Source organism: Exiguobacterium sp. s183 (genome assembly GCF_018617655.1).
Taxonomy (GTDB): domain Bacteria; phylum Bacillota; class Bacilli; order Exiguobacteriales; family Exiguobacteriaceae; genus Exiguobacterium; species Exiguobacterium aestuarii_A.
Genome location: NZ_JACSKN010000001.1, coordinates 458723 through 516393, shown reverse-complemented (window position 1 = coordinate 516393; position 57671 = coordinate 458723). Strand labels below are relative to the sequence as shown.

The 57671-nt window shown below is 41.9% G+C and carries 57 protein-coding genes and 8 pseudogenes (2 of these 65 running past the window's edge); 20 read left to right on the top strand and 45 right to left on the bottom strand.

What is annotated here, in order from left to right; translation table 11 throughout:
* A protein-coding gene (merA, locus tag KNP62_RS02695; RefSeq protein ID WP_002440486.1) for a mercury(II) reductase crosses the window boundary here: on the bottom strand, positions 1-491 show its 5' end (the start). Its footprint begins 1150 nt before the window's first position; the window shows 491 of its 1641 coding nt (coding positions 1-491); the start codon lies at positions 489-491; its stop codon lies beyond the left edge, outside the window.
* Positions 492-519: 28 nt separating this feature from the next.
* Positions 520-912, bottom strand: a complete 393-nt coding sequence (merR, locus tag KNP62_RS02690; RefSeq protein ID WP_001863748.1) for a mercury resistance transcriptional regulator MerR — start codon at positions 910-912, stop codon at positions 520-522.
* 78 nt (positions 913-990) lie between these two features.
* Here merR and KNP62_RS02685 point away from each other — a divergent pair.
* Positions 991-1284: pseudogene (locus KNP62_RS02685) on the top strand (transposase); the annotation flags it as partial.
* 54 nt (positions 1285-1338) lie between these two features.
* Here KNP62_RS02685 and KNP62_RS02680 read toward each other — a convergent pair.
* From KNP62_RS02680 to cadC, 5 genes are all read right to left on the bottom strand, one after another.
* Positions 1339-2004 (bottom strand): CadD family cadmium resistance transporter, encoded by a 666-nt coding sequence (locus tag KNP62_RS02680; RefSeq protein ID WP_435528659.1) that lies wholly within the window; start codon positions 2002-2004, stop codon positions 1339-1341.
* 74 nt (positions 2005-2078) lie between these two features.
* Positions 2079-2897: a ZIP family metal transporter gene (locus KNP62_RS02675; protein ID WP_251125561.1), complete on the bottom strand. Its 819-nt coding sequence runs from the start codon at positions 2895-2897 to the stop codon at positions 2079-2081.
* A gap of 5 nt (positions 2898-2902) precedes the next feature.
* Positions 2903-4312 carry a dihydrolipoyl dehydrogenase gene (gene lpdA / locus KNP62_RS02670; protein ID WP_029336149.1) on the bottom strand — a complete coding sequence of 470 codons (1410 nt, stop codon included), beginning with the start codon at positions 4310-4312 and terminating at the stop codon, positions 2903-2905.
* 216 nt (positions 4313-4528) lie between these two features.
* Complete coding sequence (locus KNP62_RS02665; RefSeq protein WP_214782785.1) at positions 4529-6700, bottom strand: heavy metal translocating P-type ATPase; 2172 nt, start codon at positions 6698-6700, stop codon at positions 4529-4531.
* On the bottom strand, positions 6693-7061 hold the full coding sequence (gene cadC, locus KNP62_RS02660) for a Cd(II)-sensing metalloregulatory transcriptional repressor CadC (RefSeq protein ID WP_003322301.1): 369 nt from the start codon (positions 7059-7061) through the stop codon (positions 6693-6695). Before cadC ends, KNP62_RS02665 begins: the two co-directional genes overlap by 8 nt.
* Before the next feature lie 689 nt (positions 7062-7750).
* On the opposite strand from cadC, the pseudogene KNP62_RS15570 reads away from it, so the two are divergent.
* Positions 7751-8094 (top strand): annotated as a pseudogene (locus tag KNP62_RS15570) (DNA/RNA non-specific endonuclease); the annotation flags it as partial.
* A 75-nt stretch (positions 8095-8169) separates the two neighbouring features.
* On the opposite strand, the gene KNP62_RS02650 reads toward KNP62_RS15570, so the two are convergent.
* From KNP62_RS02650 to KNP62_RS02630, 5 genes are all read right to left on the bottom strand, one after another.
* Complete coding sequence (locus tag KNP62_RS02650) at positions 8170-8775, bottom strand: hypothetical protein (protein ID WP_214704250.1); 606 nt, start codon at positions 8773-8775, stop codon at positions 8170-8172.
* Between the two features lie 204 nt (positions 8776-8979).
* Positions 8980-9840: a hypothetical protein gene (locus KNP62_RS02645; RefSeq protein WP_214782782.1), complete on the bottom strand. Its 861-nt coding sequence runs from the start codon at positions 9838-9840 to the stop codon at positions 8980-8982.
* 1823 nt (positions 9841-11663) lie between these two features.
* The gene (locus tag KNP62_RS02640) at positions 11664-12251 is read right to left on the bottom strand and encodes an SCO family protein (RefSeq protein WP_214689690.1); all 588 of its coding nucleotides are present in this window, start codon (positions 12249-12251) and stop codon (positions 11664-11666) included.
* Positions 12252-12262: 11 nt separating this feature from the next.
* Positions 12263-12679 carry a disulfide oxidoreductase gene (locus KNP62_RS02635; RefSeq protein ID WP_214782779.1) on the bottom strand — a complete coding sequence of 139 codons (417 nt, stop codon included), beginning with the start codon at positions 12677-12679 and terminating at the stop codon, positions 12263-12265.
* Positions 12676-13347 (bottom strand): DsbA family protein, encoded by a 672-nt coding sequence (locus KNP62_RS02630; RefSeq protein ID WP_214689672.1) that lies wholly within the window; start codon positions 13345-13347, stop codon positions 12676-12678. The genes KNP62_RS02635 and KNP62_RS02630 overlap by 4 nt, the downstream gene beginning before the upstream one ends.
* Before the next feature lie 364 nt (positions 13348-13711).
* On the opposite strand from KNP62_RS02630, the pseudogene istA reads away from it, so the two are divergent.
* Positions 13712-15251, top strand: a pseudogene (gene istA, locus KNP62_RS02625) (IS21 family transposase).
* Positions 15248-16006 carry an IS21-like element helper ATPase IstB gene (gene istB, locus KNP62_RS02620; protein ID WP_214689670.1) on the top strand — a complete coding sequence of 253 codons (759 nt, stop codon included), beginning with the start codon at positions 15248-15250 and terminating at the stop codon, positions 16004-16006. Before istA ends, istB begins: the two are co-directional and overlap by 4 nt.
* Positions 16007-16710: 704 nt before the next feature.
* Here istB and KNP62_RS02615 read toward each other — a convergent pair.
* Positions 16711-17466: pseudogene (locus KNP62_RS02615) on the bottom strand (IS3 family transposase); the annotation flags it as partial.
* On the opposite strand from KNP62_RS02615, the pseudogene KNP62_RS02610 reads away from it, so the two are divergent.
* A pseudogene (locus tag KNP62_RS02610) lies at positions 17458-18582 on the top strand (heavy metal translocating P-type ATPase); the annotation flags it as partial. The pseudogenes KNP62_RS02615 and KNP62_RS02610 sit on opposite strands and share 9 nt — an antisense overlap.
* 497 nt (positions 18583-19079) lie before the next feature.
* Here KNP62_RS02610 and KNP62_RS02605 read toward each other — a convergent pair.
* The 7 genes and pseudogenes from KNP62_RS02605 to KNP62_RS02575 form a co-directional block, all read right to left on the bottom strand.
* A complete protein-coding gene (locus tag KNP62_RS02605; protein ID WP_029336174.1) occupies positions 19080-19931 on the bottom strand; it encodes a cation diffusion facilitator family transporter in 852 nt (283 codons plus the stop codon).
* Between the two features lie 212 nt (positions 19932-20143).
* Positions 20144-21037 (bottom strand): annotated as a pseudogene (locus KNP62_RS02600) (arsenic resistance protein).
* Between the two features lie 321 nt (positions 21038-21358).
* On the bottom strand, positions 21359-22174 hold the full coding sequence (locus tag KNP62_RS02595) for a ZIP family metal transporter (protein WP_029336175.1): 816 nt from the start codon (positions 22172-22174) through the stop codon (positions 21359-21361).
* A gap of 124 nt (positions 22175-22298) precedes the next feature.
* Positions 22299-23240, bottom strand: a complete 942-nt coding sequence (locus KNP62_RS02590; RefSeq protein ID WP_029336176.1) for a cation diffusion facilitator family transporter — start codon at positions 23238-23240, stop codon at positions 22299-22301.
* Between the two features lie 23 nt (positions 23241-23263).
* Entirely contained in the window at positions 23264-23602 is a 339-nt protein-coding gene (locus KNP62_RS02585) for an ArsR/SmtB family transcription factor (RefSeq protein ID WP_029336177.1), read from the bottom strand.
* 420 nt (positions 23603-24022) lie between these two features.
* Positions 24023-24442 carry a disulfide oxidoreductase gene (locus KNP62_RS02580; RefSeq protein WP_214704244.1) on the bottom strand — a complete coding sequence of 140 codons (420 nt, stop codon included), beginning with the start codon at positions 24440-24442 and terminating at the stop codon, positions 24023-24025.
* Complete coding sequence (locus KNP62_RS02575) at positions 24439-25113, bottom strand: thioredoxin domain-containing protein (protein WP_029595508.1); 675 nt, start codon at positions 25111-25113, stop codon at positions 24439-24441. The genes KNP62_RS02580 and KNP62_RS02575 overlap by 4 nt, the downstream gene beginning before the upstream one ends.
* Positions 25114-25497: 384 nt before the next feature.
* On the opposite strand from KNP62_RS02575, the gene KNP62_RS02570 reads away from it, so the two are divergent.
* The 3 genes from KNP62_RS02570 (at position 25498) to KNP62_RS02560 (ending at position 29847) form a co-directional block, all read left to right on the top strand.
* Positions 25498-27039: an N-acetylmuramoyl-L-alanine amidase gene (locus tag KNP62_RS02570; RefSeq protein WP_214782776.1), complete on the top strand. Its 1542-nt coding sequence runs from the start codon at positions 25498-25500 to the stop codon at positions 27037-27039.
* A gap of 307 nt (positions 27040-27346) precedes the next feature.
* Positions 27347-28684: a murein hydrolase activator EnvC family protein gene (locus KNP62_RS02565; RefSeq protein ID WP_029336183.1), complete on the top strand. Its 1338-nt coding sequence runs from the start codon at positions 27347-27349 to the stop codon at positions 28682-28684.
* 770 nt (positions 28685-29454) lie between these two features.
* Positions 29455-29847 (top strand): FixH family protein, encoded by a 393-nt coding sequence (locus tag KNP62_RS02560; RefSeq protein WP_029336184.1) that lies wholly within the window; start codon positions 29455-29457, stop codon positions 29845-29847.
* Between the two features lie 378 nt (positions 29848-30225).
* Here KNP62_RS02560 and KNP62_RS02555 read toward each other — a convergent pair.
* From KNP62_RS02555 to radC, 4 genes and pseudogenes are all read right to left on the bottom strand, one after another.
* Positions 30226-30354 (bottom strand): annotated as a pseudogene (locus tag KNP62_RS02555) (ATP-binding protein); the annotation flags it as partial.
* Between the two features lie 195 nt (positions 30355-30549).
* Entirely contained in the window at positions 30550-30915 is a 366-nt protein-coding gene (locus tag KNP62_RS02550; protein ID WP_214782773.1) for a hypothetical protein, read from the bottom strand.
* Positions 30916-31077: 162 nt separating this feature from the next.
* Entirely contained in the window at positions 31078-31284 is a 207-nt protein-coding gene (locus KNP62_RS02545; RefSeq protein ID WP_029596469.1) for a hypothetical protein, read from the bottom strand.
* Positions 31285-31674: 390 nt separating this feature from the next.
* Positions 31675-32130, bottom strand: coding sequence for a RadC family protein (radC, locus tag KNP62_RS02540; protein ID WP_214782770.1), 456 nt, complete (start codon positions 32128-32130; stop codon positions 31675-31677).
* Positions 32131-32501: 371 nt separating this feature from the next.
* On the opposite strand from radC, the gene KNP62_RS02535 reads away from it, so the two are divergent.
* A complete protein-coding gene (locus tag KNP62_RS02535; RefSeq protein WP_029595514.1) occupies positions 32502-32843 on the top strand; it encodes a YolD-like family protein in 342 nt (113 codons plus the stop codon).
* Positions 32844-32939: 96 nt separating this feature from the next.
* On the opposite strand, the gene KNP62_RS02530 is transcribed toward KNP62_RS02535, so the two are convergent.
* The 3 genes from KNP62_RS02530 to copZ form a co-directional block, all read right to left on the bottom strand.
* The gene (locus tag KNP62_RS02530) at positions 32940-33899 is read right to left on the bottom strand and encodes an IS30 family transposase (protein WP_214686810.1); all 960 of its coding nucleotides are present in this window, start codon (positions 33897-33899) and stop codon (positions 32940-32942) included.
* A 348-nt stretch (positions 33900-34247) separates the two neighbouring features.
* Complete coding sequence (locus tag KNP62_RS02525) at positions 34248-36464, bottom strand: heavy metal translocating P-type ATPase (RefSeq protein ID WP_251125560.1); 2217 nt, start codon at positions 36462-36464, stop codon at positions 34248-34250.
* Positions 36465-36601: 137 nt separating this feature from the next.
* Complete coding sequence (gene copZ / locus KNP62_RS02520) at positions 36602-36805, bottom strand: copper chaperone CopZ (protein ID WP_029336157.1); 204 nt, start codon at positions 36803-36805, stop codon at positions 36602-36604.
* Between the two features lie 274 nt (positions 36806-37079).
* On the opposite strand from copZ, the gene KNP62_RS02515 reads away from it, so the two are divergent.
* The gene (locus tag KNP62_RS02515) at positions 37080-37412 is read left to right on the top strand and encodes a four-helix bundle copper-binding protein (protein WP_214782768.1); all 333 of its coding nucleotides are present in this window, start codon (positions 37080-37082) and stop codon (positions 37410-37412) included.
* A 59-nt stretch (positions 37413-37471) separates the two neighbouring features.
* Here KNP62_RS02515 and KNP62_RS02510 read toward each other — a convergent pair whose 3' ends face one another.
* From KNP62_RS02510 to KNP62_RS02490, 5 genes are all read right to left on the bottom strand, one after another.
* Positions 37472-38149 (bottom strand): response regulator transcription factor, encoded by a 678-nt coding sequence (locus KNP62_RS02510; protein WP_214686813.1) that lies wholly within the window; start codon positions 38147-38149, stop codon positions 37472-37474.
* Positions 38127-39530, bottom strand: coding sequence for a sensor histidine kinase (locus tag KNP62_RS02505; RefSeq protein ID WP_214782765.1), 1404 nt, complete (start codon positions 39528-39530; stop codon positions 38127-38129). The genes KNP62_RS02510 and KNP62_RS02505 overlap by 23 nt, the downstream gene beginning before the upstream one ends.
* Positions 39531-39629: 99 nt before the next feature.
* Positions 39630-40538 (bottom strand): F510_1955 family glycosylhydrolase, encoded by a 909-nt coding sequence (locus KNP62_RS02500; protein ID WP_029595519.1) that lies wholly within the window; start codon positions 40536-40538, stop codon positions 39630-39632.
* A 317-nt stretch (positions 40539-40855) separates the two neighbouring features.
* On the bottom strand, positions 40856-41401 hold the full coding sequence (resA, locus tag KNP62_RS02495; RefSeq protein ID WP_214782762.1) for a thiol-disulfide oxidoreductase ResA: 546 nt from the start codon (positions 41399-41401) through the stop codon (positions 40856-40858).
* Between the two features lie 38 nt (positions 41402-41439).
* Positions 41440-42144, bottom strand: a complete 705-nt coding sequence (locus KNP62_RS02490; protein WP_214782759.1) for a cytochrome c biogenesis CcdA family protein — start codon at positions 42142-42144, stop codon at positions 41440-41442.
* A gap of 227 nt (positions 42145-42371) precedes the next feature.
* Here KNP62_RS02490 and KNP62_RS02485 point away from each other — a divergent pair.
* The 4 genes and pseudogenes from KNP62_RS02485 to KNP62_RS02470 all read left to right on the top strand — a co-directional run.
* Positions 42372-42596: pseudogene (locus KNP62_RS02485) on the top strand (YdhK family protein); the annotation flags it as partial.
* Positions 42597-42807: 211 nt separating this feature from the next.
* Positions 42808-44259: a UDP-N-acetylmuramoyl-L-alanyl-D-glutamate--2,6-diaminopimelate ligase gene (locus KNP62_RS02480; protein ID WP_214686820.1), complete on the top strand. Its 1452-nt coding sequence runs from the start codon at positions 42808-42810 to the stop codon at positions 44257-44259.
* Between the two features lie 25 nt (positions 44260-44284).
* A complete protein-coding gene (locus KNP62_RS02475) occupies positions 44285-45445 on the top strand; it encodes a D-alanyl-D-alanine carboxypeptidase family protein (protein ID WP_214782756.1) in 1161 nt (386 codons plus the stop codon).
* 143 nt (positions 45446-45588) lie between these two features.
* Positions 45589-46068 carry a TVP38/TMEM64 family protein gene (locus KNP62_RS02470; protein WP_214686824.1) on the top strand — a complete coding sequence of 160 codons (480 nt, stop codon included), beginning with the start codon at positions 45589-45591 and terminating at the stop codon, positions 46066-46068.
* A gap of 54 nt (positions 46069-46122) precedes the next feature.
* Here the strand turns inward: KNP62_RS02470 and KNP62_RS02465 are convergent, their stop codons facing one another.
* Positions 46123-46878, bottom strand: coding sequence for an ISL3 family transposase (locus tag KNP62_RS02465; RefSeq protein ID WP_214782753.1), 756 nt, complete (start codon positions 46876-46878; stop codon positions 46123-46125).
* 14 nt (positions 46879-46892) lie between these two features.
* Positions 46893-46958, bottom strand: coding sequence for a hypothetical protein (locus tag KNP62_RS15715; RefSeq protein WP_353047515.1), 66 nt, complete (start codon positions 46956-46958; stop codon positions 46893-46895).
* 9 nt (positions 46959-46967) lie between these two features.
* On the opposite strand from KNP62_RS15715, the gene KNP62_RS02455 reads away from it, so the two are divergent.
* The 4 genes from KNP62_RS02455 (at position 46968) to KNP62_RS02440 (ending at position 48811) form a co-directional block, all read left to right on the top strand.
* Positions 46968-47237, top strand: coding sequence for a hypothetical protein (locus tag KNP62_RS02455; RefSeq protein WP_214784099.1), 270 nt, complete (start codon positions 46968-46970; stop codon positions 47235-47237).
* A 297-nt stretch (positions 47238-47534) separates the two neighbouring features.
* Positions 47535-48020 (top strand): hypothetical protein, encoded by a 486-nt coding sequence (locus tag KNP62_RS02450; protein ID WP_029336194.1) that lies wholly within the window; start codon positions 47535-47537, stop codon positions 48018-48020.
* A gap of 50 nt (positions 48021-48070) precedes the next feature.
* Entirely contained in the window at positions 48071-48325 is a 255-nt protein-coding gene (locus KNP62_RS02445) for a hypothetical protein (RefSeq protein ID WP_214782745.1), read from the top strand.
* 3 nt (positions 48326-48328) lie between these two features.
* Positions 48329-48811 carry a hypothetical protein gene (locus KNP62_RS02440; RefSeq protein ID WP_214686833.1) on the top strand — a complete coding sequence of 161 codons (483 nt, stop codon included), beginning with the start codon at positions 48329-48331 and terminating at the stop codon, positions 48809-48811.
* 339 nt (positions 48812-49150) lie between these two features.
* Here KNP62_RS02440 and KNP62_RS02435 read toward each other — a convergent pair whose 3' ends face one another.
* The 6 genes from KNP62_RS02435 to KNP62_RS02410 form a co-directional block, all read right to left on the bottom strand.
* Complete coding sequence (locus tag KNP62_RS02435) at positions 49151-49336, bottom strand: diguanylate cyclase (RefSeq protein ID WP_029336154.1); 186 nt, start codon at positions 49334-49336, stop codon at positions 49151-49153.
* Positions 49333-49665 (bottom strand): PRD domain-containing protein, encoded by a 333-nt coding sequence (locus tag KNP62_RS02430; RefSeq protein ID WP_214686834.1) that lies wholly within the window; start codon positions 49663-49665, stop codon positions 49333-49335. The genes KNP62_RS02435 and KNP62_RS02430 overlap by 4 nt, the downstream gene beginning before the upstream one ends.
* A gap of 319 nt (positions 49666-49984) precedes the next feature.
* Positions 49985-50311 (bottom strand): four-helix bundle copper-binding protein, encoded by a 327-nt coding sequence (locus KNP62_RS02425; protein WP_214720047.1) that lies wholly within the window; start codon positions 50309-50311, stop codon positions 49985-49987.
* 91 nt (positions 50312-50402) lie between these two features.
* On the bottom strand, positions 50403-50975 hold the full coding sequence (locus KNP62_RS15565) for a multicopper oxidase family protein (RefSeq protein WP_214782742.1): 573 nt from the start codon (positions 50973-50975) through the stop codon (positions 50403-50405).
* Positions 50976-51044: 69 nt separating this feature from the next.
* Positions 51045-51599 carry a multicopper oxidase domain-containing protein gene (locus KNP62_RS02415; RefSeq protein WP_214686840.1) on the bottom strand — a complete coding sequence of 185 codons (555 nt, stop codon included), beginning with the start codon at positions 51597-51599 and terminating at the stop codon, positions 51045-51047.
* On the bottom strand, positions 51583-51918 hold the full coding sequence (locus KNP62_RS02410; RefSeq protein ID WP_214686842.1) for a hypothetical protein: 336 nt from the start codon (positions 51916-51918) through the stop codon (positions 51583-51585). The genes KNP62_RS02415 and KNP62_RS02410 overlap by 17 nt, the downstream gene beginning before the upstream one ends.
* A gap of 188 nt (positions 51919-52106) precedes the next feature.
* Here KNP62_RS02410 and KNP62_RS02405 point away from each other — a divergent pair, with 188 nt between their 5' ends.
* On the top strand, positions 52107-52679 hold the full coding sequence (locus tag KNP62_RS02405) for a YdhK family protein (protein WP_214686843.1): 573 nt from the start codon (positions 52107-52109) through the stop codon (positions 52677-52679).
* Between the two features lie 60 nt (positions 52680-52739).
* Here KNP62_RS02405 and KNP62_RS02400 read toward each other — a convergent pair whose 3' ends face one another.
* Genes KNP62_RS02400 through KNP62_RS02385 form a run of 4 tightly spaced genes read right to left on the bottom strand, consistent with a single transcriptional unit; the run spans position 52740 to position 56256 of the window.
* Positions 52740-53411 carry a response regulator transcription factor gene (locus KNP62_RS02400; protein WP_214686845.1) on the bottom strand — a complete coding sequence of 224 codons (672 nt, stop codon included), beginning with the start codon at positions 53409-53411 and terminating at the stop codon, positions 52740-52742.
* Positions 53408-54724 (bottom strand): sensor histidine kinase, encoded by a 1317-nt coding sequence (locus KNP62_RS02395; protein WP_214782739.1) that lies wholly within the window; start codon positions 54722-54724, stop codon positions 53408-53410. The genes KNP62_RS02400 and KNP62_RS02395 overlap by 4 nt, the downstream gene beginning before the upstream one ends.
* 52 nt (positions 54725-54776) lie before the next feature.
* A complete protein-coding gene (locus tag KNP62_RS02390; RefSeq protein WP_214782736.1) occupies positions 54777-55583 on the bottom strand; it encodes a hypothetical protein in 807 nt (268 codons plus the stop codon).
* 37 nt (positions 55584-55620) lie between these two features.
* On the bottom strand, positions 55621-56256 hold the full coding sequence (locus tag KNP62_RS02385; protein ID WP_483299202.1) for a cytochrome c biogenesis CcdA family protein: 636 nt from the start codon (positions 56254-56256) through the stop codon (positions 55621-55623).
* A 294-nt stretch (positions 56257-56550) separates the two neighbouring features.
* On the opposite strand from KNP62_RS02385, the gene KNP62_RS02380 reads away from it, so the two are divergent.
* A complete protein-coding gene (locus tag KNP62_RS02380) occupies positions 56551-57270 on the top strand; it encodes a peptidoglycan DD-metalloendopeptidase family protein (protein ID WP_214782733.1) in 720 nt (239 codons plus the stop codon).
* 62 nt (positions 57271-57332) lie between these two features.
* Here the strand turns inward: KNP62_RS02380 and KNP62_RS02375 are convergent, their stop codons facing one another.
* Positions 57333-57671, bottom strand: the final stretch of a protein-coding gene (locus KNP62_RS02375) for an IS3 family transposase (protein WP_353047514.1). 543 nt of this gene lie beyond the right edge of the window; the window shows 339 of its 882 coding nt (coding positions 544-882); its start codon lies beyond the right edge, outside the window; it ends in the stop codon at positions 57333-57335.

The window sequence follows — 57671 nt, the reverse complement described above, 5'->3', positions numbered from 1 at the left end:
ATTAAACTAGCTAAATCCACTTCTCCAGCGGATGTTTGTAAACCTATAAACGGATTGTCTTTTGATAAATGATTGATTTCCCCTGCCCTAAGAAGAGTTTTTGACGGAACACAGCCAATATTCACACAGGTTCCCCCAACCGTTCCACGCTCAATCATTCCAACTTTTGCACCGTATTCTATAGCTTTAATTGCCGAAGAAAAGGCAGCAGCACCAGAACCAATAATAAGAAGGTCATAATTGTCTTCATTAATTAACGCCACGTTTTCTAGCGATGATACTTCTTCAATTTCTCCGGCTTGGTAATTTGCTTCATCAATCGCCTTTATTGCACTTTCAACCTCAATATCATCGGGCAGTTCAAATACTGCTTCACCACGACGATAACTAGACTCAATATTTTTAGCACCTATCTTTTCAAGTGCTGATTCTACGTGTTTTTCACAACCCGTACAAGTCATTCCTGAAATGTTTACCTTAAATTTATTCATAAAAAAGCTCCTTTCGTTAATTAATCTCTCATGTTAATGTTTCTATTATTGGACACGAATGTAATTGCTTTTCATCTGGACATCGTTGTTTTAAGTCGTCTAACATAGTTTCAATTCGTTTTAAATCCTCTATTTGTTTTTGCACTTCCTTTTGTTTTTTAGAAACAAATTCGAACATATCTTGACAACGAACTTCATCTTTATCTACAACACCAAGTAATTTATAAATCTCGCTTAAAGAAAAACCAAGTTCCTGTATTCGTTTAATAAACCCAACACGCTTAACGTCATCATATGAATATATCCGATAACCAGCTTCCGTTCGGTGAGGTTCTTGTAATAAATTTTTTCGCTCGTAATATCTGATCGTTTCTTTATTAACTCCACATTTATCTGCAAACTCACTAATGCGATAAATCATCTTATTTCACCCCATGAATATTATAAACCGTGTACCATAGTACACGGTCAAGTAAACGTACGATTGCATCAAGAACACCCACTGATTCATAGTGATCGTGGATTCCAATACACCTCTAAGGCGTTCAAGCGTAAATTAGAGGCGGCAGGAATGACTTAAAGTATGTCACGGGTTGGTCGCTGTATTGATAACGGACCAATGGAATCTTTTTTCGGCACGTTAAAATGTGAAAAGTATTATTTACATAAGTATCAGACCTTTGAAGAACTTAACATTGCCATAAATGAGTACATCTATTTTTATAATCACGAAAGATACCAAAAACGATTAAACGGCCTCAGCCCTAAAGAATATAGAGCGAAAGCCGCTTAAATCACTTTTATTATTTCCACTGTCTACTTGACGGGGGGCAGTTCAGATTATTTTTTAATAATTTATTAAACTCAAAAGGGCACTAAACGTTTCGTTCTCTGCCATGATGTATACCCCTAATCCAACAAAGACTATAGGGATAATCCATCTTCCGTATTTCTCCAAAACTTCAGAAACATGTCTGAAGGAAGCTAAACGATATCCTACAAAACACCAGACAGCAACCATTATAAAGAAGATAATAACCGTAATTACCAGTTCATTCACACTTAAAGTTGTAAAATAAGGCACATAGATGCCGATATTGTCCCCGCCATTAGCGAATGTGATGAAGGCTACACTCATAAATAGTTTGTTAAATCTCCCTGAGTTTAAACTGGAGAGGATCGCACCTTCATCTTCATCTTCACCCTTAATAAACAGTTTAATCCCTAAATAGATCGGAATTAAACCAAGCAATCCAACCCATTTTTCTGGAATCAACATGACGCCAAAAGTTCCCAAAAGACTGATTAAAACCAGCAAGGCAAAACCTAAGTATTGCCCAATGACTATATCTTTAGGGTAGATCCGGTTACTCTTTGTCTGCGCGTTCATCTTTAAACCGCCAGTCGCTCTAGCCTGTGCATTTGCCTGAGAGAACAGCAGCATCAAAACAAAAATATCATCAATATTGGTTACTAAGAAAGCCCCAATTGCGGAAATAATAGTCAAAGCCACTTTTATCAACTCCATGGTAAGTTATTAAAACATTCACACGTATGTTTGAATGTTATGAATAGGTTCTCCCCTGCTTAGTGTAAATATACGGGAAGTAGCTCCCCTATCCAGTGAAGAGCAAAATATAGCAATATCCCTACAAAAAAGAAAAGAATAACGACTCTGTCTTCAGTGGCACTAACAACAGGCAGCAAGTCAACGGTAGATATGTATAGAAATATTCCTGCTGTAATGGAAAGAGCTATCGAGAGGATGCTGCTATCTACCATAAAAAATTGTGTTAGAGACACGGCTGCGATCGCGCCTGTTATCGTTGATAGACCCAATAAGAAAGATGCTCCTATCGCCTTCTTCTTGCTTTCAAAGCTTGCAAATACGATGGAAGAAATCGTTAAACCATCCGGAATTTTATGTATTAATACAGCAATCAATACAACAAATCCTATTCTCTCGTCTATTTTGAAACTGGCCACAATAGAGACACCATCAAAAAACGTGTGAACCAGCATGCCCAATAAAGCACTAAAGGTTGTGCTTTGAGAATGAGAATGTTTATGAGTCTCTTCTCCGAAATGAAAATGGGGTGCAAGAAACTGCTGGAACAAAAAGATCAAACCAAATCCAATAACAATATATAGGGCACTGGATTCCTGAATTTCTAATGCTTCTGGTATTAAATCCATAATCGCAATAGCGAAAAGTATCCCGGCGCTCAGCGCCATTAAGCCATTTAAGCCCCTTCTAGACCAATTTTTTTTAAGAAAGATCACAAAGCCACCCAGGACATTTGCGAAAGCCGCAGTTAGGACGTAAAACAAAATGTCCATTAATTCCCCCACTCCATTAAATGAAAAGTTTAACCTGCACTTATGAAAAGTGCCGGTCTGCTGCATTCACATTATTTCTTTTTATTCAGCATGTGAATGGCGTGCCCCATCACACCTTCCGCCGCTTCCATCAATGGCTCAGGCAACGTTGGATGGGCATGGATTGTAAGGCTTAGATCTTCGGCAGTTGCTCCAGATTCAATGGCAAAAACTGCTTCAGCAATAAGCGACGATACTTCTGGTCCTACCATCTGTGCGCCTAACACCCTTTTGCTGTTCTTCTCGGCTACAATCTGCACAAAGCCATCTGCATCTGAAACAGATAATGCCCTTCCGTTCGCTTGGAATGGAAAACGGCTGGAAACCGTTTCGTATCCCTGTTCTTTTGCTTCTTTCTCTGTTAATCCTGTGTAGGCAACTTCAGGATCACTGAAGATAACAAAAGGCATGGCTTGAAAATCAATGATGCTGTTTTGTCCGCTAATCACTTCTGCAGCTACTTTTCCTTCGTAGCTAGCTTTATGGGCAAGGAGGTATCCGCCAGCACAGTCACCTATTGCATAAACATGCTCCACGTTTGTCTGGCATTTCTCATTTATCTTAATAAAACCACGCTCGTCTAATTCTACTCCGATATTTTCCAACCCAATTTTCCCTGTGTTCGGCTTTCTTCCTATAGAAACTAAGCAATAATCTCCGTTAACCACTTCTTCCTTGCCATCAACCTGTACACGAACTTTTACTTCATCCCCTGTGTTTTCTCCGCCTTGGACCAGAGCATTGGTTACAACTGTGATACCTAGTTCTTTTAGATGCCGTTTTACCACATTTGTAAGCATAGGATCGGTACCTGGAAGAATCGTGTTGGACCCTTCGAGAATGGTCACTTTTGATCCGAATTTGGCATAAGCAGTGCCCAGCTCCAAACCAATATAACCACCGCCTACCACAACCAAATGTTTTGGTACTTCCTGCAGCACCAATGCCTCAGTGGAAGAAATGATTCTTTTTTTATCAAATGGCATACTTTTTAGTTCGAAAGGCAAAGATCCTATCGCAAGGATTAAATCTTTGTAGGAATATACTTGTTCTTCGTTATTCATTTTGATTTTAGCCGTATAGGGTTTAGTAAGATAGGCTTCTCCACTGATTACCTCTACTCCATTGCCTTTCAGTAAGGTCTTAACCCCGCTGGTTAACTTATTCACGATGCCGTCTTTCCACTTTACTACTTCCGGCATATCTACTTGAACTTCACCAGAAACCTTGATGCCCATTGCACTGGCGTGTTGAATATGTTTTACCCGCTCAGACGCACTAATAAGAGCTTTTGATGGGATACACCCCCGGTTAAGGCAAACGCCCCCTAGTTCTGCTTTATCTACCAGAACCACTTTTTTCCCCAACTGGGCCGCCCGTATGGCCGCCACATAACCTCCAGATCCTGCTCCTATTACTAACAAATCGACATCTTTTGTCATTTTAGCTTCCTCCTCCGGTGATTTCAGAATGAAATAAACGAACGGTCTTTCACGAAAAAACAGAACCGTTTTCGTGCAATATATAATCCTAAAACTGCTGTGAACCAACCTGTAACGTATACCCATTTTTAATCATTTTTAATGTAACTAACCCCCAAATTTCTATACATGGTAAGAAAAAGGGCTTTCCAGACAACCAGAAAGCCCTTTTCCCTTTTATTCCTTGACCCGCATAAGCCGCATACTATTTAGCGCTACCAGAAGAGTTGCCCCCATGTCTGAAAGGATGGCAATCCAAAGTGTTAACCAGCCCGGTATGACCAATAGCAAGGCAATAAATTTAATGGCAATTGCAAAGGTGATGTTAGCTTTGATGATATTTAGGGATTTACGGCTTAGTTTCACAGTGAATGGAAGTTTTCTTAAATCATCTCCCATTAAAGCAACGTCTGCCGTTTCCAGTGCTGTATTTGTACCAGCTCCACCCATTGCAATCCCAACGGTAGAAGCTGCTAACGCAGGGGCATCATTGACACCATCTCCAATCATGGCTACTTTTCCGTACTCGGATCTCAATTGTTTAATATAGTTTAATTTGTCCTCTGGCATCAGTTCTGCCTGAATATCCGATACGCCAACATGGCCGCCGATCGCATTCGCGGTACCTTGGTTATCGCCTGTAAGCATAATGGTCTTTTTGATGCCAAGTTGATGCAATTTCTGAATAACGTCTTTACTTGATTCACGTACTTCATCCGCTACCGCAATCACAGCAAGTATTTCTTTTTCAGTTCCGACCACCATAGCTGTCTTGCCTTGGTTTTGAAGAGTAGTAACATTTTGCTCTAAGTCTTTATCGAAATCATTAGTCAATAATTCCTTAAAGAGTTTCGGGCTACCGATGTAATAAGTCGACCCGTTTACGATACCCTTTATACCCTTTCCTGTGATAGAAGAGAAATCCTCTACCTGTACGTCAGAATAATTAATGTTCTCCGCTTCTGCTTTTTTCATAATGGCTGAAGCAAGAGGATGCTGGGAACGATATTCTAATGCAGTAATGATGGACAGCAATTCTTTTTCATTTGCCTGCTTGTTCAACACATTAAAATCAGTTACCACTGGGACACCTTTTGTTAGTGTGCCCGTTTTATCAAATGCAATGGCCTTTAAGGCACCCATTTCTTCTAGATAAATACCGCCTTTTATAAGAACGCCCTTTTTCGCTGCATTCCCGATTGCTGAAACAATGGAAATCGGAGTGGAAATAACCAATGCACAAGGACAGCCGACAACAAGAACAGCTAATCCTTGATAAATCCATGTTTCCCAACTGCCATCAAAGAATAATGGAGGGACTATAGCGACTAAAGCTGCAATGATCATAATAATCGGTGTGTAATATTTCGCGAATTTTTCGACAAATGCTTGAGATGGGGCACGTTCTCCCTGTGCTTCCTCTACAAGATGAATAATTTTTGCAATCGTTGTGTCTTCTACCAGCTTAGTTATTTTTACCTCAAGCAAGCCTTCTTCATTTAAAGTACCTGCAAACACTTCATCATCAACCGTTTTCGCAACAGGAACAGACTCGCCCGTAATGGCCGCCTGGTTAACAGCCGAATAGCCGCTTACTACAGTCCCGTCCATGGCAATCTTCTGGCCGGGTTTCACGATCATAATATCACCAATGGCAATGTCATCCACATGGATCATCATTTCTTGTCCATTTCGTCTAACGAGTGCCTCTTTTGGTGCAATATCCATTAATGAACGAATGGATTGTCTTGCTTTATCCATAGAGAATCGTTCAAGAGCTTCACTAATCGCAAAGAGAATAACAACAATGGCCACTTCTCCCCATTCCCCAATGATAGCGCCACCTATAACAGCCACTGTCATAAGGGTTTTCATGTCAAACTCAAAGCGAAACAAGTTTTGCAAACCGACTTTGAAAAGCGATAATCCTCCGATCAACATGGATGCTAAAAATAATAATGTAGTAACGAGGTTCTCTTCCCCATTCACACTCTGGGACAGGTAACCGAACGCAATCAATAAGGACGCAAAGAGCAGCGTACTGTGCTTTTTATAAAATGGCAATTTATCTTCTTTCGTATCTTCTTTTACCTCTTGTGATGCTTGGCGAGCAGATTTTTCAGGTGTCACTTTGAGATTCTCAAATGCACCTGCTTTTTCTAGTTCTTCTATCGTTGCATTACCATAAACAACAATTTTAGATGCACCAAAATTTACTTTTGCATCCTCAACTCCAGATAGCTGTTTTACATTTTTTTCGAATTTACCCGCGCAGTTTGCGCAAGTAAAACCTTGTACACGATAGGCCTTCATTTCTTGTTCAGATGTTATTGCCTTTTGATCAGACATTGACATTCACTTCTTTCTTATGTTCTAGTACAATCATCATTATTTGTCTAATATGTTCATCGTCTAACGAATAAAACGCTAGTTTTCCTTCTTTTCTATATCTTACAATCCCCTGCTTATGAAGGGTCCTTAAATGATGAGAAGCATTTGCCACCGTAATACCAATAATATTTGCTATATCACACACACATAACTCTTCATCTTGACACAAAGCATAGGTAATCTTTGCCCTATTTTCATCCGCAATTGCTTTTAACATTTGGGCAACACTAACAATATCGATTGTTTTTAAATCACCTTGTATTCGATTGACCTTTTCCTCGTCATAACAAAAAATTTCACAAGTATCTTTCTTATTCACATTATCACCCCATTGATATTCAAGTGTTCACTTGAATATAGTATATACCTTTCCTTGGTCAATATTCAAGTGAATATTTGAATGAAAAACATAAAATGATTTTTCTAATAGTAATTCCCGTTAACGAACGTTAGAAAGACATATTTGTTTATCTTTTCACAAAAAATGAAAAGGGCTTTAAATAGTCCTTTTCATTTTGTCTTAATTGTCCATTAACTCATCTTTTTATCAATGTTCGTTTTTTATATTTGATGAGTAAGCAAACGAACAGAGGTCCTTAATGATGAAATTGGATATACACGAGTCTCAAACAACTTGGATTCACAGTCAGATAAATAAAAGAATTGGTAATACTGAAACTATTCATTCAAGAGAAAGGAAATGAATTTCACTTACTCAGCCGCACCTCAAGCTATACCTTTATTTTCCTGATGTTCCCAATAGAGCATTTCCTCTACAGTAGAGAACACAGAAAAAATACTTACGACAGAGGAAAAACATCAAGACGTCCGAGCCGGGCACCACGGAATCAAGTGCGGCGACTATTACAGAAGGACCTATCGATATCAAATATGGGGATTGCGAGTATTGTGCGTCCACGAATGAGCATTGTAAATTGATCCGTGTCACGTCAGACGGTCGTTAAGGTTTCAGGCGTCGAATACAGTAAGCTCGACAGGTGACATGTTATCCGTAAGGACGGCGGCGCGATTGACTTTAAAATGATCATCACATATCTAGATACGAAAACTTATATTACATCACATTACCAATACACATATACGGTCAAAAGAAATGTGGTTACCGACTCGTTCGACAAGGTCAATCCGGACGAGTTGAACGAGGCACTCACAGAAAGTGAGTTGGAATCCCCAGCCACGAACGAGCCTGCTGGTGATGAGATACGAATGGAGACGGTCAGGTGACGATTCAATAGGCGAAAGACGCCGGTTTCACGATGCCGATAATGAGCGACCATTGGCTTTATCCTTATATGCGTGATAACGACAATGACGGGATGGTCGGGGAATGATTTCAACCCAAAAATTAAAACAATGATGATTGTAAAAAAGACATTCTCCATTTCTAAGAGAATGTCTTTTTATATTCATTTACGTTTTCGATTCACTTTATCGAGCCGAATTTTCTCAATTAACGCGTGGATGATTTGCTCATCTCTTCCACCGAAATCTTTATTGAAGGGAATCCGCTCTCCTTCGAACATGAAGTAATCGAGCAGGTACGGGACTCGAGGTGTTGCGTGGCCCCACGTGTGCTCCGAGCAACGTTCCCACACCTCGGCTTCGAACTCTTTTGAATAGCGCATATGCTCGACGGCAGCCTTGACCTCCGATTTCTTCAGGACAAAATAGTCTTCAAAGACGAATTTACCGAGAAGCTCATACCACATCTCCTCGCGGACCCGTTCTTTAATCGCTTCTACATCGACTTCAACATGATACGGGGCCTCTTCTTCATTCTTGATGACATCCCTTGCTTCCCCTGTCACCGACTCCGGATGCAGCTCCCACCCTTCAGGCATCCGTTCTTTGATGAACTGTTCGAGCGCCTCCTCACTGATCCGATATCCTTTTTTACGTGACTCGAGCGGTTCTGCCTGGATCACGCCTTTTCGTACCCAGTGGACCGTCTCCTTATGACTTGTGAGCTTGTTCTTCGATAAGATTTCAAATGCCTCATCAATCGTATACATGATAAGCCTCCTTTTAACACAACGATGATTTTATTAAATAATACCATGACCATTGTATTAAAGTAAGCTGTTACTTTAATCGGTTTCAAATTGATAAGAAATTACTAAATGGATACCAAACAAAAACACCATTCCGGAGAATGGTGTACCTCTAGAAAATTGTTTTCATTTCTTAAAAAATATTTTTAATACTTATTATACTGCTTAACGAGACTTATCTCCTACTTGCGAATACGTTTGAGTAACTTTAAGTCCAGTTGACGTAGAAGCATCCCATCTCACTTTACTTGTTATTGACATATCAAATGACATTAATCCAATTCCGTTATAGCCACCGACAGTAACGTTGTATAATCCCATAGCGTTAATATCGTATCCGATTTTTTCAGCACGTGAATCAATTGCTTGCGAAGAAGCTTTGATTGCTGTCGGAAAAATACTCGACGTCCCACTAGTACTGTGCCCAGTTAATCTTAAGCCATCAGATCTTGTGGTATAGGTAGTCACAAGACCACAAGTAGAATCAGGGTACAATAACGCACGGATACTATATGCAATTTTATAAGAATATGTACCAAAACTTCGTGTTAATTGAAGACTTTGAACAGTAGCTTTATTTTGAGGAGTTTTTGCCAATTCAACTAATTCGTTTGATGTCACCACTGTAATTTCTGCTCCAGTTTTAGGAAGTGTATACGTCACTTTAGAATTCCCTCCTAAATTTTCATCATCAGCGATAGAAAAAACAGAGATTTCCTCTTCTAACAATTCGTTATATTGATTAAGAACTTCTGGGCTAGTATTTTTAATTAATGTTAATTCTTCTGGAAGTAAACCTTCATTTGATGAGAGTACAGAATAACTGAAAGATTTAGAGTTGTTTATTTTAGTCAACTTTTGATTAGTTTTGCTAGCTTTTTTCTTATCCATTATTTCTTTACTTTCTTGTGAAAATTCACTCAAGCTATCAATAAAGTAGTTTACATTTTCTTCAGCGCCAACTGATGGGATAAATAGATTAGCAGAAAGTAAAGTTGCTAAAGTTAAAGTGGAAATTTTTTTCATTTTATTCCTCTGCTTTTGAGTTATAATAAGTATTAAAGAAGCAAATAGCCTCTATTTCTTTCTTACAGAATAATATTAGAACATTATTTTCTTTTAATAAACAAATTTTAGGATTTTTTTTGGATTTGATTAATAATAAATACCTTTTTTATTCATCTTTATTGCTTATATGCGTAGGATTAACAAGTAATATCCTTCTTGAAAAATTAGGTATGTTTTCAAACAGTACATTTAGCATCTTAAGTATTCCTATTGGTTCAGTTGATAATTATTTTTATCCCGGATTATTTTTATTGTTTTTGACCACGATAGGTCTGTATTTATTGCCCTTCTCATTCCTTCTTATTAAATGAGAAAAAAGCCACTATTAGTTTCACATTCTTAGTAGCAGTTATAATCTTCCCTCACATTCCATTTTAATTTTTCAGTAAGTAAATGCTGGTTAGCATTAATCTTGGCGAGTGCGTCTGCTAGTTCGTCATCACTGACCTATGAGAAGTTTAAACCCTTCGGGAAGAACTAGCGGAGAAGACTGTTGAGGTTCACATCGCTCCCCTGCTACCGTGATGAATAAGGGTCGGCGAAATAAAGTGGCATGCCAAGTGAGGACCGGATGCGCTCGTAACAGCTGAACGCCTTGCCTCAGTCCGTCGTCGCCGTCATGAATGTACCCCTCTGGGAAGACGCCATGGAACGTGTTGATCACCTCCAAAATCGAGGCCGCACTGCGGTTCGCGATTGGTAGGACGAGGTAGAACCGGTCCTTGCGCTCGATGAACGTCGCGACGCAAGCCTCCGACCTCCCGCGGCCGGTCCGAGACGGTCAGCCCGACGTTGATGCGCCCGACGATCTGTTCCGGGGACCAGGTCGCCCGCAGTTTCTCGATGATCGTCAGACGCATCATGTCGTCGAGCTTCGTCTTAGCGCCACAGTTCTCTTTCGCCCTCACATAGCGTTCCTGTGCACGTTCCGATTTTTACCCGGGGTTCCGTCTGATCTCCCGCGAGACGGTCGAGGACTGCCGCCCAAGCCCCAGATAGGTCTCTATTTCCACGCGCTCGGTTGTGGTAAGATGGGTATAGCTCATGGCGACTCCTCCGTCTGAATGTTTGCGTCGTAACTTCATTCTACACTAGGCCGCCGCTATGGGCTTTTTTTGCGTTCACGTTGGGGTATTGCACTTAATTTTATAATTCATCTAATATAAATAATGGTACGATTTACAACTTCCACTTTGAAACTATTGAATTATATTTAATCACAGAATGTCATAATTTTAAAAAAAGTATATCCATCCAAATAAATATACGCACAATAGTCAGTTGTTGAAGATACACTATAATTTACGGATGCCGCTTGATTTAGTCCGATGCTCGCGTCCCCGTTTGTGGTAATTGTATTGTTATTATAAAAATCTCCGTTCACAATCAAAAAATTCGACCATCGTTTTGTAAATGCGTGTCTCGATTTTCCGTAACAGTTGGTTCGCTGGCACGAGTTCGTCGAACGTTACTATCTCCAATTGAGTTCGGTTGGTTTTCCGATTTTGTTGATTTCCTGATCATTCGATTCTCCTACATAACTGTTTCTATGTCCCTCATTATAAAAAAGCGATGACGTTACGAAAAAAGGATTGATGCGTGGACCGACCAAGGGCACGGCGAGACTTCCAGGGGATCAGCAAGCAAAGGGAGGTCCAGCAGCGACAATGTCTCGATGCGGCTCCCTGTTTGTCCTCAGAAAAGCGAACTGTGCCCGGTCGGGCAAATAAAAAAGACTGCAGACAATGTGATGTCTACAATCTGAGACAGCACGGGCCGTCTTAAGAGTTCTGTAAAATCTTGATGTCGTTGACGATGTCCTCGATCGGCACGTCTTGGAATCCTTGATACGCCTTGATGATTTTCCCGTCCTGATCGACGAGATAGAACCACGTCGCGTGATCCACTTGGGTGCCTTCTGACGGTTTGCGGACGAGCGCTTTGAAGTTTTGTTGCGCAAACGCCTCAATCTCTTCTTGCGAATAGCCCGTCAAGAATTGCCAATCGGCTTTCGCCAAGTCGTAATCAGCCATGAACGCTTGAATCTTGTCCGGCGTATCGACGGTCGGGTCGACGCTGAACGACACGAATTGGACGTCTTCGACGCCTTCCTCGACGAGCGCTTCATTGAGTTTCGTCATGTTGTACGTCATCGGTGGACAGACCGTCTCACAGTTTGTGAACACGAAGTCGGCCATCCATACCTTCCCTTTCAAATCATCGAGACTGACCATCTCTTCATTTTGATTCATATAATTGAACGACTCGATCTCCCAATTGAGCGGGTCTTCAATTTCATTGCTGCACGCGGCGAGCACCGCCATCAGGCTAATCAAGCCAATGAGCATCCATTTCTTCACACGTTCCATCTCCTTCATTGTCAGTCGCGTCTCACGCGCCAGACGAGGAGCGTGATCAAAGTAAATGCCGTCAAGGCAAGGAACGGGATCGTGACGAACCCGAACCAGTTGATGTATTGCACGTTGCACGGTACGCCTTGCACGCACGGCTTGATATCGGCGAAACCGGGTACTTTTTGAACCAAATAATGGTACAGTGAAACCAGACCTCCGAGGATGGAGAGCGGCAATACATACTTCTTCACCGCCCGGTCGTCCGTGAACACGGCGACCCCGAGCAAGATGACGAGCGGATACATAAAGATGCGTTGAATCCAGCAGAGCTCACATGGCACGAACTCGCGAATCTCGCTGAAATAAAGGCTGCCGAGCGTCGCCGTGAGGGCGACGAGCCAAGCGAGATACAGACCATAACGGGTCAAGAATGAATGCTTCATGGCGTGCCTTGCTCAATCAATCGCTCAATCGTCTCGTAGTCGAACGGGTCTTCGAGCATGACGCCGTTAATCATGATCGATGGCGTGAACTGGACACCGTGCTCTTTGACAAGCCCGTCATCGAGACTCACCTGTTCGAGCACCGTCGAGTTTTCACTCAAATCGTCCTCGAGCTTCGCCACGTCGACCGATGTCGTCTCGCTCGCAATCTCTGTCAACCGCTCGACCGTGACCCATGCCTCGTCGTGCTGCTGACTCGCCGGTTGCGCGTCGTAGAGCGCCTTATGGAAATCCCAGAACGCGTCCGGGTCTTGTTCATACACCGACTCTGAAGCGAGCGATGCCAAAATCGACTCTTGTCCGTGGAACAGGACGTTGATGTAGCTGAAACTGATTTTTCCGGTGTCGATATAGTCTTCCTTCAACTTCGGATAGACCGTTTCGCCCCACTGTTTACAAGACGGGCATTTATAATCCCCGAACTCCACGACCGAGACGGGTGCGTCCGCATCGCCGAGCGTCGGCTGGCCTTCCGTCGACACGTGTTCTGTCGTCGCCGGTGCCGCCGTTTCGGCTTGTTCGGTCGGTTGATTCATCAGGACGACCACGACGGCCACCAAGGCGACCGCGAAGAGCGTCGCGATGACCAATAGTTTATTCTGTTTCATTATGTCTCACCTCTATTTATATCGATTCGTCTTTCATTATAACGAAAGCGCTATCTGTTTCCACGAAATCGACCTTGTTTTTTCTCAATTTTACTTCATGTCATGGAAAAGATGACGATGACGTCGCATCAACTCGTGAACAAGCTCAGACAATCTTCATTCAAAAAAGAGTGTCTTTCCTAGTGAAATTATGTCTCGAGTTCACTATACCTAGACGATTCTTCATCCCTCTGTGAACGCTAGAATAAAATTGACAGTTTTTGCTCGATACGATTTTACACTATTGCCGAAAAATCAGAACAGAACTCCGATAGAGTAGTTGAGGCTATTTTATCTGGAGGGAATGGATTTGGAGGAAAAGTTAGTGTTACATATCAAGATTCATCAAATGTATCAGCAAAACATGAAAGTGGCTCAAATCGCACAGCACTAAAAATATCGAGACCGACGGTATATAAGTACCTGAAGATGACATATGAAGATGCCCTACATGAATTTGACGAGAAAGCCTGTTCACGAAAGAAGAAGCTCGATGCCTACCGAGACTGGATCATTGCATGGTTGGAGGAGTATCTGCATTTGAGCAGCGCACAAGTACATGACTGGTTACTTGAAAGATATCCCGACCTGTCGGTCGGATCGAGCACGGTCAGGACATACGTGAATGAAATCCGAGAAATCTATCAGATCGAAAAGAAAAGGGTCGTCCGCCATTACGAGGCCATCCCAGAACAACCGATGGGCAAGCAAATACAGGTGGACTGGGGTGAGACCAGACAACGGACTAAAGATGGAAAAATGATAAAGCTTTATTTCATCGCGTTCTTACTTACGCACTCTCGGATGAAATATGCCGAATGGAGAGAACGACCGTTCACCACCAAGGACACCATTCACTGCCACGAAAATGCGTTCCAATTTTATGGTGGGCGCCCTTCTGAAATCGTCTACGACCAGGATCACCTCATCGCAATCAACGAGAACGCAGGTGACGTCCTATTGACCAATGAGTTTCAAGCCTACGTGAACGAACGGAAGTTCAAGATTCATTTATGTCGCAGGGCCGACCCGGAGTCGAAGGGTATGATCGAGAACGTCGTGAAGTACATCAAACGGAACTTTGCGGACAGCCGAGTGTACCGGCATATCGAGGATTGGAACCACCGTTCCATGAGATGGTTGGAGAGGACTGGAAATCATAACGTCCATCAGACAACGAAAAAAAGACCAGCTGAAGTGTTCTCCGTCGAAAAACAACACTTACAACCGGTCTTATCGCTACTCTCTTTCGAAAGTATCCGTACCGAAAGTATAGCAAGGAACGTCAGCAAGGACAACACAATCCGTTATCGCTCAAACCGTTACACCGTCCCAATCGGGACCTACTCATCGGTCAAGAAGAAGGTGGTGTTCCTCGAGGTGACCGAACAGGAACGGTTATTGATTCGCGAATCTCCCGAGGGAGAAGTGATCGCAGACCACCGGGTCAGCAAAGAGAGCGGAAAACTGATTCAAAGCCGTGACCACCTTCGGGATCGTTCCAAAGGAATCGAAGAACTGAAGCAACAGGTCCTCACCTATTTCGAGGACAGAGGGGCGGCGTCCGATTATCTGGGTAGCTCTCAAAGCGTTACCCGAGATACCGACGTGACCAGTTCAACATCATTAGGGACGTCGCGACCATGTATCCTAATCACTTAACGATAGCACTGGAAAAGTGTTCGCAAGAGAGTCTGTTCAGCGCCAACGATTTCCGGGACGTGGTCCACTATCTCGCGATCCTCGCGGACGATGGGTGTGATACAAAACCCGATACCGAACGTCCGAAGAAATCCGGGATACAGGTCGCAACGAGGCCGATCCAAGCCTACACCGACATCCTGAAAGGGGTGACGGCAAAATGAGTCAAAGCGTTTCCGAGTTACAACAGGACTTTCGGCAGCTTCGTCTCGCCGAGACGGCTGACGCCCTCCCACAGATTTTGAGAGAGGCCGAAATGGCCTCCTGGACGTATATCGAATTTCTAAGTGCCATCACGAACCATGAACGCGCAAAACGAGACGCTAAAAGTTTGGAAAGACGAATGAAGTGGGCCCGATTCCCGTTCATCAAATCCCTCTCGGAGTTCAATTTAGTGGAACAGACCGCACTAACCGCCCGACAGCTGAAGCAGTTGAAACAACTCAACTGGCTCGAACAACAGTACAACCTGATCCTCTTGGGCCCTCCGGGCGTCGGAAAGACGTTTTTGGCTGTGGGGCTGGGAATCGAGGCGGTCAACCACGGGTTCAAGGTATACTTCGTCACGATGGGCGAACTCGTCCAACTATTAAAAAGTGAAGAGTTCTCAAGCAAGTCGAAGATCCAGTTAAAAAGGTTGCGAGATTCGGACCTGGTCATCATCGATGACCTGATGTACATGGCGATGGGCCAACGAGAAGCCAATCTCTTCTTCCATCTCGTCAACCACCTTTATGAGCGCAGCTCGATCATCCTGACCTCGAACAAAAGCCCCGATCAATGGGGCGAATTGATCGGGGACCAGGGCATCACGACTGCGATACTGGACCGCTTACTCCATCGCGTCGAAATCATACATAGTGATGACGACAGTCATCGGATGAGGAACCGAAAATCATTGTTTTCGGCAGAAGTGTAAAAGGCAAACGAGCAAAAAGTGTCAAAATCAACTTGACGTCTACACCCTCGCATATGACCACCCAGAAACATATCTCCACTAAAATCCTTTCTGAACAAACCCTATCCGCTTATAATGACAAAGGTCTACCTATTGTCGTTCTAAGGTTTGGTGCCATCTGTGCAGAAACGAATTCTTATGGGGTGGCGATCATATTAAACGCATGCTGAACTTCGACAATGTGACATGGGTTCACCTTGATGACTCCGTTCCTTAGGTCCATACCGATAATTTATTAGAAATGATTTACATAGTTTTATTACAAGGCATAGACGGAGAAGTCTACCACGCCATAAAACAGAATGTAGACAATCGCAATTCCCGTGTAAGATTAGCCATTGCCGCAAAAAAAGAAAATCATTGCTCCCAATTATCAAGTAAAAAGTGACCTATACATTCGATAAGATTCAAGCAATTGGATATAGACCGCGTAAAACATGCAAGCAGACGGTGGGAAAACTTCAAAAAAATCGGGAGAAGAATAAGGGTATGGTCTCATTTTTGAACACAAAAACACCATTCGCCCGATTAGTCAGGCTATTGACAAACCAAATCGCCCTTTGCGATTTGAACCGCTCCCCGTCAAGTAGACAGGGCAAATAATGAAAACCAATCTAAACGGCTTGAGACCTGTATTCGACAGGGCTCAAGCCGTTTAGTCGTTTCTAGAGTAGACCATGGTTGTAGAACGATATGTAGGTCTCGATGGCCGACGTGAGTTCGCTATAGACCTGGAACTCACGCAAGTAGTACATCTCGACTTTCAAAGTGCCCCAAAAACTCTCGATCGGGGCGTTGTCGAGACAACGACCAACTCAGGACATGTTGCCGATTAGTCCTGCGTCTTTCACCATACGTTTGAACCCTCTCGAGGTATATTGGAGCCCTCGGTCACTATGGATCATCGGACGCGCTCCTGGACGGAGCCCCGCGATGGCTGGCATCATCGTCTGGAAGACGATCCCGTTGTTGTTGGACCTTCCGATACGATAGGCGACGATCGATCCGTCGTACAGGTCGATGATCGCGCTCAGATACGCCTTCTTCCCGGTACCATATTTGAACTCGGTGACGTCGGTGCACCATTTCTCGTCCGGCCGAGACGCACCGAATTCTCGGTTCATCAGGTTCTCGGCCACATGCTGTGGCATCGACTTCTTATGTCTCTTCCGCTTCCCGCGGATGATCGATTGGATCCCATGGATATGCATCAGGCGATAGACTTGCTTTTCATTGAACGTGGACAGACCTTGTTGCCTGCGTAGCCGATTGATTGTCATCGTGACCCGACGGTAGCCGTATGTACGGTTCGCCTGGTCATAGAGTAGACGAATGTCCTCCAGGAGCTTCTCGTTCTCTTCTTGACGCACCGATACGGTGCGGTTCAACCATTTGTAATAGGCCGCACGTGAGATGCCAGCTGGGAAACCTGGGTCTATCAAGGATTGGCGGTTCTAATAGTGGGTTGCCCGTGTGCCTTAGTCATTTCGACGCCGATTTCGATTGTTTCCGCCATCGGTAATGCTGCCAAAAAAGGGGTCTTGATTAAAGGCGGCGTATACCTGGAAGAAATGGGCGCGCTGAAAGCTATTGCATTTGACAAAACCGGTACTCTGACCAAAGGTGTACCTGTCGTCACAGACTTTAAAATCACGAACAAGCAGGTAAACGAGAGAGAACTGCTTTCTATCGTGACGGCATTGGAATATCGTTCTCAGCATCCGTTGGCCTCTGCCATCATGAAAAAAGCGGACGAGGAAAACATACCTTACACCTCTATCAGAGTTGAGGACTTCTCTTCCATCACAGGAAAAGGCATTAAAGGAACGATAGACGGCACCACCTACTTTATCGGAAGCCCGCTTCTCTTTAACGAGCTAGGTGTTGAAAGTATTGATAATAATCTGGACCAAACCGTAACGGCTCTGCAACAGCAAGGTAAGACTTCGATGATTATCGGAACGAAACAAAGCATATTGGCGGTTATCGCCGTAGCCGACGAAGTCCGGGAATCCAGCAAAGAAATCATCCGGAAACTACATGATATGGGTATTAAAAAGACAATTATGCTGACGGGTGACAACAAAGGGACAGGCAAAGCTATCGGCCAGCAAGTTGGCGTCAACGAAATCCAGGCAGAATTGATGCCAGAGGATAAATTAAATGTCATTAAACGCTTGCGAGCTGAGTACGACAATGTCGCGATGGTCGGGGACGGCGTAAATGACGCTCCGGCACTCGCTGCCTCTACTGTTGGAATTGCCATGGGTGGTGCTGGAACGGATACCGCTTTGGAAACAGCAGATGTCGCCCTGATGGGCGACGATTTGAGCAAACTACCGTTTACGATAAAATTGAGCCGAAAATCCCTAAATATTATCAAAGTGAACATCGCGTTCGCTATCAGTATCAAAGCGATTGCATTACTCTTGGTCATCCCGGGCTGGCTCACCCTATGGATAGCTATTATGTCCGATATGGGGGCAACTCTTCTGGTAGCACTGAACAGTTTAAGACTGATGAATGTCAAAGAATAAAAAAACAAAAATATTCATTTTTATATCCTCGAATTTGTACTGGGTATGATAAAAATAAATGATCTCTGTTTTTTTAAGACGGCTTTAAGATGACTTCGGTATTGTTCCCGAGTCATCTTTTTAGGTTTCATTGTCAGCTTTTTTATCATCAGACAGTTTTAATCGAGGCCGAACCTTATTCATTGACCGGAATATTCTCCGAAGTATGGAAAGAAAATCCGGTCGACAGGTCTACTAAACTATGACAATTAAATCTAAATATTTGAACGTTCGTTTTGGAATCATTCATTCATTCGAATACATCCTATTTTAAGAGACGAAATTTCGATAGTGTTCAAAAAAAAACGAATGAGGGGGTTTCTAAATATACCCTCATTCGATATTCAGTTTCCTTGCACGTAGAAAAGTATTTATTGGTATCAGACGGTATGAAGTATAGAATTTTTACTCATATGTCGAACCTCAGTGTGGATTTGGTGCAAGGATGACTTATTTCTTTAGTTGTGTTTTTTTGATTCTAACTCTATTGTAGAATGTTTAATATCTAGTTTTGAAGTCACTTCTTTGACTTTTTGTTTAACAATAGTTGAATCCTTTAGATTCATCTCTTCTACTATTAAGTGTAAATTCATGGCGTTATCTTCGCCATCAATTGACCAGACATATAGGTTTTGAACAGAAATCACTTCTTCAATACCTTCAATCTTTTGCTTCACCTCATCGATGTCAATACCATCAGGGACAGCACCTAAAAGTATTTTCATTGTTTTAACTAAATTACGAAACACATTCACTAATATAAACAACGCAATAGCAATTGATAGGATGGGGTCAAGTATATGTATATCCTTGAAGAGTAAAACTATCCCTACTACAAGAACGGCAATCCAACCTAAAACATCTTCTAAAAGGTGCCAAGATAGTACTCCCTCATTTACTGATTTTCCTTTGTGTAGACGGAATGCCGCAAAACCATTTAAAAGCACACCAAAAATTGCAAACCAAATCATTCCTTGTGCATTAGAATGCTCCGGTTCAAACAGTAGAGGAATTGCTTGAGTAAAAATATATACAGATCCAATTATTAATATTGTCGCATTTATTAATGCTCCTAAAAGGGAAAAACGATTATATCCAAAAGTGAAGTTATGATCGGGTTTTTTGTTCGAAAATTTTTGTAAGAACCAGGACAGGCCCAATGCAAGAGCATCACCTAAATCGTGAATGGCGTCCGACATGATTGCAACACTATTAATCAAAAATCCCCCGATAAATTCACCAATCGAGAAAACAAGATTAATTATAAATGCTAGTTTGATATTTTTTGATGCCTTATCAGTACTCGCCATTGTTCGATCTCTCCTCACTTGGTAGTCCATCCTTAAAAAGGTTAGTTGTTAGAATAATACTGGTCTCTAGCGTTCTGCAATATAATAAATTTCTTTGCCTATTGATTGTAAACAACGCATACTCGAGAACTTAAGCGCAGTTCTTAATATTTTAATAAACAATCGAAGGACGTAATTTTTGAAAGCGAAATTAAATACATGTATCTAATTTGTTAGAACCATTTAGGCACTAATTTTATATATAAGACTTCTCCGAACAATTCGGTAACGGTCTGTAAAATGATCACTACAGCTACTTGTGTTGATAGGGGCTCTGGTAATATAGATGCTAATGGAAGAACTACAAGTGAATTCCTTGTTCCCATACTAAATGTAATTGCTCTTCTTGAAGCAATATCTAGTTTGAACAACTTACCAAGGGACTTTGACACCCATGGTATGATAAGTAGAAATAAAATATAAACTGGTATTACATCTATTAATGTCCCGAGGTCACTATACACTTCCCTAATTTGAGAGGCAACTACCACAAAAAGTACAAAAGACATAAATGGAACGGGAATCCATGGCGGCATTTTCATGATACGATTACCTAAAGAACTCTTTTTAGAACACAATTGTGTCATTATCGCTAATAGAAGCGGTATAAAAATCAAAAATAGAAATGCATCTAGAAATGGACCCATCCTAACGATACTAATAGCCTTTTCTCCTAATAATACGAATAAATATATGGGTAAGAGTATCGTCTGTAAAATTAAAAGAATCGGTGTTACTTTTAACAATATTGATTCGTTTCCCTTTCCCATCTTTGTAAAAACAATCACATAGTCGATGCACGGTGTTAACAACACCAAATACACCCCCAGCATTAGTGATGAATCTTGAAGAAATATGATAACCAAAACCTAAACTATTAAAGGAACGGCAACAAAATTTCCTAATAAAAGAGCTACCACAAACCTCATGTTTGTAGCAGATCCATTCGATTTCAGAAACGGAATTTGAACGAACATCCCATACATCAAAACTCCTAAAAGGGGAGAAATAAAAATATCGAGATATACAGCTTCTGTATTCAATAGACCAAAGATTACTGCCAACATCAAAAAAATGATGTATATACTGACTTGGTGGGCTTCCACCTTCTCTAGCACTTGAATTCCGAATTTGCTTTCCTTCTCTATCAAAATCACCCTCAAAATTTTCAGGAAATTTCAGAATGAAATAGATAACTCCACGATTTTAATTGCCAGGGCAAGAGGTTTTATATTTTTTCTTCTAGTATTTTTATTTATCCAACAGTAAAAATACCGACTGAAAGTAAATATAATTAAGGCTCATTATTTACACTTCCGAATATAGTTAGTATCTTGAATATATATCAGTCAAAAAATAAAGTGATAACCATTAAAAAAATAATTATTTTAGCCTAAAGCCACATCTAAAATCATCATGATTGTAAAGCCAAACATTAAACAAACAGAAGCCAAGTCCTTGTTTCCATTTTCTTGAGATCCTGGGACTACCTCCTCCACTACAACAAAAATCATTGCTCCTGCAGCAAAGCTTAGCGCAAACGGAAGTAAAGGCTCCATTATGAGTACTGCTACTACTCCTACCAACGCCGCGAACGGTTCAACCATACCAGATAACTGGCCATAGAAAAAACTTTTACGACGAGATAATCCATCTCGTCTCAATGGCATTGACACAGCAGCACCCTCAGGGAAATTTTGTATGCCGATTCCGATTGCCAGCGCGATAGCTCCCGTGATTGATGATGAAGGGAATCCTGCTGCAACTGCTCCAAATGCAACGCCTATGGCAAGTCCCTCTGGAATATTATGCAATGTTATTGCTAACACCAGTAACGTGCTCCGCTTTCTCTTCTTAGGGTTTATACCCTCAGCCTCATCCATCGGTGAAGTGGGATGCAGATGTGGAATCACTTTATCAACACCTGATAAAAAGAATCCTCCAAGTAAGAAACCGATTGCAGCTGGTAACCACGCCGGAAGAGAATCTTGTTCCGCCATCTCAATTGCAGGTGAGAGTAATGACCAAAAACTAGCGGCAATCATTACTCCTCCAGCAAAACCGAGCATCCCATCCATTAGCTTTTGATTCATTGATTTTGTCATAAACACTAACGCGGCACCAAGCGCCGTCATCCCCCAAGTGAATAAAGTACCCAGCAATGCTTGAGTAAGGGGTTCTAACGAAGAAATATATTCAATCATCTATCAAAACTCCGTTGCCAAAAATCGAGTTTCTATACATGCTCAAAATTAAGTAACTATTATCCAAAATCAGCATTGCTGTCTCCTCCTCTTGATTGTCAATCCTACTCAACAGGTGATTTTTTTAATGTTGATGTACTACTTCCCCTACCTTCAGTTTGCAAAGCAATTCATCGCTGTGAGGATGAGAAAGAGTTTCGAATTGAATCGTAGAGTGTTGAACGTTCAGATGTGCTAAATCGTGTTCAATTTCTTGAAGTAGATTCTCACTGTCATAGATTTGTAAATTACCATCAACGACAACATGACATGAGAGTGCATTCATTCCACTTGTGATACTCCAAAGATGAAAGTCGTGTATACTCCGTACCCCCTCCTTGTTGTGAATGACTTGAAGAACCTTTTCGACATCAACGTTTTGTGGTGCACCTTCCATTAATACGTTCAATCCGGATTTCGTCACGAAATAACCACTTCGTAAAACAAGTCCCGCTACAATGATTCCTGCGAGCGGATCTGCCCAGTTCCATCCAAATGCCATGATAAGAAGCGCTGCCAGTATTGCACCGACTGAACCCAACGTATCGCTTACAACATGTAGATAAGCACCTCGCATATTCAAATTATGTTCTACGTCTGCACCTCTTAACATAATCCATCCAACAAGAAGGTTTATAGCAAGGCCAATACTGCTAACAATTAACATTCCTACGGATGCGACCTCAGGTGGTTGAATAAATCGATTGATGGCCTCATAAAAGATATATATGGAAATCAGTATGAGTGTGACCCCGTTTAAAACAGCTGCTAGAATCTCGAAGCGTCTATATCCGAACGTTTTACGATTGTTCGCTATTTGTTCACCTAATTTAAAGGCAAGTAATGCAATAGCGAGCGAAGCCGCATCACTAAGCATGTGACCTGCGTCCGCTAAAAGTGCTAAGCTATTTGTAAGGTACCCTCCAATCGCCTCTACAACCATGTATGCCGAAATAATAAAGAATGAAATGATCAAAATCTTTTTGTTAGAGGTATGAGAATGATCATGTGCATGATTATGTGCCATAAGATTAACTCTCCTTACTATATTTAGTGGTGTTTCGCATGCTCAATCGCCTGTCTTAGTAAGTTCATGACATGGTGATCATCTTCTGAATAAAATAGAGTAGTTCCTTCTCTTCTAAACTTGACAAGTCGAAGATTTTTTAAAAAACGTAGCTGATGAGACACGTTTGATTGACTTAAGTTAAGAAGATCAGCTATTCCGTTGACCGAATGTTCCTTTGTGCATAGCAGGGTTAATATTTTAATTCTTGTCGGGTCACTAAGTGCCTTGAACGTCTGAGATACAATAAATAGAGTCTCATCGTCAATCTGCGCCCCTATTTCTATTTCATTTTCTGTAGTATCTTCAATCGGTTCATCCATAAGTCAGTACCTCCGCTCATGATAACTATACATGTTCATATGTTCATATATAACTTATTAGACTTTTGCTGTGCCGTCAACACTTAATTTAAAAAACATTTATTCTATCAGCTCTACATACTTGAAGATTTGAGATACTTTCTCTGGTTTTGCGATTATTTCTTATTTTTAGCCATACAAAAACTACCTATTAGAGAGCTAGTTAGATCTCATACTCGATAGGTAGTCACGCTTTTTCAAAAAATCAATATAGTACACTAACGTTTTAAGAAAACGTCAATTGAATTATTTACTGGGTATTGTCTAATCTATTTTCCAACTTCAAAAAGCTTTTCATGTTTTTCTAAATCAAAGCTGTTTTTTAGTAAGCATACCAATTTGATACAATTAGTTCTTCATTTTTCAAATCCAAATCAAAAACTACTGTTTGGTACTGATTCGTCCAAGAATGACTGTAATCAGAAAAAAGGCGGTCAACGCTAAAAACGGAATTGTGATAAAACCCATCCAGTCAATGTACTGTGCATTACAGGAAACTCCTTGTTCACATGGTCTGACTTCCGAAAAGCCGGGCACCTTTTGTACAAGATAGTGGTAAAAAGAGATACAGAATCCGATTATTGATAAAGGGAGAACATAAAATTTGATTGAGCTATCTTCTCTGAAAACTGCAATTGCAAGAATCAAAGCTATTGGGTACATAAAGATACGTTGAAGCCAACAGAGTTCACAAGGTATAAAACCACGAATTTCGCTAAAATATAGACTTCCAAGTACTGCAGTAATTGAAACAACCCAGGCGAGGTACAGTCCATATCGGTTTATTACTGAAGCGCTCATTGGGTTAGCTCCTTTTCAATTTGTTTTTTTATAGAGGTATAGTCGAATGGATTTTCAAGGATGACCCCATTAACTGCAATCGTCGGGGTCAGTGTAACATTGTATTTTTCTACGAGCGCCGCATCCATTTTAACTGATTCTAATCTAGAAGAACGACTTGATAGGTCTTCTCTAAATTTATTTAAATCTAGAGAAGGGACAGTCTTCGTCGCAATCTCTTCCATTTTCTCCACCGTAACCCATGGATTATCGTGTATTTGCACGTCAGGTTGAGCTTCATAAATAGCTTTGTGAAATTGCCAAAATGATTCTGGGTGATTTTTGTAAACAGATTCTGATGCAAGGGCAGCTAAAGTGGACTCATCTCCGTGAAACAAAACATTAATGTAACTAAAGGAAGCTTTCCCACTTTCAATGTAATCTTTTACAAGTTGAGGATAGATTGTTTCACCCCACTCTTTACACGAAGGGCATTTATAGTCTCCGAATTCTACAATTGATATCGGCGCTTCCTTTTTACCTATTGTAGGTTGATTATTAACTGATATCTTTTCATCTTGAACAATTTTAGTCTTTGATTTTTCGGAACTTTGATCATTTAAAAATAAAAAAGCTAAGACTGCAATTACTAATACGGATGTAAAAATAGTCAATAGTTGATTAGTTTTCAAAACAATTCACCTCTTTTATAAATTCGTTATTTCTTTTATCAGAATTATAGCTAAAAATACTAGAGTATCCTTAGTTTTTCAACATTGAATCCATGGACTTCTAAAAACGAAATCTATGAGTCAAACAAGTTACATTCTAACACATTCATGCAACTAAACTTTTATGCAGATGAAAGGAGGGCCAATTTATTTCTTAAAATACGTCTATTCCCCTTAATAATAGTGCATTTTAAAACAGGGCAAGAAAACTTTTAACTGTAGATAGACGAAAGCCAATAATCGTTGCATAGAATGACTAATATTTAAAGGATAAGTACCATACAGATAGTAAAAAACCATTCATGGGTCTTTACAACCAAAAAAACTACATATGAGGAGTCTATTATGAAGTCTAAACATAAATTTCGAATAAGCTTAGTAATTTCCTTGGCTTTATTAACTTCTTTTTTCTATCCCTTTAAGCTTTTAACTAGTGTTAACGTCCTAAACGCCGTACATGCAGAGGAATCTCTATTCATAACAACTGAAAATTTGAATTTGCGTTCCTCGTTCTCTTCAAAAAGCAAAGTCCTTTTGACGATTCCAAAAGGAAAAACCATTAAGAAGATAGGTGTATATGGAGAAGATAAATCCTGGTTTAAAGTTTCATTTAATTCAAAAATCGGTTATGTCTCAACGAAGTACGTGACGCCAAAACCTATACCTAAAAATTCAGTCAGTTCAATAAACACAATATATAAAACTAAAACTTCACTAAATCTGCGTAAGGGCCCATCTGTCAAATCACCCGTTTTAATGACTATCCCAAAGTCCAGCCCACTAATGTACCATGCTGCCTCAGGCCCTTGGTATAAAGTATCATACAATGGGACTCAAGGCTATGTGGCAAGTCAGTATGTAACCATATCGCCCTCGGCTATGAAGTCACGAAGTAAGCAAACGACCGAGATTCGCTCAAGCATGTCTTTAGTGAACTCAAAGGTCCTTATTACGATTCCAGCATCTACTGAAGTGACTGTACTAGGAAAATCGGGCACAACGGGTTCTTGGTTAAAAGTTATGTATAACGGTATTACAGGATTCACACCTGCTCGACATTATATAGTGCAAGTGGCACCGGGGGATTCTTTATCCACTTATCCAACATATATTACTATCGAAAATCTTAATTTACGTAACCAAGCGAGTCGTTACGGATCTATTTTGACAACAATTCCCTCAGGCACTTCGATTTCTGTCATATCGAAAAGCGCCAGTTGGTACAAGGTGCGATATAACAATCAAGTCGGTTACGTATCATCTGGTTTTGTGCAACCATTTACCGGAAAAACTCCTATAAAATCACCGGTGATTCCAGCTAACAAACACGTGATTTTAATTGACGCTGGACACGGTGGGGGAGATGCTGGTGCAGTGACTTCAAACGGTACAGTTCAAGAAAAAGTACTCACCCTAAACATTGCTAATCGTGTGGCCGACGAACTAAAGAAAAACTATGAGCTTTATGAAGTGAAACTAACGCGCTCAAATGATAGATACTTGTCACTTGTTGAGCGGACCAATCTATCAGAAAGGCTTGATGCTGACGCTTTCATAAGCGTCCACATTAATTCTTCACCTTCTTTCGCTACAGGTCATGAAGCACTCGTCCCTACTTCTAGCGCGTACACCACAAATCCATATGCGAACGCTAGCCGCAGATTAGGTGAAGTAATTAATCAAGAAATCGCCATGAACGTTCCAGATTTTAAAAATCGAGGCGTTAAGCGACAAGATGTCTATGTGGTAGGAAGAAACACGGTACCTTCTACTCTCATCGAATATGGCTTTATTGCTAACTCAGTAGATCGCTCCTATATGTCGGGAAGTAACATGATCAAAGCAACCGCCAAAGGAATTGATAAATTTATGAAGAGTTACTACTAAATAAACACCAAACAAATACTAACAAACGATTTGACCACTGAATTTGAGACAAAATGTCCTAAATTCAGTGGTCATCATTCATTTCCTCATCAAAATGGCATTATAAGTATTTCTCTTGATATACTCGAATGACAATAAACTCAAAAGAACAACTGACATAGAAATGAAAAGAAATAGAAATATAGATGGTGAAGTAATATTGATACAATGATTCCGGTTCGAGTTTTAATCATGATACGAATACTTTTATCCAGCAACGCATTTTTTATAATAGAGATAAGTTACGGAGGCAACAACATTGTTTACCATGAAAAAAATTATAGCTTCAACTTTACTTGGTGTTATGTTAGTTCAAAGCGCATCCCCTTCTTACGCTTTAAACTTGACTGAAAAACAAAAAAATATCCAGCAGAAGCAAGCGCAAAATTCTACAGAGCAACGTAAAGCTAATACGTCAATTCAGCAGCGTGAACAAGATATCACACTCGAAGAACAGAAACTGAATGACTTGGAATCCGAGTTACAGGATATTATCAATGAGGTCACCCAGAAGAAGGCTGAAATTCGGACAACCCAAAAGAAAATTGCTCAGATTCAAACTCAAATTAAAGAATTCCAGAAAAAAATGAGCTCTCAAAAGACATTGATGGAAGAACGCATGGTCACGATGCAAAAAAACGGTGGTTCTTCTATAAACTGGGCTGAATTTATTTTTGGTTCAAAAGACTTTGGTGATCTGGTTTCACGCATGATCACCGCAGGGACGATTCAAGAAAATGATCAAGAACTTTTCAAAGAATATCAATCAACAAAAAATAAGCTTCAAATTGCTAAAGCTGAATTGGACACTGAAAAAGATAAGCTTATTAGTCAAAAAGAAGAGCTAGAGAATAGTCAGAAAAAATTGAACGGCAAAATTAAAGTGCGGGCTGCTCAAATAAAAAAATTAGAGGCCGAAAAAATCCAGTTCACATCTAAATTGGTAAGCTTGCAACAAATGGAATCGACGCTTCAAGAACAAGAAAAATCAATTCAAGCAGAGATTGAAGCCCAAAGGCTTGAAGAACAAGCTAAAATTCGTACCAAAGAGGCTGCGCGTAAAGCTGCAGAAGCAAAAAGTGCCGAAAAAAATGAAATCAGCGAGAATAAAGCCTCTCTCGAAAAATCACCAAACTCTGAGAAAGTGGTAAACACTTCAAAGACTACGGATTCACTCGCTTCTCCAACAAGTGGCGGAGTTTTTCAACGTCCAACCTCAGGTATCGTAACCCAAGGATGGGGTCCAGCAGGCGGGGCCAATGGCTACAGCTTCCATAATGCACTAGATACAGCTGGACCAGTAGGAACTCCTATTATGGCTGCTCAAACAGGAACTGTAACTCGAGCAGGCTGGGGTGGACCTTATGGAAATCATGTCATCATTACGCATGTCATAGGCGGTCAAGTTTGGACTACCCTTTATGCTCACATGAGCTCATTGTCCGTTTCCGCCGGACAACGTGTGACCCGAGGACAGAACATCGGTGCGATGGGGAGTACCGGAAATTCGACCGGTTCTCATTTACACTTTGAAGTCCATCGAGGAAACTATTCGTACTCAGCTACAAGTGCAGGGAATACAGTCAACCCATCCCAATTTTTCTGAATTTCAGAGGCGAAATTGTTTAACACTATATAATTACTTCAGTAAATCACTTAATATTTAGACCACAGAATATTAGATGCCCCGTAAAAGTTGGACCTGATAATCTAATTTTTATGGGGCGATTTTTATGTCCGAAAGCTTTTAAAGTCTCGGTGACCAAACGCTAACTGACTCGCAAGAAAAACTTCAGAAAGTTAGGATGAGCTTTCGTTCGTGCCCCCACCCCCCTACGAGTGCCTGGGGAATACAATCTCAGGTGCGACATACACATTCACTATGTAGATATTAAAAACGATATGGATGGGTAGACAATCTTTAATCGATTCAATCTTGAAGTACAGACTCTTCTCTCCTTTGATGACCTTCAACTGGCAATATACGTCGAGACGAACCTTAGGTTACTAAGGCCGTGTCTAACGGTCGATGATAAATTTACGGATATGAAGGTCCAAATTCAAACCTAGGTTGTCGAAGTCACCAGATGATCTATTTCATGATCCAACTTTTTGGATTAAGTTCAATTAATATCTTTTGAACTTAATATATAAAATTGAACTTAATATATAAAATGTACATTTCTTTATTTTTTATATAGAAAAGTAAACCAATCGAGCATACGACGCTCTATAAAGTCTTGAACCTTAAAAGTGACATGGGGTCTATGCTCGATAGCTAATAAGATTGCATGATCAGGTCACTTTTAATGTAATAATCAATACATCACATTTTCGTGTATGTTAATATTAAATCGTTTAAAGGAGAGAAAAAAGATGGCAAGGTTTTTTTCACTGTTGATTGTTTTGTTAGTATTATCTGGTTGTGGAAGTACAGTAAGCAATAATGGACCTGAAGTGATTCCAGAATTAATTGATGTACAATTTAAAACAGATCCTGAAATAGTAAAAGCAAACGAAGTTATTGAACTTATAGCAACTGTTTCTCAAGGAAACGAGAAAGTAGACGATGCGGATAAAGTTGAATTCGAGATATGGAAAGAAGGCCAAGAGGAAAGCCAACACGAAAAAATTGAAGCCAATTATCAACAAGACGGACTGTATGTAATTTCTTATATTTTTGAAGAGCCCGGTAAATACTTTATATATTCACATACGACAGCAAGAAGCTATCATTCTATGCCCAAAAACGAAATATTAGTAAAATAATAAATTTTAATTATTACAATTAATAATATAGACGAGCTAATCCATGATGAAAAAACTCGTTTTTATTGAATCGCGCGACAACATCAACCTTGTGATATATGCTCGAAAAATACCAATTTTATGATATATCCTTTCCGCTCCAATGTCTGATACGTCCATTCCGTCGCTCCACCTTGGAAACTACCATCAGTTGTATGCTTATATGTAGGAATATAAACGCGAGTCAAATAGAGTCACATTGCTCAAACGCATCCTCAAAAACTCGAAGGATGCGTTTTTTGTCCTGCTGAGTATTGCGGATACAGAGAGCCACTAGTGCGGACGACTGAGCGAGTCAATATGAAGAAAAAGGCCATCGACTCATCGATGGCCAAGATCTTAGCTTATCCCTAGCCCGTGGTGTTCCCTCATTGAGGTTTCGCCATCGACCAGGATTTTATAGGAGTCGTGTACGATCCTGTCGAGAATTGCGTCCGCGATTTGGGCCTGTCCTAGATTCGAATGCCACTCCGCGTGGCGTTAGACGCGCCCACGCTCTTGCTTTTGACGTTGCCCTTACGCTCCGTGCCTCCCGTTAGAAAGGGCCAGGAACATAGAGATGCGGCGGTGAGCCAGCAGCTCTTGTTATCGGGCCGTCAGGGGGGCAGCGGTGCGATGAGCGACTTCGCCTCCTGGCGTTAGACGCTCACGCATGAGCCCGGATCACCATTCCTTCTCCCATGCCCCGTCTTCAGACACGCCCCAATCTTTGAACCGATACTTGATGAGCCAATGGACATGCATCACTTCATATTCGAATACACCCTTGGATAGCTCTGAGACGACGAAGCTGACTTCTCCATCCGCCACCACCCATGTCCCGTATAGATACACTTTCTTGATCGGACGCTCTTCTGCATCCAGATAGATCAGCACCCGGAAGTAAGGCGAGTTCCGTCCGTCATCGAACCGGACGACCTTCTCGACGCAATGTTCCCTGTCGACGACACGCATCCATTCGGGATGTTCCATCAGTTCCGAGAACACCGTCCGGACGAACGGATCCAATCCAGCGAACGCATAGCTCATCCATCACGTCTCCCCCCTTCCGCTTCGCTATAGAACGATTCCCCGTCCAGAGCCAGTTCAGTCCTTGTTCATGAAACTACAGAAATGACGACTTTAAAAAATGTATACATGTATACGCGTATACAAATCTACATGTATACATGTATACAAATATTTTTGTTCTTATGTACGACGATTCCGTCGAATCATATTGGTATTGAAAAAGACGGTGAGGTGGGTCAAGCGTTCTCCTTCCTTCACATCACAAAGAAGATCCATGCTCACAAGTTTTAAGTCGTCAAAATCTTCTTGGAGCCGGTCAGGAAGGCGTCGAAGCAATACCTCCGTCATCTCGTCCATCGTCTGTTGATCTAGTTGGTAGCTGTCCATCTGAATCATTCTCTCCTGTTGATAACCTCATGATACCTCGCATCTAAGCAGGCAACATCTCGCCTAATTTCACGTAAGCCCTGGTGTTGTTTCAAACAAGCCCTAGGGCTTGTTTAGAAAAAATGTTCATTTTCAATAAACAAGCGCTCTTTTCACTTCTGCCATTTCATCAAACAATCTTCTTACGAGACAGACCAAAACAACGTCCAATCTTCACACACGAACCATCTCGTTTTCGTTATGCGAAAACGGACCTTTTCCGGATCCCGCTCTATGGATCCAGGCGAGAGCTACGCGAGTCGCAAATCTCATAAAAGAAAAACGTATGTTTTTCCTCCTTGCCCTTACCGGACGGACCAGGACCGGTCCCCCGGCCCCATTCCATTCCGTTCAACCCATGTAACCTCGCTGTTTCATGCTGACGTACGACTCGGCCGCTCCGAGGATGAGATGGTCGAGCACCGGGATGCCGATGAGGTCCCCTGCTTCATGTAACCGTTCGGAGACGAGGATGTCCTCCCGGCTCGGGGTCGGGTCCCCGCTCGGGTGCTGATGGCAAACAATGAGGCACGAGGCGTTGTTCAAGATGGCGCATTTGAAGACCTCCCGTGGGTGGACGACGCTCGAGTTGACGCTCCCGACGTGCGCCCGATGGACGCCGATGACCCGGTTCTTCGTGTTAAGCATGATGACGAGGAACACTTCACGGTCGTCATCCCCGATGAACGATGACCCGATTTGTCGGGCGCTGTCCGGCGAATGGATAATGGCGTGCTCGAGGGCGACCATTTCCTCGCGAACCTCTTGTTTGATACGAATGACCTCGATGATGGATGTAAGTTCCATGATGGTTTGTCCCCTTTCGGATAAGCCGAGCTCAGAACGAACACCGTTGTGCGTCCTGTTGACGGGAACGAAGCGAGCGTCGGGAGACGGTGCAAGGGCGACCGCAGGGAGAGCCTCAAAAAAATGCGTAGAGCAAACGGAGGGACAGGCTTCCGTAGCCAACGAGCGAAAAGCCTCGCTTTGAGCCTAAAGCGAAGGAAGACGGGCCGGAGGGCGCGTCATTTTTTTGACGTCCCTTGCACCGAAGACCAGCGAGCTAGAGTACGGAAACAGGACGCACGGATTACCAATCACGAAAAAGGCTGTTCAAACGGGACAAATCGGGTATAAAATAAGAACAAACGTTCGTTTTATTGAGAGGGGTAATTATTATGACGATGTATCGCGATCGGGGCGAATTGAAATGGATCCCATTCCTCATGCCCGAGCACAAGGCGCTACTGACGAAATACTATAAAGAGATTCAAAAAATTGAGATGCCAGATATCGATGAACAGGTCCTATCGGTCTATGAGAATGTGCTGAACGACGCGATCTTCAGCGGAGATTTGGTAGAGGTAAAATATGTGGAGAAGCGGGAGATGAAACGATTCAGAGGATTCGTGCACCGGACGAACTACATGGAGCGGACCGTCGAGCTGGCCAATCAAAGGGAAGGGATCATCCATGTGCCGTTCGAGGCAATCATTCACGTCGAACAATCGATAGACTAACGCCCTGGCGGTTGCTGACGAAAAATCCTTTGCTGCTTTTATAGATGTATCAGTTAAAAGTTGCAGTACACTGATATCTTTAAATCATTCCGTTTGTCAATTTAAGCTAGACAGATCGACTCCATTCAGGTGACTCAAAAATGCCTCCAACGGTGTGCGGTAATTCAGTGACTTTCTTGGGATGTTATTCCGCTTGTCGGCCACCGACGAAATGAATGTTTGATCCACCTGGTTGAAGTCCATTTCTTTTGCCAAGCCGTCTTTCCGCAGGAGCCCGTTGGAGTTTTCATTCAAGGCGCGCTGAGAAGACGTGCCGGGATCCGCAGAGTAAATCGAGACGTCGTGCCGGTTGCACAACGGTTTCCAATTGGAGAATTCCTTGCCGCAATCAAACGTGATGGATTTGAACAGATTTCTCGGGACCCCTTGGAACCACTGGTTCAACGCAGTTTCAATATCGCAAGCCTTGCGTCCTGCAGGCTTCAGGGCGATGATGACTTTCGTCAGCCGTTCGACCAGCGTGATCACCGCACTTTTGTGGTGGGCACCCACAATGGTGTCGCCTTCGATATGCCCGAACTCTTTTTTGAACGACGGGTTGTCGGCTTCCCGTTCGGAAATATGGCGTTTGAACGCCTGTTTTCCCCGGCGTTCCTGGTGTCCATTGGGTTTCCGTTTTCCTTTCATCGGCAGCGTGGCGGCGTCAAAGACCTGATTTTTGAACATGCGATAGATGGTGCGCGCGGAACAATCGATGGCCGTTTCTGCCCGGCCGACAATGACATCCGGCGTCCAGCCCTGCGCCACCTTGTCTTGAACATAGGCCACTTGTTTCTTCGGCAGGACAATTTTCCGCCGGCCGCAGCGTTTCTTATTTTTCTTGTATTGCGTGTAGAAGTCGAGCGCTGTATGTCCTGATTTCAGGAAATTGATGACGTTGTAGATTGGCTGCCTGGAACGGTTCATCAACTTAGCAATGATCGCTACAGGTATATTTTGGCGGTGGTAGGATTCTATCATCACCAGTTCATCCGTGGTAAGATGGGTGTAGGTCATTCGTAATCACTCCTATGTTTTTCTTTGGTCGGAAAATACATTGTGAGTGTACCACGAATGGCTTTTTCAATTGTCTAGCTTAATTTTACAATCGGCGATTAATGAATGAATGATCAATTTTTGAAAACTTTTTTGTGTTAATTGAATTTAAGTAGAAAAGAGAAGAAGCTTTTGGGCTTCCTCTCTTCCGATAATATCTCATATGTTAACTATAAAAATATATTTAATTATCCAAAGTCTTCAAACCTCCGTTTGACTTTAACCTAATACAAAACTGTGCCCCCAAGGTTAAAGAAAATTCAACTTTTGGGAGGCAGCACTTTTCGTGTACGACAATTAAACACGGTGTTAAACAGCTCTATTTCTTAGTTTCAATGTCATCGCATTGATAGCCACGATAACCGTGGACACGGACATCAGAACTGCTCCTGCGGCAGGAGCCAACGTAATCCCAATGGAGGCTAGAACACCCGCCGCTATGGGAATGGCAATAAAGTTATAACCGGCTCCCCACACGAGGTTCTGTTTCATTTTACTGGTTGTTTTATTGGCCAATTCGATAAAGGATTCAAGATCGCCTGGATCCGACTGAGTCAAAATCACATCAGCGGAATCGATGGCGACTTGAGTTCCGGCACCGACTGCTATCCCAACGTCTGCTATTGCAAGGGATGGTGCATCGTTGACGCCATCGCCGACCATGATAACCGTTTGTCCATTATTTTTCAGTGATTCCACTAAACCATATTTATCTTGCGGTGATTGATTGGCTCTGTATTCAATGCCCAGTTCCTCTGCTACTCCTTGGGCAGCCGTTTCATTGTCACCTGTAGCCATAATCGGTTTTATATTGTAATGCTTCAATGCCTGTATCAGCGTTCTGCTCGTTTCTTTCAATTCATCGCCTAATGCGACCGTACCGATCGGATTCCCGTCCTCAACTAGTATACTTAATGTTGCCCCTTTGGGAACATCCACCGCTACATCTCTTCCAAGTGCCTTTTGGCTGATCAATTCGTATTTGCGGCCATTGGCGTTTCCTTCTATACCCGCACCCGACACAACATCAATCGAATCAAAGTGGACAGGCTGAATCCCTTGTTTCTCAGCGTATTGGACGATTGACTGGGCGATTGGGTGGCTGGACCCGCCTTCAATCCCTGCCATTAACGCCGCGATTTCGGCTTCGGTATGTTGACCATCCAGTGTTTCCATGTTCAAAACTTTAAATTCGCCAGTAGTCAATGTACCCGTTTTATCCAGTATCATTACATCAGCCTTAGTTGCCAGCTCCAATGCTTCGCGGTCTTTCACCAACAGCCCGCGGCTTGCACCTAAACTGGTGCTTCGTGCAATAACCAGCGGAATGGCAAGGCCGAGAGCGTGTGGACATGCAATGACTAATGTCGTAACCGTAAAAAGAACAGCGGTTTGAATGTCAGCAATGTACAGCCAAACGACAAAAGCGAGGAAAGCCACCACAATGGCGATATAAAACAGCCAGCCGGCTACTTTTTGAGCCAGATTTTCAGCTCTTGAAGGTTGATCCTGCGCCTGGCTTATCAGGGTTTGTACTTGGGAAATGAACGATTGGTCGCCGGTTTCCTGTACTTCAAGATATATGATGCCTGCACCGTTCGTGGAACCGCCGATCACTTTGTCTCCGGCTCCTTTTTCAATGGGTTTAGATTCCCCCGTCAGCAAAGCTTCATTGATCCGCGAGGTGCCTCTTTTGATGATGCCATCGGCAGGGACGTTTTCTCCGGCCTGAACCCGTACAAGGTCTCCGACTTTCAGCTCATTTACGGGACGCGTCTCGATCGAATCATCTTCCAATACCACATGTGCATCTTTCGGCACCAATTCGGCGAGCGATTTTTGCGCGTCTCCTGCTTCTCCGATAGCCTTCATTTCGATCCAGTGTCCAAGGAGCATGATCAACAGCAAGGACGCGAATTCAAAGAAGAAATCCATGATGTGATCGCCGGTTACGTAGCGTGCCAGCACGGCGTAAATGCTATACAAATAGGAAACGGATATCCCTAATGAAATAAGGGCCATCATACCCGGTGCTTTTTCCTTAAATTCAGCGATTGCACCTTGATAGAAGGGTTTTCCGCCATAAACCAATAAGATAGTTGCTAATACAGCGACCACAATATCCGAGTATGGAAAAGTAAATTGGAAAGGAAGCCGAACGTCCATCATCGGCGACAATAATAGAATGACAATGCCCAAGGGCAGCGACTTCAGGAAAATTTCTTTGAAATTCCCATGATGGTGATGTCCATGGTCACTATGATCGTGGCCACCATGATGGTGATGTCCATGGTCACTATGATCGTGGCCACCATGATGGTGATGTCCATGGTCACTATGATCGTGGCCACCATGATTGTGATGGGCATGATCATCATGAATTTTGGCAGGATTGCTGTCGTCTTGAATGCCTTCTTTCACTTGGTCTTCATGGTACGAATGCCCAACATGTTTGGAATGATCCATTTTACTGTGATCTACCTGTTCGTCTTGATGGTGGTGATGGTCTTTATCATTTTTAGCCATTCAGTGCGCCTCCTCCAAACTAGTGGTTCTTATCCTATTTAACCCTATTTACATTCTTAACATTCACAAAGTTCTTGCCGAATATACCACGCGGGGGTATATTTCATTTAAAAGTAAAGTGTGCTGTGAAAGCACCCTTATACGACGTCATACCCTTGTTCTTCAATCGCTTTCTGAATTTCGTTTAATGATGTCTTGGCAGTATCATAGTCTACTGCCACTTCGCCTTTTTTAAGATCAACTGTCACAGATGAAATCCCTTCGAGTTCACCGACGCCCGTTTCAACCGAGTTTGCACAGTGGCCGCAGGACATACCTTGTACTTTTAATGTTTCAATCATTATTATTCCTCCTAAAGTAATATTTCCTTAAACTTAACATACCCCGATAGGGTATATCAAGTGTTTAGTATCATTTTACTTTATCGCTGTTTCCATGACTCTAATTTAGAAGTTCACAATGACCCCCCCCAAAAAAACCGCACCATTGATTTTAATATTTGATTACTTGTCTATAAAATGTGCAGTTTCTATGGAGTTTCGGTATTTCTGTTTAGTTTGGAAAGGAGAGGGAAATCCAGTAAATGAAGCAAAAATAAGAAATGGAGGTTTTAACTTGGCTCATGAACAACATCAGGAATTGATTCGGGCATTACATGATTGTGCAGCGGAATGTAACCATTGTTTTGACGCTTGTCTGCAGGAAGACGATGTGAAGATGCTAGCACAGTGCATTCGATTAGACCGGGAATGCGCGGACATTTGTGCATTTTTGGAACATGCCATTACTCACAATTCACCGTTCGTTTCCGAACTGGCAGCCGCTTGCGCAACCATTTGCGAAGCTTGCGCAGAGGAATGTGAGAAGCACGCCGATCATCATGAACATTGCAGACGCTGTGCGGAAGCTTGCCGTAGATGTGCAGAAGCTTGCCGTAACGCCGCATAACCTTACTCAAAAAGGCCCGTCGGAAATATTTTCCGACGGACCTTTTCTTTTATCAAGCATCATTCTGCTTCATGGATCCATTTGTAGCCGATTCCCCAAACCGTGAGAAAATGATCATCGACCGGAAAACCGGACTGGCGGATTTTTTCCCGAACATTTCGCACATGCGAATCGATGGTCCGCCCTTCCGTCTCTGAGTCGAATCCCCAAATTAACTGGATCAGCTGCTCCCTCGTAAACACTTTGTCGGCATTCTTCATCAGATGGCCCACCATCAGAAATTCTTTTGGCGTCAATTTGATGATATGTTTGCCGTACGTAAGTTCAAACCGGTCTTCGTCCCACACCAAACCGTCCACTTCAATGGTATTTTTCGGAGTTCTCCTGCGAAGCAGCGCCCCCATCCGGGCCAGCAACTCATCTTCATTAAACGGCTTTGTGATGTAATCATCCGCCCCGATATTCAATCCCTTAACAATATCCTCCTGTTGTTCCCGCGCCGTCAGCATAATGATTGGCACATCCGAAAATTTCCGGATTTCGCGGCACAGTTCCCAGCCATCCATTTCCGGCATCATGATATCCAGTAAGACGAGATCGAAAGGTTCCGATTCCAAATAGTCGAGGGCTTCATGAGCTCCCAGTGCTTTTTTACAGAGGTACTGATGCGGCTTCAAATATAAAGCCACTAAATCCAGCATTCGTTGTTCATCATCAATCAACAGCACTTTCTGCAAGCGAATCCCCCCTTTTCAATTCTATCAGGACGGTTGTCCCTTGTCCGTACTCACTTTGAAGCGTCATGAGACCACCGTGCGATTCGACGATTTCTTTTGCAATCGCCAGGCCAAGACCGCTTCCTCCGTACTGTCTGGATCTGGATTTATCGACCCGATACAATCGTTCAAAGACAAAAGGAAGATTTTTTTCCGGTATGCCCTCTCCTTCATCACGGATGCTTATGGTGATGGTACCTTTATCTTGGACTCCCTGTAATACCACTTGTGTTCCTTCAGGAGAATGCTTGCGGGTGTTGTCCAAGACATTCAGCAATACCTGCTGAAAACGTTCGGGATCAATGAAGGCGACAATCTCATGTTCACAATGGACAGCCAATGAAATCTGTTTCTCGTCAAAAGCTGGCCGAACCAAGGCAACGACGGATGCAAAAAGCATCTTCAGTGAAAATTCCTCTTTTTGAATGGTGAACTGGTTATGATCCATCTGAGCCAGCTCAAACAGCTGCCGGATCAATTCCGTCAAATGGGCCGTCTCTTCCCGGATGATGCCAATGTATTCCTTTTTCTCTTCCTCGGATGCATCCGGCCGGCTCGCGATATCGGCATATCCTTTGATATAGGTCAACGGCGTCCGCAACTCGTGCGAAATACTCGCCAAAAATTCATTCCGCTCATTTTTTAAATGTTCCAAGTCACTGGATAGAGCAGTGATGGCGTTCGCCAGCTCTCCCAACTCATCGTTTCGGCCAATATTCAGGCTGACCTCGTGGTTCCCTTCGCTTAACTGTTCCGTCGCTTCTTTCATCCGAATCAACGGCAACGTAATCAATCGGGATAGCAGAAAAATTGTGATGACGGTCAACCCGACAGCAATCAGGCCAACAATCAGGAATTGGTTTCGCAAATGACTGACCATCCCTTTGATATGATTGGTTTCCGCAAACATGAACACGTGGCCTCTATGTTCTCCTTCAATGGTGATTGGGCTGTCCGTCGCAATAAACTCTTTTTTGTCCCATCGCTCTTCGACGACCTTCCCTCCCTGCAGAACCTCATCAAAATCGGTGTGTTCCAACACTTCCCTCATTTCAGGTTCAATCAGATCGGAATGGGTCAATTCGTTGCCATCTGCATCCGTGATGATGACGATGAAATCGGAGGCCGATTCCATCAACGCCACATGGTTCAATGTCGCCGGTTCAAAATTGTCTTCCAATACTTCGCTGTGGGTGTTCCCTCTTTCAAGCAGGTTGGTCATGACTTCATCCACCCGTTCATTGACAAAAGTAACGTACAGGGTTAGAAACAAAACCAATTCAATGATGATAATAAACACAAAAAACAGCAAACCTATTTTCAATGCAAGCCTGTTTAACATGGCATCCCTCTTTAAGTCGATTGGTTAGCAACAATCAAGACAAAGACTGCTGCCGAAAGCTGTTGGATTCGGTTCGTCTTTCAAACGGCTAGCTGGTTTCTACTTGGTTTTTCCCTCTTCCAGCAGCGTTTTCCAGGTCTGTAATCCGTCTTCCGACAAGTAGGCATTGCCTTCAAATGTGTAGATCGCCAGTTCCATTCCATCCATCGGGTTTTGTGCAATAAAAGCGACGGCATCTTGTGAAAGGTCCGGTGTATCCACCGGCTCGAGTTCTTCATTTTCCATAGTATACTTCACCAGAGCCGCCGCTGTCCCGTAGCTTCCGAAGTACAAATGGTCTTCGGTGAAATGCACCGCTGTGCCTGTTTCACTTCCGTCTGTAATGGCTTTAAAATTTTCTCCGCCATCCCGTGAGAAATAAATCCCTGCAGCCGTAGCTGCAGCGACGAAGTTTGAGTCAGCCGGGTGAAGAGCGAGCGAAGTCACTTCGCCTTCCAGCCCTTCAGCCTTCACAGTTTTCCATGATTCGCCTTCATCACCGCTTTTATATACGCCGGCTTCCAATAGGGAATTCTTGGCCGGATTGATTAGGAAAATGTCGTTACTGTTATATCCCACCGCCATGGCATGAAAATCCGTTTCTCCTTGAAATGCAATCTCTTCAATCGATTTACCGCTGTCGATGCTTCGCTGTATCCCTAGGGGATTGGGTAATTCTGAGTCTGCACTTGGGTGGCCCGACGTAATAAATCCTTCATTTGTTGCATTAAAGCCCATATAATCATGAAAATTATCCGCCGTTTCGAACCAGCCCTCTTCCCGGTAAATTTTCAGCCCGGTATGCGAGGCAAAATACAGTCCGTTCTCATTTCCTGCATAACCCATCCCATGAACATGGTTCAGTTCCCCTTCAAACGGCACTTCAAATGAATCCGTTGTATCATTGCTGCAGCCTGCCAACAAAAGAAAAGCCGACAGCACTGCCGTTCCTATTCTCTTTTTTTTCATGTAGATGCCCTCCGAATATGTCATTTTTTATTTTTTATTTTTTATAAGTATAACATTCTTAAAGTTTCGACTTTTTGTGCAGATATCTTGATTTCAAAACAGCTAATCCATTCCCTCTACAATTGACCCAAAAGGAATAATCCTTCCAATCGGTCCGGTGGAGGATCTTTGCCTGATTTTTATTTATAAATTCTCTACACCTGACATTTCTTTTCTTTCGGTTAGTCCACTTTAAAGAAATGTTTTTTTCTCGTTTTTTCTTTGCAGCATTTTTCAAAATAACGTGGCCCGCATTATGCTTGGGAAATTCAGAGGTATCAGCACGGTTTGATCTGTTCCATATAACTCGCGATATCCTCTTCGGACATTTCACCCGTAATAATTTTCTCGATTTTGCCCTCTTGATTGACTAACAGAGTAGTCGGCAATGGACGGATATTATAAGCTTCCATAACACTTTTGTCCTTATCGATAACAATCGGGAACGTTAAATTTCGCTGTTCAGCAAATTGTCTCACTTCATAATCGGATTGCGCAATATTGACAGCTAGTATCTCCACACCTTGATCCTTGTATACCTGGTACTGCTTTTCCATCAGCGGGAACTCTTTTTCACACGGTTTGCACCAAGTACCCCAAAAGTTCACGAACACCCCCTGCCCTTTGTACTCAGACAGCTGATGCCGTTCCCCGTTCAAATCCGTCAACGCAAAATCGGGTGCCGAATCTCCAACTTGCAGCAATTCGTTTTTCTCTTTTGTTAATCCGTTGTAGATGGTAAATGCAATAGCGACAACCAGAATCAACAAAATACTTGTCCTCATAATCAAGCGATTTCTCTTTTTATCCTTTTTAGCAGCCATACACTGTCACGTCCTTCCTAGATGCTGGGTTGAGTCCATTAAAACCCTGTAAATCCACCCGTAAATTGCGATAAAAAAGCGATGATTTCTGTCAGCATGTCAAAGTAAAGTAAAACGCCCATCAGAATCATTAATGCTCCTCCTATTGACATGAAAAGAGCGCTCTTCTTCAAGAAAGTCATTTTCTCAATAAAAAACGACATCAAGAGAAAAGGAATGGAAAATCCCAGAACGTAAAACAGCATATAGAGTAAGCCACTGTCCGGATCCGCTACTCCGAGTGCAATAACTCCTGCAAGTATGGGACCGGTACACGGGGTCCATCCAGCTGCAAAGCCAATGCCGATCAGAACAGAACCCGCGTATCCGGAGGGCCTTTTCTGGAACTGTAATTTCTTATCCGTCAGCAGGAAGTCGAATTTCAGAATACCGGTTAGGACCAAGCCAAAAAACACCATCAAAATAGCGCCCAATTGACGTAGAAGAACTTGATATTCCAAGAAGAAGTTTCCGATAAGCGAAGTCGACAAGCCCAACGCTAAAAAAATGATGGAGAAACCTATCAAAAATAGAACCGTATGAATCAAAGCCGTGCTCCTCATCATTCCCTTGCCCGTCTTTAACTCATTGACTGAAACTCCAGTAAGGTAGGATAAAAAAGCCGGATACAAAGGAAGGGAGCATGGAGAGATAAATGATAAAAGCCCTGCGCCAAACGCAAGATACAAACTAATTTCCGCCACTTGTACACCTCCTATTACAGTAAGTTGAATCCTCTTCTTTATCATTTTTGTATCCCTTAAGGAATCAAATGAAATTTTCTATATAAGACTCGGGGAATTTCAAGGTATGTAAAATTAAATACAGCCCCTCTCTTAACTTCTACTTCCCCGTGCTTGCTTAACCGTTCCAGAAGACGTCAACCAATCCGGTTTACCGATTAATTCTTGATTTTCTGTGCAGTTTCTTCTATTCCGGTTCAGGTGAAGTCCCGGATGATTTGCAGGAAGCCGAAAATCCAACCTTTGAAGTTGGAAGCCAGGCGATTATTGAAACCGATCATATGGAAGGCATGAAAGGTGCTGAAGCCACAATTGTCGGGGCTTATGATACAACCGCCTATGCAGTGACCTATACGCCGACGGACGGAGGCGAGGAAGTCACCAATCATAAATGGGTGACTGAAAGCGAACTGTCACCCGAATAAAAGCGCCAAAACCCGGGATCTTGTCAACAAGATCCCGGGTTTTTATCTGTAATGGTTCATAAAGAATTCGATTTCGTTTGTATTACAAAAACATTAAGTTTTAGTAGTTAAGCTTCCCGTATAAATTCTGCACATTTTTTCAACATTTTTATAATAGAATAAATCAAATTTAAATAGTTTTAGAGAGGTCACCAAATCTATGAAAACAAATCAGCTTTTGAACGAATCCGGTCTAATCTCCCGATTAGATTCCAGAATATTAGAATTAGACATCAAGGGGATTGCCGATAACTCAAGCGATGTGGAAAAAGGTTTTGTGTTTGTTGCTATTAAAGGATTTGAAATTGATGGTCACGGGTTTATTGACCAGGCAATTGAAAAAGGGGCAGCCCTTGTCATCGGAGAACAAGAAATTACCCGGTTAGGTGTCCCTTATTTACAGGTGGAAAATAGCCGGAAAGCGCTTGGCATCCTGGCCAGGAATTTTTATGGCCGTCCATCTGACCAGAAAATAATGATTGGAATTACGGGCACCAACGGAAAAACGACGACGAGCTATATGCTCCAGCACTTTCTGGAAAGCAACGGTATGAGTTGTTCTGTCATCGGTACCAACCAAAATATTATCAATGGCGAAAAAATGAAAAGCTCGAACACCACACCAAATTCACTCGCTCTCCATAAACTGTTGACCCTCAGTCAGGATGAGGTCGTCATTATGGAAGTTTCTTCTCATGGACTGGCCCAGTATCGGTTAGAAGGCATTGAATTTGATTACGGCTTGTTCCTCAATCTTCACCATGAACACCTGGATTATCACAGTTCCATGGAAGAATATTTTCAGGCGAAGCTTACAATGTTCAATCAGATGAAAGAACATGGGATTGCTGTAGTGAATACAGATAATGAGTGGGGACGAAAGCTCTGTGGAATCCTGCAAACAAAGGGAAAACCGATTTATGCAATTGGCACATCCACTGAATGCAACCTGCGTGTTGCAAAATTTCATTCACTGTCCTCCACTATGCGGGTGATTGAAAGTAACGAAACGTATCAAATGGTCGCTGCCATGACCGGAATGCACAATATGTATAACACCTTAATGGCCTACGGAACATCATTGTTGCTGGGTATCCCCAAAGAAAAGCTCTTAAACTCCATTCACCATTTCAAGGGAGTCGATGGACGCTTTGAGATCACGAAACTGGCCAAGGGCTCGATCGTTATTGTGGATTATGCCCATACTCCGGATGCCATCTCTTACTGCCTGGAAACTGCAAAATCACAAGGGGCCCAACGAATAACCCATATTTTCGGCTTTCGTGGAAATCGAGATGCCAGCAAGAGAAAGCACATGCTATCCATATCTGCTGAAATGAGTGACCGCTACATTTTAACGTTGGACGACCTGAACAATGTTTCTCCAGGAGATATGCTGGAAGTTTTAAACCAACTAAATGAAACATACGGCAACTCAAAAGGCAGCATCGTTCCAGACCGTACACTCGCCATTCAGCAAGCAATCCATGAAAGCAAGGAAGGCGACTGGATTGTGATTACCGGTAAAGGACACGAGAAATACCAGCAAACCTTTCATTTACCGACTGATTCGGACCGGGAAACCGTCAATTATATAATAAAGCAGAACTAAAATAATCACTCAGGAGGGAATAGTTATGAAAAAACTAAGTGTTGTTTCAACCATTTTAATCATGATCAACACTTTAATCGTTTCGTCCGTTTTCAGTAAAACTGATGACCCTTCCCTGCCAAACGTATCCAGTGAAGCAGCTATTGTCATGGAAGCAACGACTGGAGAAATCCTCTATGAAAAAAATGCACAGTCGCAGATGTATCCTGCCAGCCTAACAAAAATTGCCACAGCCATTTATGCAATTGAAAACAGAAAATTAAATGATGTTGTAACCATCAGTAAAAAAGCACGCAATACGGAAGGCACCCGTGTTTATTTGGAAGAGGGAGAACAAGTGACTTTAGAAAAACTGTTGCTGGGCCTCTTAGTCAACTCTGGAAATGATGCCGGCGTCGCCATTGCTGAACACATCAGCGGCAGCGTTGAGTTATTTTCTGCTGATATGAATTTATATTTAGAAGATGTAATTGGCCTGCGGAATACGAACTTCGAAAATCCCCACGGTCTTTTTGATCCCGAGCATGTTACGACAGCCGAAGATTTAGCGAAGTTAACCCGATATGCGATGAAGAACGATGAATTCATGAAAATATTTGGAACAAAAGAACTGCCCTGGAACGGTGAATCCTGGGATACCACGCTTTATACCCACCACAAACTATTAAGGGAAAAACCTTATGAAGGCGTTACGGGTGGTAAAACCGGGTTTGTGCCAGAAGCAGGCGTCACGCTGGCCACGACAGCCAAAAGAGAAAACCTGAATTTAATTGTCGTCACCTTAAAAAGCGACACAGAGGCAGAAGCTTATGCTGACACTATTCAACTTTTGGATTTTGGATTTGAAAATTTTAAAACAGTGAGCATTCCGAAAGAAAGCAGCTTTTTTGCCGGTGATGTGGAATACATTACGCCAGGCGATTTCTTTTATACACACCAAACAGATGAGCAAGTGACAATCGCTGTAAAAGAAGATGGACTATTAAGGATTACTGATCAGGATGGCACTCTTTTGTCTTCTTATCAGTTTCCCGTTGTCAGTGCTTCTGAGACAAACCTTTCTTCTAATTCTGAAGACGTTCGCACATTTTTCCCACCTGGGATTTTAAGTTCAATCTATTTGTTCCTCCTCGTCGTTGGCTTTTCAGGATTAGTGTATTACCGAATTCGAAAAAAACGGATATAGAACGCACTTCTCTATCTTAAAATTTCATTCAACTGAACTTTTATATACCATCAATTTTTTAAACAGCGCAGGAGGCGGATTATACCATAAACACTCAGTTCCCCGTTTTAGAATTTCTGCTGCTTCTCATTTTCAACATAAGTATGGGTGCAGTTGGCTTTTTCCCAAGCTTTTTGCTCACGTCTCTCAATATCAGTTCTTTAGGGTTAACCATTGGCGTCATCCTTTCTTTGTCGGGGGAGATTTTTGGCGCTATCGTCGGATTTTACCTATATCGATATGGGTTTTCAAAAGTTAATCCAAAGTGGTTAAAGCGGCCGTTCTGGAGGTACATCCAGAGTTCTTCAATAAGCCGCGTCTTCTGGGCAATCATCTTGCTGCGCTTAATTCCTTTTGTCCCATCAGGTCTGGTAACAGCAGGGGCGGCCTTGACGCCCATTCCAGGTGGCTTATTCATTATTGCCAGCACCATCGGTAAAATTCCGGCCGTTTCTCTTGAAGTGGCTGTTGTTTATGGCCTTGTAGAGTCCATACCTCCCGGTTATCAGTACGGCTTATTTATTTTGATCTTTCTATCGTTTCTAGTGATCTGGGCAAAGAACAAAAGAAAAAATTCTTTGTAATTTTACCCCCTGTTTGAGAAAACTTCGATAAATTCATCCTCTTTTTCTGGCTCATCACCATAACTCGTGGTTGCTATTTTGACGACCGATCTCGAGGCGCAATCTTAAAAAGAATCGTTCGAGGTTTCGATAGCCATAACCACGGCGTTTGATGAGCTTGATCTTGTTGTTCGTCCCTTCCATCTTCCCGTTCGACAGCCTTGACACGATGGTCTGGCGCATCGCTTGCTCCCGGACCCGGATTGCTTTCGCGATCTTCGCCAGGGGCCCGCATGGATGGAACTGATAACGGTCCAACCAGTCCGACAGCCGCCGTTGCGCCTGTATCTCGCACGTCGCCTTCAGCACATACCGGATATGTTGGAGCCCTTGATAGAGGTTCCGAATGAATGGATCTTCCTGAATACAGGAACGGACGACCTCCCGGTCTTCCCCAGTCAGTGTTTCCGGGCGACGCGCGAGCGAACGATCGATCACGCGAACGTGGTGATGGCGTCTTGCCTCGTTCAAAAAACGACGCCGTCGGCGAAGGGCGTCCGTGACGAACTGGACGAGGTGGAACCGGTCCAGCACATGTTCTGCCTCCGGGAAGACATGGTTGATGGCCTTCGCCATCGCCGGTGCAAAATCACTGACGACAGAACGGATATCCTCGGATATGCCTTGAAGTGCTGCCGTGATGGCTGCCACGTCCCGGCCCGGGACAATGGACAGAAGCTGGCCACTCTTGGCATCGAGGACAATCGTCGCATAGTGGTGCCCCTTTCTCGTGGCGAACTCGTCGACCAGGACATGCGTTGCACGCTCCATCGTCTCCACCGAAGCTACTGATAGAACCAGCGCTCCACCGTCGTATAAGGGAGGCCGTACTCGCGTGCGACATCTGAGATTGTCCGTCCGTGGCAACGTTTTGCGATGCCTTTCCGGAAAACCTCGGTGGAAGTGCGGACGAGCCCGAGAGCGTAGTCATACACGAACGTCAAATCACAAGAGCTGCATCTTTGACGTGGGACATCCAGTTCGATCCAGAGTACACCGACGTTCCACGCATGACCGTGTCGAAAGCGACGCCGCTTTTTCGAATGCAGGATGGTCTTTCTCTGGCACAGCGGACAAGGGATGTCATGTTGACCCGGGATGACCGGAAAAACGTTTGGTTCTTCGTCTGACGACATTTGGATCTGAAAAAGGCTGGAAGTGGAAGAAGTAATTTGATAAACTGTTGGGGCAAAGCGAAAACTCCAATCGTGGTTTGTCTAAGCAACAATTACGACACCGGGGTTTTCGCTTTTTTTCTATGTTCAATTCAAAATCCGATGGATTTTATGTGTCAACCACACCTTATGGTGATGAGCCCATGAAAAGTCATTTCGGATAATTACTTCCTTTATTCTACACAGTTATGTAATTCTCCATTACAAATGACTTTCGTACAACATCAAACTTATGTAACGGGAGGAATTAGGATGCACAAAAAAGATGATTCTCTCGACAAGAAGGAATTTCAGGAGTCAGAGTTAAAGAACAAACGTCGTCAGTCTTTAGCTTTAGAGCCAACCATTCCGCTTAGTGAATTAACACTAACAGACCCTATCATGAAAGTGACGCTATGGATCGGGAGTTTTGGCGTTTATAACGAGTCCATTTTGACTTTTCATTCGAACGGTTTCGTTAAACGAGAACTCTTGATCCTTCAAACGTTTGGCGAGGAACAACGGATAGAATCCGGTTGGTACAACCAGGATGACTCTGCAAAAGTCTTAAAGAAATTCAATTCTTTTAAGACGCATCTCTGGCCGGAGTTGTTCGTAGAAACAGAAACAATCACTCACGATGGGACCCAGTGGAAGTTGGAGGTCTGTAAGAAGGGGGAGGAGACTAGTTCCTATAGCGGCAGCAATGCTTACCCGCCGAAGTGGAGGTCTCTCAAAAAATTGTTCGGCCACTATTGACGTCCAATCGTTTGTTGACCAGCCCTTACAGGAAGGTGTGAGGATGCTACATGGGAAAGAAACGAAAACCAATCCGCAAAGTCGTCAAATATGCCTCTAAACTTGTTTTAGAGTCTGCTGTGCCACTCGGTCATTACGGAGCCCTTGCTTGTGAAATAGCAACTAACCCAATCAAACTTCTCTCGGTCAGTCTTTCCGATGAGCTCGAAAAGTCTCCTTATGTGAGATACCGACACCGCTTCATGGACTATCTTGCATGGAAACTGTATTCGGAGGGCGATATGACCCTCGAGAACATGTCCTGACTCATGGATGAGTTCAAGACACGCGATGATGTCGTCAAACTGTTCATCGCCCGTGCCAAAGAGATTTCGGAGACCAATCACTCTTATCAGTCGACCATTCTATTGGCCATCTACTCTGCGAAAGTGTTCGCCCGGCCAGAACTCGCTGCGAATAGTGAGTCCGCTTTCTTCTTACATCTTCTGTCACAAGTGAATGACAACGACCTTCGCCATTTTGAACTCATCTATGACCACGCGGCTGCTCTCGAACTTAAATTTACACTAGTTTACGCTTGTGACGCCTATTATCAATCGATCGGTGATCCAGTCTTTCAACAACTTCCCCCTCAAGAACGTGAGGCTGCCCTCCTGGCGAGGCTAAGCGACGACCCGGAATTCGTATCGTTTTACACGAGTACAGACAAGCTGACATTCCTGGGTGTATTGATGCAGCGTTCGTTCAGTTTTGGAAGCATCGGACATACTCAAATCTCATTGAACCCGTAGAGCAATACGTTAAAAGAACTATTAGAAGAGTCTCGGTTGTTGGAAGAGTCCTTGATGCGTTCATCGAGCCCTTCTTAACCTTACGCTCGTACCGCCTAATCTCGATAATTACCTCTCCTGATCAATCTAGATTTTTGTATACAAAAAAATGATATATGGTCATATATAATCAAAAGCGACGACAATACTTTGAGATGTGTATATTTCTAAAGGGACAGAGTGCTTTCCAGACAATCGATTCGACTCCACTTTGATGGATATATAAAAGAGTGTATACATTTCGACGTCGAAACGTGTACACTCTCTTTTGTTGTCGAGTCATGGCATGTCGTGACTCAATCATGTATATTTTTGTATGTACATCGCATCATCTGCGACCAAAATCAGTGTCTCTAGTGAGTCCCCGTCTGTCGGATAAGCAGCTTCTCCAATTGAAGCATCGAGCGTCACCGGCACATCTCCGATTGAGAGCTCGTATTTAAATGTCGCTTTCTTGAAGTCCAAAGGATAAGGCGAAAGGATCACGAACTCATCTCCGCCGATGCGACCGAGTACTCTTTCGCATACAACTGCTTAATTTCCCACTCTAACGCAGAACGGAAGTTCATCCCTTTTCGCGCACGTTCGACCGCAAAATTAATGTGATCACCTAGTCCAAGGAGAGCCATGTTGTTGACCGTATTCCCTACTTCAGTTTCATAAAGTTGGAGAATATCGCCGGCCAATTCGATGTCCTTCACATCGATTCGTTGTAGAAGTGCTTCCAGCTCATGCACAGATGCCTGTTGTTCTAGATAAAGTCTTAATAATTGCCTCATTCTTATTTCATCATCAACAATTAATATTTTATCCATCCTAGCCACCACCTCTTACATTAGAATTTTTTAATAATAAATGATTGTCAATCTATTTCCTCATTATTTTCACGAACTTTCTATATAATCAACTCAAACTATAGGATGGAGTTGATTATATAGAAAGCATTTATGAAGAGTTTAATCGTTACTCTCTATGTATCCTTCTTTTTTCTCACCATACTACTGGTCTATAAAGGTTATGAAATTTTTCATAACTAAGTACCGTAGTTTTTATAGATAAAGGAGCATCAGCTTTTTAGCTCATACCTTTTTCGGCATGGCGACATAGATGCTCCTTCATTTTTAACACTTCGCTTTAAGCAATTAATTTACGACAGATTTTTGCACATTCATTACAGGCCTCAGCGCACTTTTTACAATGATCATGATCATGTTTCGAACATTCGTCGGCACATCTTTCACAAATTTCAACACAGCTTCTTGCAAGAACATCAATATTGCTGCTGTTTCGAGAAATAGCTTGTACTAAAAGACTACAAATTTCAGAACAATCTCTGTCTAGACGTATACACTCTGCCATCGAAGAAACATGATGTTCACTCAAACACGCATCAAAGCATTCATTACAAGTCACTATACAGTTGTGTAGGGCACCTAAGATTTCTTGTTGTCCAGTATTCATTCTAAAATGCCTCCATTTTCCGTCTTTTTTGACTTACACAAAGCCTATTCCCTTAGTTTGTGAAGAAAAGATGAAAACATTCACCTATTTTTTAGTCCACTTTCAACTGACCCATCATTCCGTTCACTTCATGTTCAAGGATATGGCAATGGTACATAAATACACCTTTTTCCTTGAAAGTCATCTGAATCTTAACTCGTTCGTCTGGTTTTATAGCGATAGTGTCTTTTAGACCTGTTTCTTGATTATCCAGTTTCTGTCCGTTTCGCTCTAATACTTTGAATTGGACTCCATGAATGTGAAAGGGATGAGTCATTCCACCCATCATGTCTTTTTTATTATAGACCTCCCAAATTTCCGATTCTCCTTGTTTCGCCTTAATATCAATTCTCGTCTTATCAAACTTTTTCCCATTGATTTCAACATTTTTGCCCATTCCGAAAAGAGTTAATTTTTGATTCACTGTAGACAAGGTCTTTAGCGGCTTTTCATATCCATTTTTCAGCGCCAATGCACTTAGGTTCGCCCCTTGTTTATCCTTCAGTTTGAAGTTAACGACCCTTACTCCATTCGTTTCAAATGAAACAGTCTCACCAATTTTTCTTTTTGAAAAATCTACCAATACCTCTATACGTTCGCCTGGACTTAATTCAATTTTTTTCACGTTTTTCGCTTTTGAGATGTAACCACCATCATCAGCAATTTTTTTTAAAGGATGAGCCGTCAGATAACTTCACTGCATAGTTCCGTGCATTGGACCATTTATCAACCTGACCCTAAGTTGCGAACATTTCACGTTAAAATACGGATTAATCGTTCCGTTTACGAGGAGGGTATCGCCTAAAGCCCCATCTATTTTTTCTACATCAGCATATTCAAGGACATTCCTATTTTTAACTTTTCGATCTTGAAGAATTAATGGAATATCATTTTCACCATATTTATGAGGTAGCATCGTCTCTTTAGTTTTTTCATCTTTTACGTATAACAATCCTGCCAACCCCTTGTATACTTGTTCAGCAGTCTTACCCATTGGATGTGGATGAAACCACAATGTCGATTCATTTTGCTTCACTTTAAACTTTACTACCTTCGTCTCACCAGCTTTCACGACCTGATGTGGTCCACCATCTACGGATGATGGTACAACAAGACCGTGCCAATGGGATGTAGTGGCTTCTGATAAGCGATTCACCGTACGGATTGTTATTGTTTTCCCTTTTTTTAACTCCACTACAGGACCTAAATAATTTCCGTTATATCCTAGAGTTTTAGTTTTTTTTAGCATCTCGAAAGAACTTTGTTTCCCCTTGTTTAGCGACAATCGTGTATTGAATGGAATTCTTGGTTTCACGATCGGCTTTTAGTATCTTAGGGATGTTTAATCGTCGCTCTTTTTCTTCAGTTGATTTTAAATCGACACTCGCACCATGTCCCATACCTTCCATCATATTCTGATTTGTAGTAGTGTTTCCTCCATTCATCATAGATCCCATGTGCTGTTTGTTGTTTGACATAGTACCTCGGGTAAGAAGTAAATACGAACCGCCCACTATAATCATGAGAGTGAAGATACCGATAGTTGCGATTAACCATGTTATCTTCATATGGATCATTCCTTCCAATCAATTATTATCTTTAACTTAAAGAATGATTGTGAAAGAACTATGTCTTTCTACCCATGAATTTTATAGTTTTTTTTCAATGTGTTACTTTTCTGCTCTCTGCAATGTTTCTGCAAATTTATGTGATAGAGTCTATGGAAAGCATAAAAAAGCAATTGGAGGTAATTTTTATGAAATTAAAGAAAAAGATTATTATGACAACTATGGCTGCTTCGCTTTCTTTAGCACTCGCTGCGTGCGGAAGCAATAGTGATGATTCTAAATCAACAGGAAGCATGGATAAAAATATGGATGGTATGGATCATTCGACGATGGACATGTCTGGATCGAAAGAGGTTCCGAAAGGGCTCCAAGAGGCTAAAAACCCTAAATTTAAAGTTGGCGACATGGCGATGATCAAAGAAGCACATATGGAAGGCATGAAAGGGGCTGAGGCTAAAATTGTAGGTGCTTATGATACTACTGCTTATAGCATTTCTTATGACCCTACAAATGGCGGGAAACGCGTCACGGATCATAAATGGATTATTCAAGAAGAGATTGTAGATGCCAAGTCATCTCCTTATGAAGTAGGCGATGAAGTAAAAGTAGACGCGGATCATATGGGAGGAATGAAGGACGCTACGGCCACTATCGATTCAGCTAAGCAAACAACAGTGTATATGATTGATTTTGAATCGACTACAGGTGAAGAAGTGAAAAATCATAAATGGGTGACTGAAGACGAACTATCTGCAGAATAAACGATATACAAGAGAGGAACGGTTTTTTAACCGTTCCTCTCTTGTCTTCTTTCTCCTTATTTAAGGAACCCACTTGTAACCAATTCCCCATACTGTGCGAAAGTGTTCTTCAATAGGAAACTCGAGTTTCCTAAGCTTTTCTCTTAAGTTTCTTACATGAGAATCGACCGTTCGTTCATCTGTCCACTCATTTGCTAACCATAAACTTGAGAGCAGTTCCTCTCTTGAATAGACACGTTCTGGATTTTTTAATAATTTAGCAAGTAATGAAAATTCTTTTGGTGTGACTTTGACTAAATGATTATCGTAATACAGCTCATGGGCGTCTTCATTTAAGATTAGACCCGACGATTCGATTTTTGATCCTGAAGAAACTGTAGTTCGTCTGAAAATCGATTGAATTCTTGCCTTCAATTCCGCCTCGTCGAACGGTTTCACAATGTAATCATCTGCTCCCAGTTGCAATCCTTTTACGATTTCTTCTTTTCCGTCGAGTGCTGTCAATAAAATGATTGGTACATTCGAAACTTCTCTTATCCTTTGACAAGTCTCAAAACCATCCATTAAAGGCATCATCACATCTAATATGATTAAGTCAGGCTCATCTACATCAATCAAGTTCAATATCTCTTTTCCGCTGTTCAGCTTAATACAGGTATAACTGTCTTGCAGATACAGTTCGATCAGTTCTAACATTCGATTCTCATCATCTACCAAAGCAATGGTTCTCATCCTGGAATCCCCCTCAAGTCAATGACAACCTTCAGCCCGTTTTCTACATTAATAGCTACGATGGTCCCTTTGTGCGCTTCAACTATTTCTTTCGTGATAGCCAGACCGAGCCCAGTACCTCCTGTTTCACGATTTCGTGAAGAATCTACTCGATAAAAACGATCAAAAAGATACGGGAGTGATTGTTCATCCACACCACCACCTTCATCCGTAACTTCAATAAAGTTTTCATCAAGTTTTAAAAATACGCGTTTGTTCGCATGTGTATATTTTAGCGCGTTATCCAGTAAATTTAAGAGAACCTGATCGAATCTAGCTTGGTCTATCTCTTTGTAGATGGGAGTTTTATTAATTTGAAGAATTAATTTCACTTGTTTCTCCTCAAATTTAAAAATTATTCTTTCACTGATCTGTTTTAAGAAATCATTCATCTCTGTAATCTGAGGATCTATTTGAAAATGTGGCTCTTCCAATCTAGCAAGTTCAAACAAATCCTCAATCAGTTCTTGAAGTCTTTCGGATTCCTCATAGATAATATCTCCAAATCTCGATTCGTCTTTTTTGAGGAGTCCTGCATATCCCTTGATGTAGGTAATCGGCGTACGCAATTCATGTGTGATTGAAGTCAGAAATTGCTTTCTTGTATTTTGAATGTGACGTAAATCAACAGATAACTTAGTGATCGCTCGTGCTAAATCTCCTACTTCGTCGCTTCTCTCAGCTTCTCTGATTTTCAGCACCTCGCCTTGACTTAACTTTACCGTCGCCTCTTTCATTGATAAAAGTGGCTTTATAATGATATAACTCAAAAAATAAACACTTACTAATAGAAAAAGTACTAACAAGAATAGAGAGAACACTACTTGTTGTTTCAATTCCCCCATCAAATGCTGTATATACTTCGTCGGCTCTAACATGATTATTTGACCGCCATCTTCAATATTACTCACCGTCACTAAAAATTTGCCTTCTCTCCAATTACCTTCTACGATTCCATCCTTTTTTTGAATCCAATCCAGGTTCAAAAATTGTTCAGCGTCGTTAGATGAATCGACGACTTGATTATTTTTGTCCAAGATAATCACATCAGTCATCGCCTTTTCCTCCATTAAAACAACGTGTTCAACTGTTTGCTTGTCGAAGTTAGTGGAAAGAACATCTCGATGACTATTGCCTCTCTCTTGAAGGCTCTCCAGTTCACTTTCTACTTGTTGATGCTCAAGAATGTTGTATACAATAGCAGATGAGAGAATGAAAATCATGAGAATCCCGAAAAAATAAAATAACGTTATTTTAAATGAAAGTTTATTCATAAAGTACCTTTCTCATTTAAGATGATTACATATAAAAACAAACTGTTGAGATTTAGAAAAGAAAGTATTCTTCATTTAGGCGATACACAAAAGAGCTTTTATCATTTGATTCTTTTAAAAGGACAATTCCTTGAATATTGCTCCACAAATAATTAGCGAAATCATAATCACTAAAAATAGCCTCACGAGTAGAATGCGTCATGAAACATTCTATTTTTGTAATCGTATACATTCCCTCCGAATCACGTTGATAATCGAAAGAAAAAGAACCCTTTATATTAAGCCTTTGAGCAATTATTGCTACGCACTCCTCTAAAATCGAGTTGGCAAACACCTCGTATGAAAGAACAGTATCTTGGTACCGTTCATACTCTTCTCTCATAAAACAGCAAATCACTTCATCAGATCGATAATCGATATATGCATCAATTTTCCCCAGCTTTACACCTTCAGGCGCATTCTTTAATTGGTCAAAAGAGTAAGTAAAGGTATTACCTTGAACCGAAAATGAATCATGAAGTATTGTTTTATCCAAATCAAAGGATGTTATAAACATTACGTTATTTTCTCTCATTTTTAACTTGTGTTTCGATAGCGTAGTTGCTTCTTGTTCGCTTAAAGGAATAATCCAGCCTATTTTTTGAGAAGTACAATATTCAATGAGATTACTAATATACCCTTCTTCTGATTCTTTTTTTGAAAATGAATCAAAATATTTAAAATCAGGAAGTAGCTTTCGAACCCATCCTTCTTTTGAAGAAATATGAATATCTATACCTGAGGGTTTAAGTTGTTTTATGTTCTCCATCACTTTCCAGTTTTCCTCTACTCCCATCATCAGGACATTTTTACGAAACATTTACGATGCATCTCCTCTTGAAATAGAAAATAGAGCGTCAGAACCCTCTAAACCCTGTAAAATCAATCAATATTGTAGTTAGTTTCGTTAGACCATCGAAATACAATATGATACCTAATAAAATCATAAACCCTCCACCTATTTTTGTAACCTTTGAAGAATACTTCATTAAATATCTTGATTTCCCGACCCAAAACGACATTAAGAAAAATGGAATGGAGAAACCTAGAACATAAAAGAGCATATATAAAAATCCATTACCAGGATTTGTGGCAATCAAAGCAATAACTCCAGCGAGAATTGGTCCTGTACAAGGAGTCCATCCAGCAGCTGATCCGACTCCGAGCAAAAGCGTTCCGATATAGCCACGCTTTCTTGTTCCTAAGTTCAATTTTCGCTCTTTAAGTAAAAATGTTGGAGTCCATAGACCAGTTAGAATAACACCAAATATGAATAAAATAAGTGCACCGCTCATCTGTAAAACATCTTTATACACTATAAAAAAATCAGCCAAGTATGACGTTGAAAAACCCATCACTAAAAATACGCTCGAAAATCCAAGTAGGAAAACTAATGTATGGGGAACTCCATTCCAGTTCCACTTTTCATTTTCTTTTAACTCTCTAACTGAAACCCCTGTAATGTAAGATAAAAAAACGGGATATAAAGCCAGACAACATGGCGAAATGAAAGATAAAAACCCTGCCCAAAAGCTAACAAAAAAGATAATTCCATCAATTTTTTCCTACACACAAAAAATAAATCTATTTTTTGGAATATTTATAAAAAAGAAATGTGTTTAATTTTTATCATAAAATCCGTTTGTGAAAAAACTATGCATTTTTTGATTAAATCTCTTGTCAATTTTTGAAATGAATTTGATATACTTTTTTGTAATATAGTGATGCTATACTCCTTTTAACAAATCGTTCGTCACTGTATCTTTATCTTTAAAGGAGTACAACTAATGAAAAACAAGGTAATACTTATCGCTTCTAGTATCTTACTCACAACAACTTTTTCGATGCATAGTCCAAAAGTCGAGGCAAGTAGTGCATATAACGTAAAAGTGAAGACAGACGATCTTCGTGTTCGGACTGGTCCTTCTCTCAATCACAAAATTGTCGGCATCACTAACACTGGGCAGACCTTTTCTTATTTAGGAAAAAAAGGGGCTTGGACAAAAGTACTTTACAAAGGAAACACACGGTATATCTATAGTTCTTACCTAAAAAAATATAAGAGCCACGTTGCCAAAAAAACATCATATAATAACTCTCTTTTTGCTTCTCCTACAGAAGGTCGGCTGACCCAAGGATACGGAAACTCTAATGGTGCTTACGGTTATACATTCCATAATGGCGTTGATCTAGCTGCAGCAAAAGGCACACCCGTCTACGCTTCTGCCAGTGGAAAAGTCATTACATCTAAAAACAGCGGTGCATACGGTAAACACGTTATGATTTCACATAGTCTACAGAATCAAAAATACGTAACCGTTTATGCTCATATGAACAGCCTTTCGGTAAAAAGTGGTCAGACAGTCTCTAAAGGTATGAAGATTGGAACAGTTGGGAATACAGGAAACTCGTTCGGAAATCATTTGCACTTTGAGATTCATAAAAACAGTTATAAATACAGCAGTTATTCTGCAGCGAATAGTGTCAACCCAATGAACTATTTGTAACCTAAAAAAAAGAAAAGATTAGACTGACCTAGCTATATGAGACACTAATAAAAATACCTTGATTAGGCTACCGCCACACCATAATTTATCGGTGTGAGGTAGCCTAATTTTTCTTGGATACGTTCTTCGTTGTAGTAAGTTAAGTAATTATTCACCCGCTCACGCACTTCATAGTCGCTTAACGAGTTGAACTTGACGTACTGGAACACCTCAGACTTCAAGTTCGAATGAAACGATTCGATCACCGCATTATCCCAACAGTTGCCTCTTCGAGACATGCTGCTCGTCAGATACTTCCTCTTTACGAAATCTTGAAAGGCATATGATGTATAGACACTTCCTTGATCTGAATGGATGATAACCCCTTCGGGATTGTTCCGACTCTCCAACGCCATCCTTAA

Bases quoted from the DNA above. Each gene is read 5' to 3' on its own strand.
- merR (WP_001863748.1), bottom strand. From the start codon at position 912: ATGATTTATCGCATTAGTGAGTTTGCAGATAAATGTGGAGTTAATAAA.
- KNP62_RS02675 (WP_251125561.1), bottom strand. From the start codon at position 2,897: ATGCAGCAGACCGGCACTTTTCATAAGTGCAGGTTAAACTTTTCATTT.
- lpdA (WP_029336149.1), bottom strand. From the start codon at position 4,312: ATGACAAAAGATGTCGATTTGTTAGTAATAGGAGCAGGATCTGGAGGT.
- KNP62_RS02665 (WP_214782785.1), bottom strand. From the start codon at position 6,700: ATGTCTGATCAAAAGGCAATAACATCTGAACAAGAAATGAAGGCCTAT.
- KNP62_RS02650 (WP_214704250.1), bottom strand. From the start codon at position 8,775: ATGTATACGATTGATGAGGCATTTGAAATCTTATCGAAGAACAAGCTC.
- KNP62_RS02645 (WP_214782782.1), bottom strand. From the start codon at position 9,840: ATGAAAAAAATTTCCACTTTAACTTTAGCAACTTTACTTTCTGCTAAT.
- KNP62_RS02640 (WP_214689690.1), bottom strand. From the start codon at position 12,251: ATGGAACGTGTGAAGAAATGGATGCTCATTGGCTTGATTAGCCTGATG.
- KNP62_RS02635 (WP_214782779.1), bottom strand. From the start codon at position 12,679: ATGAAGCATTCATTCTTGACCCGTTATGGTCTGTATCTCGCTTGGCTC.
- KNP62_RS02630 (WP_214689672.1), bottom strand. From the start codon at position 13,347: ATGAAACAGAATAAACTATTGGTCATCGCGACGCTCTTCGCGGTCGCC.
- istB (WP_214689670.1), top strand. From the start codon at position 15,248: ATGAGTCAAAGCGTTTCCGAGTTACAACAGGACTTTCGGCAGCTTCGT.
- KNP62_RS02605 (WP_029336174.1), bottom strand. From the start codon at position 19,931: ATGGCGAGTACTGATAAGGCATCAAAAAATATCAAACTAGCATTTATA.
- KNP62_RS02595 (WP_029336175.1), bottom strand. From the start codon at position 22,174: ATGATTGAATATATTTCTTCGTTAGAACCCCTTACTCAAGCATTGCTG.
- KNP62_RS02590 (WP_029336176.1), bottom strand. From the start codon at position 23,240: ATGGCACATAATCATGCACATGATCATTCTCATACCTCTAACAAAAAG.
- KNP62_RS02585 (WP_029336177.1), bottom strand. From the start codon at position 23,602: ATGGATGAACCGATTGAAGATACTACAGAAAATGAAATAGAAATAGGG.
- KNP62_RS02580 (WP_214704244.1), bottom strand. From the start codon at position 24,442: ATGAGCGCTTCAGTAATAAACCGATATGGACTGTACCTCGCCTGGGTT.
- KNP62_RS02570 (WP_214782776.1), top strand. From the start codon at position 25,498: ATGAAGTCTAAACATAAATTTCGAATAAGCTTAGTAATTTCCTTGGCT.
- KNP62_RS02565 (WP_029336183.1), top strand. From the start codon at position 27,347: ATGAAAAAAATTATAGCTTCAACTTTACTTGGTGTTATGTTAGTTCAA.
- KNP62_RS02560 (WP_029336184.1), top strand. From the start codon at position 29,455: ATGGCAAGGTTTTTTTCACTGTTGATTGTTTTGTTAGTATTATCTGGT.
- KNP62_RS02550 (WP_214782773.1), bottom strand. From the start codon at position 30,915: ATGAGCTATGCGTTCGCTGGATTGGATCCGTTCGTCCGGACGGTGTTC.
- KNP62_RS02545 (WP_029596469.1), bottom strand. From the start codon at position 31,284: ATGGACAGCTACCAACTAGATCAACAGACGATGGACGAGATGACGGAG.
- radC (WP_214782770.1), bottom strand. From the start codon at position 32,130: ATGGAACTTACATCCATCATCGAGGTCATTCGTATCAAACAAGAGGTT.
- KNP62_RS02535 (WP_029595514.1), top strand. From the start codon at position 32,502: ATGACGATGTATCGCGATCGGGGCGAATTGAAATGGATCCCATTCCTC.
- KNP62_RS02530 (WP_214686810.1), bottom strand. From the start codon at position 33,899: ATGACCTACACCCATCTTACCACGGATGAACTGGTGATGATAGAATCC.
- KNP62_RS02525 (WP_251125560.1), bottom strand. From the start codon at position 36,464: ATGGCTAAAAATGATAAAGACCATCACCACCATCAAGACGAACAGGTA.
- copZ (WP_029336157.1), bottom strand. From the start codon at position 36,805: ATGATTGAAACATTAAAAGTACAAGGTATGTCCTGCGGCCACTGTGCA.
- KNP62_RS02505 (WP_214782765.1), bottom strand. From the start codon at position 39,530: ATGTTAAACAGGCTTGCATTGAAAATAGGTTTGCTGTTTTTTGTGTTT.
- KNP62_RS02500 (WP_029595519.1), bottom strand. From the start codon at position 40,538: ATGAAAAAAAAGAGAATAGGAACGGCAGTGCTGTCGGCTTTTCTTTTG.
- resA (WP_214782762.1), bottom strand. From the start codon at position 41,401: ATGGCTGCTAAAAAGGATAAAAAGAGAAATCGCTTGATTATGAGGACA.
- KNP62_RS02480 (WP_214686820.1), top strand. From the start codon at position 42,808: ATGAAAACAAATCAGCTTTTGAACGAATCCGGTCTAATCTCCCGATTA.
- KNP62_RS02475 (WP_214782756.1), top strand. From the start codon at position 44,285: ATGAAAAAACTAAGTGTTGTTTCAACCATTTTAATCATGATCAACACT.
- KNP62_RS02470 (WP_214686824.1), top strand. From the start codon at position 45,589: ATGGGTGCAGTTGGCTTTTTCCCAAGCTTTTTGCTCACGTCTCTCAAT.
- KNP62_RS02465 (WP_214782753.1), bottom strand. From the start codon at position 46,878: ATGGAGCGTGCAACGCATGTCCTGGTCGACGAGTTCGCCACGAGAAAG.
- KNP62_RS02450 (WP_029336194.1), top strand. From the start codon at position 47,535: ATGCACAAAAAAGATGATTCTCTCGACAAGAAGGAATTTCAGGAGTCA.
- KNP62_RS02445 (WP_214782745.1), top strand. From the start codon at position 48,071: ATGGGAAAGAAACGAAAACCAATCCGCAAAGTCGTCAAATATGCCTCT.
- KNP62_RS02440 (WP_214686833.1), top strand. From the start codon at position 48,329: ATGGATGAGTTCAAGACACGCGATGATGTCGTCAAACTGTTCATCGCC.
- KNP62_RS02430 (WP_214686834.1), bottom strand. From the start codon at position 49,665: ATGGATAAAATATTAATTGTTGATGATGAAATAAGAATGAGGCAATTA.
- KNP62_RS02425 (WP_214720047.1), bottom strand. From the start codon at position 50,311: ATGAATACTGGACAACAAGAAATCTTAGGTGCCCTACACAACTGTATA.
- KNP62_RS02415 (WP_214686840.1), bottom strand. From the start codon at position 51,599: ATGCTAAAAAAAACTAAAACTCTAGGATATAACGGAAATTATTTAGGT.
- KNP62_RS02410 (WP_214686842.1), bottom strand. From the start codon at position 51,918: ATGAAGATAACATGGTTAATCGCAACTATCGGTATCTTCACTCTCATG.
- KNP62_RS02405 (WP_214686843.1), top strand. From the start codon at position 52,107: ATGAAATTAAAGAAAAAGATTATTATGACAACTATGGCTGCTTCGCTT.
- KNP62_RS02400 (WP_214686845.1), bottom strand. From the start codon at position 53,411: ATGAGAACCATTGCTTTGGTAGATGATGAGAATCGAATGTTAGAACTG.
- KNP62_RS02395 (WP_214782739.1), bottom strand. From the start codon at position 54,724: ATGAATAAACTTTCATTTAAAATAACGTTATTTTATTTTTTCGGGATT.
- KNP62_RS02390 (WP_214782736.1), bottom strand. From the start codon at position 55,583: ATGTTTCGTAAAAATGTCCTGATGATGGGAGTAGAGGAAAACTGGAAA.
- KNP62_RS02380 (WP_214782733.1), top strand. From the start codon at position 56,551: ATGAAAAACAAGGTAATACTTATCGCTTCTAGTATCTTACTCACAACA.